The sequence below is a fragment of the Nocardia acidivorans NBRC 108247 genome, from assembly GCF_001625085.1.
Classification (GTDB): domain Bacteria; phylum Actinomycetota; class Actinomycetes; order Mycobacteriales; family Mycobacteriaceae; genus Nocardia; species Nocardia acidivorans.
The window spans coordinates 1-57,068 of the sequence record NZ_BDAW01000014.1; the positions used below are offsets into that span (position 1 = coordinate 1).

Sequence of the window (57,068 nt, forward strand, 5' to 3'; positions counted from 1 at the left end):
GCAGCGCCGCCGCCGCCCTCCCCGGCACCGGTCTGCCCGGCCCGCACCACACCACCCCGGCCGCGGTCACCGTCACCACCCTGGATCTACAGCCCCACCCCTGAGGAGTCGCGACAACCATGCCCACCATCACCGTCCCCGTCGGTTCGGCCGTCGGCCTGCACGCCCGCCCCGCCAATATCATCGCCGAAACCGTCCAGGCCGCAGGCATTCCCGTCACCCTCGCGATAGTCGACGGCACCCCCGTCGACGCGGGTTCGGCCCTGATGATCATGACGCTCGGCGCGTCCAAGGGCACCGAAGTCACCATCACCACCGACGACCAACCCACCCTCGACCGAATCGCCGAACTGGTAGCCGCCGACCTCGACGCCTGATCGGTAGTGGCCGATGCGCCGCCGCCGGTTGGGCCGCCGAGAAACGGGCATCCCCAGGAAGAGACGTCCGCAACGAGACGTACAACGTCAGATCTCGTTGGTGTCGAATCCAAAGGAGAGCGATGTGAATCCGGCCGATCAGGGCAGACCACCCCTTCCCCCCGAGCGCGGTGAAGCGCCCCCCGCATCGCACCCGCCCGAGCAACCACCGCAGGGCTCATTACCACCGCAGAGCTCACTACCACCGCAGACCTACCCGCCCCCCGAACCACCGCCGACCACCCCGCCCCCGCCGGCCCCGGGGCACACCGGCATCCGCCGAACCCGCGCGGGCAGCCTCTGGGTGAGCCTGACCGTCGGCGGCCTCTTCCTGGTAGCCCTACTGATCTTCGTAGTACAGAACACGACCAGCGTCCGCCTGGGCTTCCTCGGCTGGCACTTCATGCTGCCCGTCGGCGTGGCGATCCTGGTCGCCGCCGTAGCGGGCCTACTGGTGATGGCGATAGCGGGCAGCATCCGCATAATCCAACTCCGCCAAGCCTTCTCGAAATTGAACCGCAAGAACGCGGCTCGACCACCACGCCGGCCCGACGCCCAGTGATGAACGGGTGATCCCGCTCGGCGTCAACCGCGGATCACCCCGGCTCGCTGGTTGTGGCGGCGTTGTTGACCGGGCAGTCGCCCTCGCTCCGGCCGCAGGCGGCGAAGTCGCAGAGGCGGCACAGCCAGGGCTGGGGGCGGTTGTTGCCGGGAGCTGAGCGTTGCTCGGCTCTGGCCCGGGTCACCGTGGTCAGCATGGTGTCCAGTGCCGCCGCGAGATTGTCGATCTGATTCGGGGACAACGCGGACAGTGCGCTCGTCAGGGACTGCTCGCGTGTTCGGAGTATCTCGTCGGCCGTGTGCCTGCCCTGCTCGGTCAGGGCGATCGAGACGGCGCGTCCGTCCTGTGCCCCGCCGCGCTCGACCAGACCCTCGGCGGCAAGGCGGTCGACGAGGCGGACGGTGCCCGAGTGTGTCAGGCCGAGAACGGAACTCAGCTGCGTCACCGATCCGCCGTCGAGGAACTGATGCATCGCGGCCAGGGCGGCGGGGGCAGACGGGCCGAGCGCGGTGACCGCGTCGACTGCCGTGTTCATCCGGTCGGCGACCATGAGGCTCAGCGCGCCCAGGACGTTGGCCGCATGCTGAAGGCTTGACTGGGTTTGCGTCACGGTCCTAGGTTATATGCATGACTCACACATATTCCAAGGGCCCCGGCCCGGAGCCGACGGCGGCGCTGGCGATGCTCAATATCGACAGCGCCGATCCGGCCGGGCAGGCCCGCTTCTACGCGGCCGCGCTCGGCTGGGAAGTCACCTACAGCGACGACAACTACGGAATGGTCGAAGGCGGCGGGGTCAAGATCGGCTTCGGCAGGATCGAGGGCTTCCGTCCCGCGCAGTGGCCCGACGAGACCGGCGCTAAACGCTTCCATCTCGACCTACAGGTCGGCGACCTCGACAAGGCCGCCGAAAGCCTCTGTGCGCTCGGTGCCACCCAACCCGACTTCCAACCCGGCGCCGACCGCTGGCGCGTCCTACTCGACCCCGACGGCCAGCCGTTCTGCCTGAGCCCCCGCCCCACGTCGTAGCGTCGTGGGGGAACTCGCGGAACTGCTGGTCCAGGATGCCAAGGCATGGCGCGAGTGGTTGGACAGCCATCATGCCAACCACCCCGGCGTCTGGCTGGTATCGCATAAGAAGGGCGGTCGGAGGACGGCCCTGACCTACGCGCAAGCGCTCGACGAAGCGCTGTGCTTCGGCTGGATCGTCGGGCAGATCGCCCGACGTGACGACGACAGCTATCGCCAGCGCTTCACCCCGCGCCGCTCGAACAGCCCCTGGTCCGCGCGGAATATCGAGCACATCGCCCGCCTCATCCGCGCCGGACGAATGCGCCCGGCCGGCGCTGCCGCGACGCATATTTCGGCACCTTTCCTGGCGTGTGGCGCCACGGTGACTGGATCACCGTCACCGACCGTGGTTCGGTGATCATCCTTGGCCGGTCGGACGCGACCCTGAACCGCCACGGAGTTCGTATTGGCCGCGGCGATACCTGCGGACCTGTCGAGGAGCTCGACGAGATCGAGGAGGCCCTCGTAGTCGGCGTCGAACAGGCATGCGGCTCCCCGCTACCACCAAAGATTGCCTCTCACCGGTGCTTTCGGTGCGGGCACATGTCACCGATCAGCACGCGACCTCCGGCACGAAAATCATCGTTGCCACCAAACGCGAAGCCCGCTACCCCGACGAGGTCCGGACCAAAGCTCGATGTCCGGTAGGCCGACTGTGAGGAAAGCTGAACTCCCCGAGCGGGATTGCGCACTAAACATCCTTCTATGGTGCGAGGTGACATCATCACGGACCGAGGATGGAGGCGATCGCCTCGGTGGCCGCCGTGATCGCGGGTGTGCTGGCACCGGGGAGGCGGGCCACGAGAACGCGGCGGATTTCGGGTGCCGCTCCCTGGACTCGCAAACCGATCACAGCGGGTGGGAAGACCGGCGACATACTTTCCGGAACCGTGGTCACACCGAAACCACCGGCGACCAAGTGTAGTTTCGTCAGCCAGTCGCGGGCACTGTGGACGATGCGCGCTCGCCCCGGCAAACCCGGCCAGACACCGAGCAACGGCTCCTTGCTCGACGACGGAGTCGCGATCCAGGACGCGTTGACCAGTTCATCGACATGCACCGACGTGCGGCCGGCGAAAGGGCCTGTGGCCGAGGCCGCTACCAGAAGTTCGGTGTCCCGCACCGTGGTGACGTGCAGTCGTGGCGACTCGGCATCCGGTGGCCGGTGCGGTGGACGCGAGGACAATACGGCGAGATCGATCGAGCCGGTGCGCAACGCGCGAGCCAAGCTGGGGGTGGTTCCTTCACGGGTGGTGACCCTGACCTGTGGCGCTGCCGTGGCGAGCCGAGCAAGCGCGCCGGGCAGGAGCACCGGCCCGGCGCTCTGGAACAACCCCAGCCGCACCACCTCGGTACGGGGAACCTCGTCGTTCAGGTCACGTGCTGCCGCGTCGACCGACTCCAGAATCGTTCGGGCGTAGCGCAACAGCGTCAGCCCGGGCTGGGTGAGCTGCACTCCGTCGGGCCGCCGTTCGAACAGGGTGGCGCCCGCACTGCGTTCGAGGGCGACCGCCTGGCGGGAGACCGCCGACTGCGTGTAGCCCAGTCGTTCGGCGGCCGCGGTGAAGCTGCCCGATTCGGCGATCTGACAGAGCACCCGAAGATTCGCGCTCGACATGTCCATGCTGACTACGCATACCAGAGATGCCAGATCCTCGCTTCCCGCATGTCATTTTCCCGCCTTAGCTTGCTGGAAACGCAAGAGAAAGGCTTTCCCATGCGCGCAGCGACACTGACCGAATTCGGTTCACCACTCACGGTGCACGAGGTGCCCGACCCGGAAACCGGCAGCGGTGAGGTACTGGTCGAGGTTCTGGCGACCTGTGTGCCCCCGTATGCGGCCGAGGTGTTCAGCGGTGAACGGCGCTATCCGCTGGAACCACCTGTTGTGCCGGGGGTCGGCGGTATCTGCCGAGTAAGACACGTAGGACCGGACGCGACCAAGCTGAGGGCGGGTGACCTGGTGTGGTGCGATTCGACGGTACGGGCCCGCGACGACGCCCTGACACCGGATATCACGCTGCAGGGCTGGAGCTCGCGCGGCGAGGGCGGCGCACGACTGGCTCGATACCTGCACGACGGACCGTTCGCCGAACTCATGCGGGTTCCCACTGAGAACGTGTACCCCCTTCCCGCCGGGGCGGCAGCCGACCCCGCACGCTGGTCCGCGCTGGGTGTGCACACCATTCCCTACGGTGGGCTGCTGGCCGGCCAACTTGCTGCCGGAGAGACGCTGCTGATCAGTGGGGCGACCGGCAACCTCGGCAGCAGCGCGATAGCCGTCGCGCTCGCCATGGGTGCCGGTCACGTGGTAGCCCCGGGCCGCAACCGGGCCGTCCTCGATCTGCTCGCCGACCGGTTCGGCACCCGGGTGAGCCCGGTCGAACTCAGCGGAGACGAAGACACCGACCGAACAGTGATGGCCGCGGCGGCCGCCGGCCCGATCGACATCGTGCTCGACCTCCTACCGCCCCAGGCGCCCAGCTCAGCGGCGCGTGCAGCAGCTATGACCGTGCGCGAGTACGGGCGGGTCGTGCTGATGGGCGGCGTCGGCATGCTCGGCGGCGCGGATCTCGCCCTGCCCTACCCCTGGATCATGCGCAACTCGGTGACCGTACGTGGCCAATGGATGTACCCACGCGTGGCGAACGTGGGCATGATCCGCCTCATCGCTTCGGGCGCCCTCGACCTCAGTCGCGAACACCTCACCCAATTCGACCTCGACCAGGTCAACGACGCTGTCACGCACGCCGCAGCTCACGGCGGCCCCTTCGACCGCACCGTTCTCACACCAAATGCCTGAGGCCGAAGTACCGCGGCAAACGGCCTCAGCGGGTTCTCAGCAGTGCCTTGCCACAGTGGCGTGGCGATATTGAATCATCAACGTTAGGGACATCATCATGGATGCCAGCACACCAGGGACCGGCGTGTACGTCGGTGAACGGCAGGGCCGGGCGCGCGAGTACGCGGCGAGCAAGGTTCCCCAGATCACGGTTCTTTTCTGGGTGATCAAGATCTTGACCACCGGTATGGGGGAGGCGACCTCGGACTGGGCGCTGAACCAGGGCGCCGGTCTGCCTGGGCTCGGCCTCATCGGCACGATGGTTCTCGACATTGCCATCTTCGTGGGAGCCTTGGTTCTCCAGTTTCGGGTGCCCCGCTATCTCCCGGCTGTCTACTGGCTCGCGGTCACCGCGGTGGCGATATTCGGTACTGCCGCAGCGGATATCGTTATGTACGTCATCGGGTTGCCTATGTGGCTGACCTGTGCCATTTATGCGCTATTGGCGGCGGCGACTTTCACGTTCTGGTATCGCAGTGAGAAGACCCTCTCGATTCATAGCATCACCACGCGCCGGCGCGAGACCTTCTATTGGCTCACTGTCTTTTGGACCTTCGCACTTGGTACCGCGTTGGGTGATCTCACCGCGGCCGCGTGGGATTGGGGTTACCTGCTGTCCGGTGTTGCGTTCGCGGCCCTGATCGCTGTCCCTTGGCTCGCCCACAGGTTCGCGGGCATGAACGGGATTCTCGCGTTCTGGTTCGGTTATGTGGTGACCCGTCCGCTCGGTGCCTCGTTCGCGGACTGGTTCGCGCGGCCGGCGGACAGCGGTGGTCTCGATCTTGGTGCAGGCTGGGTCGCACTCATCGCGGCGGTGGCCATCGCTGGACTTGTCACGCAGCAGACTATCGCCGACGCGCGCGTCGGCTCCGAGGGTTCATCGAGAACTGACGATTAACCACGGCGGCCGCCAGGCTGGCTACGTTCGATATAGCCAGCACTGGACTGGGAGATGCTAGCTAACAGCACCTCCTATGATTCGAACCTCCGACACCCGACCTGGGGTTTCTCTGATCTGGAGGGTGGGGGATCAACATTAGGGAACAGGCCCGACCTGGGGAGATGATCGAGTCTCGTGGCGCCCTCGGCGGGGCACGACAAGAATGGGAACAGGACCGACCAGCACCTTCAGCCATCGAACGGGACCGTCTGGACGGCCTCCGCGCTCAGCTTCGAGAATGGCTGGCGGGGAGAGAGATTCCGGGGACACGCGCGTATACCTATGGCCCGCAACGAGACCGGCTCGTTACATCGTGTCACCCGAGCAAGCTCCGGACTCATCGGCGGTGCTAGAGCAGGGTTTCGGCGTAGCCCGCTGACGATCGCTGCGGCGCTGAATTTTTGGTGTTGTCTTGGAATTCGTCGGGTCCACCGAATGCAATGAAGAAACCCCCTGACCATGTTGCCTGGTCAGGGGGTTTCTGTTGTGCGCCATCAGGGACTTGAACCCCGAACCCGCTGATTAAGAGTCAGCTGCTCTGCCAATTGAGCTAATGGCGCATGCTTGGCTTCGTGGCCTCTGCCTGTCGGTGTTGGCCTCTCTGCGGTGCGGAAAGAACATTAACAGGCTCTGCGATGAAATGTGAAATCGTGGCCTTGAGCTGCGTTTTTGGTGACTTCGACGAACTCGCTCGGTGATGTTAACGAATCGGGAGCCGGTACGGATGAACCGGTCGAGCCCTGCGGGGGCGGATGGTATGGGCGTGTGGTGGGGCCATGCTTCCTGGCAGAATGGTCGAGGCGTGGTCTCGGCCGAACCCCGCGGGCGTGGTGGTCGGGCAGGCGTGGTCGGGGTCGAAGCCTTCGGGGCGACTACGCACTAGACATGGAGTGGGGTTGTTTATGAAGCAGTGGCGGGGATCCGTTGCCGTTCTTGCCGTGCTGGCGCTGGCGCTGGTGGGGTGCTCCTCGGGGAATTCGTCGAAGGATTCCTCTTCTGTCGCAATCGATTCCAACCCGGTGAGCGAATTGGTGAAGCCGAAGCTGGTGTCGCCGATCAAGGACGGTCAGAAGGGTGTCTCGCCCGGTGACCCGATGGTGCTGCAGGTGCAGGACGGCAAGCTCACCAAGGTGACGCTCACCAATCCGGAGGGCAAGCCGGTCGGCGGCGAGCTCGCCAAGGACGGTCTGTCCTGGAAGTTGACCGAGCAGTTGGGTTTTGCGCGCAGCTACAAGCTGTCGGTGGATGCCATCGGCCTCGGCGGCGCGAGCAACTCGACCATGACGTTCACCACAATCTCGCCGAACAATCGGACGCACCCGTATCTGCTGCCCGCCGAGAACGAGGTCGTCGGGATCGGCCAGCCGGTGGCGGTGCAGTTCGACGAGAACATTCCGGACCGCAAGGCCGCCCAGAATGCGATCAAGATCACCACGACCCCGGCGGTCGAGGGCGCCTTCTACTGGGTGAACAATCGCGAGGTGCGCTGGCGGCCCGAGCATTTCTGGGCTCCGGGCACCAAGGTCGATATCGCGGTGAACGTGTACGGCAAGGATTTGGGCAACGGCCTGGTCGGCGATACGGACATCACCTCCAGCTTCACCATCGGTGAGGCCACCGTCTTCACCGCCGACGACAACACCAAGATGGTGACCGTCGAGAAGAACGGTCAGGTGGTCAAGACCATGCCGACCTCGATGGGTAAGGATTCCAGCCCCACCAACAACGGCATCTATATCGTCGGCGACCGCTTCGAGAAGATCATCATGGATTCCTCGACCTACGGCGTGGCGGTGAACTCTCCCAACGGCTACAAGACGCCGGTGGACTGGGCGACGCGAATCTCCTACTCCGGCATCTTCTTCCACTCCGCGCCGTGGTCGGTCGGCCAGCAGGGCTACAGCAATACCAGTCACGGCTGCCTGAACCTGAGTCCGTCGGACGCGCGCTGGGTGTACGAGAACTCCAAGCGCGGTGACATCACGATCGTGAAGAACACGGTGGGCGACATCCTGCCCGGCACCGACGGTCTGGGTGACTGGAATATCCCGTGGGCGCAGTGGAAGGCCGGCAACGCCGACGACAACCGCTGACCCGTAGACATGCGGAAAGGGGCGCCGGCCGCGAAGCCGACGCCCCTTTCTCATGCTCGATCCATCCCCTGGAAGTGGGGCCTACAGCTTGGGCAAGCCCAGATCGCCCTTGCCGTTGAGACTGTCGCAGCCGAATCCGGCCTTGCCCAGCACGGTGGAGGCGCTCCCGGTAACCGCACACAGCGACTTGTAATCGCCGAGCAGCATTTTGTCCAGATTGGGCAGGCCGAAGGAGCCGGTGCCGGTGGAGCCGGTGGTCGCCAGCCCGCCCGAGCTGCCGGTCCGGGCTGATCCGGAGGCGGAGCCGGTGACCTCGGCGGTCATCGGATCGTCATTGGTCTTGGTGGAGGTGTCCGTGAGAGTGATCTCCGCGGAGGCGACTGCGGGCGCGGCACTCAGAATGGCCGCCGTGGCTAGCAGAGTTGTTACGGTACAACGCTTCACGTAAAGGTCTTCCTTGATCGAGCTCGGTTCGGGGCCCCGACTCCCCCCGGGTGGTGACCTGCAGTCTACGAAGATCAAGTGGCCCGCGCCACATAACCCGACACGGTGCTGTACTCGTCACAACCCGATGCGAGCGATGGCTCGCACGGGCGCTCCATCCGCCCCTGGCAGGTTCAAAGGGAGTAGGGAGGCCTCCACGCGCCGGCCCGACTGCTGTTCGGCTAGCACCTGGTCCAGCGCGGTGAGGTTTTCGGCGATCACGGCGTGCGCGCCGCACAGTATCCTATGCGACGGAATGTCTTGTGCTGGAGTCGGATCCACGCTGAGCGTATCGATCCCGACGGTCTTGATCCCGGCCTCGATCAGATAGGCCGCGGCCTCGGGATCCAGGTACGGATGCGCCAGGTATTCGGGCGTGCCCCAGTATCGCGACCAGCCGGTGGCGATCAGCACGATCTGCCCCGGCTGGACCTTCCCCTCGAAATACTCCCGCCCGATCGCCGTGCGCGGCCCGAGCCCGCTCGCGTCGATCACCACCGCGGGACCCACGAACCGCTCCAGCGGGAGGGCGTCGAGCGCGGGCAATGCGTCATCGATATGAAAAGGCGCGTCCACATGCGTCCCCGTCTGCGATCCCATATCCACGTGCAGCACATTCACCCCGTCGACGGCGACGGTCAGCGCCGGACGGATCTTCACTTCGGGATCGCCGGGATAGACGGGCATTGCGGTCCGCAACGGGACCGACAGGTCGATGATGCGCACGCGCCCAGCCTAGAGCCCGGGGCTCAGGCGGTCGCGCCGAACCAGGTGGTGAGGGCCTCGGCGAGGCCGTCGGCGCCGGGTTCGCCGGTGGCCCAGGCGACGTAGCCGTCCGGGCGGACCAGCACCGCGGCCGGGGTGGGGATCCTGCCCGCGCCGGGGATGGCCCAGGCGGTGGCCGGGGTGACGGCGCTGACGACATCGATGTGCTCGAAGCCGGTCGGCAGCACGGGTGCGGGGGTGCCGTCGAGCAGCAACAGGATCGGATGGGCGCGGCGGCACAGCTGGAAGAACCGGGTGACGCAGGTGGTGGTGATCAGCGCGGCGTCGGGCATGCGACGCCCCGCGAGCGGGTGATCGCATTTGGTGTCGTAGTCGATATCCAGGGCGGTGATCATCAGGCCGAGGCGGTGCCGGACCTCGGGGAGTTCGATGAGATCGCTCATGACATCGCGCAGGGCGTCGGCGTGCGTGCCCGGGCGCATGAGCGCGGTCTGCGCGCGGGTGTTCCGCAGCACCCGCGCGGCGATCGGATGGCGCTCGGATTCGTATGTGTCCAAAAGGGTTTCGGGCGCGGTGCGGTTGACGGCGGCGGCCAGCTTCCAGCCCAGGTTCACCGCGTCCTGGATGCCCAGGTTCTGGCCCTGGCCACCTGCGGGGAAGTGGATATGCGCGGCATCGCCCGCGAGGAAGACCCGTCCGGCGCGGTAATGCACGGCCTGGCGCGCGGCGTCGCCGTAGTGGGTGACCCAGCGCGGGCTGTGCATGCCGTAGTCGGTCCCCGCCAATTCGAGGAAATTGGCGCGGAAGTCCTCGAAGCTCAGTTCGGCGCCGCGCGGCAGCACCAGATCGTGGCGCTGCACCACCAGCCGATACCAGTCGGGCTCGAATCCGATGACGGAATAGTCGCCCGCCGCCCCGCGCCGCGCGAAGAACGGCTGCGCGGGCGGATCGGCGAGTTCGACATCGGCGATCATGCCGGTCGCGGTGGTATCGGTGCCGACGAAATCGATTCCGGCGAGCTTGCGCACCGCGCTGCGGCCGCCGTCGCAGCCGACCAGGTACGCGGCCCGGATGGTGCGCGGCCGCACGCCGCCGATCTCGACCTCGATACCCGCCTCGTCCTGGCGGAAGCCGGTGACGGGGGAGCTCCACTGGGTGTTGACGCCCAATTCGTCTGCGCGGCCTTCGAGTTCGCGCTCCATGATCGATTGCAGTACGGCCAGCAGGTACGGATGATCGGTGTCGAAGTCGGCGAAGTTGAGGGCGAGTCCGCCGAAGTGCCCCGCCTGCATCTGCCTGCCCTGCGGTAGCAATCGATTCAGGATGCCGCGCTGATCGAGGATCTCCATCGTGCGGGCGTGGATTCCGCCGGCGCGCGATTCGCCGGTGCGGGCGGGGAGCCCGTCGACCAGGGAGACCCGCACGCCGGCCAGCCGCAATTCGGCGGCGAGCATGAGCCCGGTGGGGCCGCTGCCTGCGATGACTACATCCGTGGTCGCCATGACCCTCTCCTTAACGGCGTTAAGTCTTTAACGCTGTTAAGGAAACCAGAACGCTGTTAAGGTGTCAACGGTGAGCGAGAAACCGGGCGTGAAGCTCGACGGCAAGGCCATTGCCGTGGCCGCCCTGGACCTGCTGGACGAGACCGGGCTGGACGGTCTGACCATGCGCAAGGTCGCCGCCGCCCTGAATGTGCAGGCGCCCGCGCTGTACTGGCATGTGAAGAACAAGCGCGAACTGCTCGACGCCATGGCGCAGCACATCTTCGTCACCGCCGTTGCCGGTCTGGAGGGGCCCCGCCGGGACGAGATCTGGCAGGACTGGCTGATTCAGCTCGCCGCGCGCCTGCGGCGATCCATGCTGCGCTATCGCGATGGCGCGCGGGTCGCGGCCGGGACCTTCATCAGTGATGAATCCATGTGGCGCACGGTGGAATTGACACTGCGCACGCTGGAGGACGCGGGCCTGGATCGGACCGCGGCCGAACGCGTCTTCCCGATCCTGCTGCACTACACCACCGGCTTCGTCATCGAGGAGCAGGCGCGCACCGGGGCGGAATACGGTGAAAATCCTTATACCGCCGATCATCTCGGCACGGCGGTGGACCCGGCCCGGTATCCGCGCACCGCGCGCATGGTCACCGGTTTCGCGGCCGCCGACAACGACCGGGAGTACGAGCACGGCCTGCGCGTCATCCTGGCCGGGATCACGGCGGCCGTCACACCCACCCTCGCCCCGGGGTCCGCTACCGGATGAACGACCGCGAGGGCGCGAATCATCCCCCTCATCAAGATGATTCGCGCCCTCCTCGGTGAGGTGGACAGCTAGCCGACGGGCGTCGCGTCGGGCTGCTGTGCCGCGGTCTGCTTGCGCAGGATCGAATGCTTGCGGCTGTAGGCGAAGTAGACGACCACGCCCACCGCCATCCAGATGACAAAGCGCAACCAGGTCTCGATCGAGAGATTGAGCATGAGCCACAGGCAGGACAGCGCGGCCAGGATCGGCACCAGCGGCACGAGCGGAACTCGGAAGCCGCGCTCGAGATCCGGGCGGGTGCGGCGCAGGATCGGCACGCCGATCGACACCAGCACGAAGGCGACCAGGGTACCGATATTGACCATCTCCTCGAGGGTGCCGAAGTCGACGAAACCGGCGAGCGCGGCGCAGACGATGCCGACGATGACGGTCAGGCGGACCGGGGTGCCGTGCTTGCCGGTATGCGCCAGACCTCGCGGCAGCAGACCGTCGCGGGCCATGGCGAACAGCACCCGGGTCTGCCCCAGGAACATGACCATGACCACGGTGGACAGGCCCGCCAGCGCGCCGACGGAGATGATGTTCTTCACCCACATATCGCCGTGGATGGCGAAAGCCGTTGCCAGGGTGGCATTTCCGCTGGACAGCGCGGTGTAGGGGACCATGCCGGTCAGGACCAGCGATACCGCCACGTACAGCACCGTGACGATGGCGAGCGAGCCGAAGATGCCGCGCGGCACATTGCGCTGCGGATCGCGCACCTCCTCGGCGGTGGTGGCCACCACATCGAAGCCGATGAAGGCGAAGAACACCAGGCTGGCCGCGGCCAGCAGGCCGTACCAGCCGAAACTGGTGCCGCCGGAACCGGTCAGGAAGCTGAACAGCGACTGGTGCACCCCGCCCGCCTTCTCCGAGGGCTGGGACGGCGGAATATACGGGCTCAGGTTGGAGGCCTTGAAGTAGGTGGCGCCGACCACCAGCACCAGTGCGATGACGGCCAGTTTGATGGCGACCGCGATGGCCGAGACGCGCGAGGAGAGCTTGGTTCCGGTGGCAAGCAATACCCCGACCACGGCGATGATAAGGACTGCGCCCCAATCGAAGTGGATCGAACCCAGCTCCAGGATGGGCGGCCGGGAGCCGAGCACCTCACCGAGGTACTGCGACCAACCCTTGGCCACCACCGAGACCGCGAGCGCGAATTCCAGAATCAGATCCCAGCCGATGATCCACGCGATGATCTCGCCGAAGGTCGCGTACGCGAAGGTGTACGCGCTGCCCGCCACCGGCACCGTCGAGGCGAATTCGGCGTAGCAGAGCGCGGTCAGCCCGCACGCGATCGCCGCGAAGACGAAGGCGAGCGAGACCGAGGGCCCCGCGACCGTACCCGCGGTGCGCGCGGTGAGGGTGAAGATGCCCGCGCCGATGACCACGGCCACACCGAAGACGGTGAGGTCCTTGGCCGTCAGATCCTTGCGTAGCTTGGCATCCGGGTCGTCGGTGTCCCGGATTGACTGTTCAACTGATTTGGTGCGGAATAATCCGCTGGTGATCGCCACTTTCGGTCTCCTCCTTGAAACTCCGGCGCCGCGGTCAGATCGACCGCGGGATGGCGTCGAGTCGCCGCTCGGCGAATCGATTCGCCGCCGCGCCCGTACCGATGCCGGAAGCCTTTGCCGCCGTGATGATGTCGCGGCAGCGGTCGTAGATGGCCGTCACATCGGCTTCGATGGCGGCGGGGTCGGCGGTGCGTAATTCGCCCGCCACCTGCATGAGGCCGCCCGCGTTGGCGACGAAATCGGGGACCCAGGTGATACCGCGCTCATTGAGGGCGTGCTCGATATCCGGGGTGGCGAGCTGGTTGTTGGCCGCGCCGCACACGAGTTTCGCCTCGATGGCCTCGGCGCTGGCGGCGGTGAGGGTGCCGCCGAGGGCGCAGGGGGCGTACACGTCGACGGGTGCGGCGGCTACTGTGCTGAGCAGTCGGACCGTCGGGTGCACCTGGGAAATGCGTTGCAGGGCGGCGTCGTTCACATCGGTGACGCAGACCTCCGCACCGTCGGCGAGCAGCATGCCGATGAGTTCGCTGCCGACCTTGCCCGCGCCCTCGACGCCCACCGTGCGGTTCGCGAGTGAGGCGGTGCCCCAGACGGATTCGGCGCCCGCGCGCATGGCGTGGAAGACGCCGAGCGCGGTCAGCCGGGCGCTGTCGCCGGAGCCGCCCGCGGCGATACTGCGACCGGTCACGAAGGGTGTGTGCTTGCCGATGACATCGAGATCGGCGGTGTTGGTGCCGACATCGCCCGCCGTGATGTACCGCCCGCCAAGGGTATTCACGAAACGCGCGTACGCCGCGAGCAATTCCTCGCTCTTGGCCACGGCCGGATCGCCGATGATGACGGCCTTGCCGCCGCCCAGATCGACCCCGGCGGCGGCGGCCTTGTAGGTCATACCCCAGGACAGCCGCAGCACATCCTGGAGCGCGGCGGACTCGTCCGCGTACGGGTAGAACCGGGTGCCACCGAGCGCGGGGCCCAGGGCCGTCGAATGAATCGCGATGATCGCCTTCAACCCGGTCCTGTCGTCCTCGCAGAACACGACCTGTTCGTGAGCGCGCGAGCTCACCTCGTGCGAGCGCCCGAAAACGCCTGTCTCGGTGTGCATTGCAGTCACAATCCATTCCTCTCTCGATGCCGTTCGTGGCGGCGCTTCACTGCGGAAACCAGCTTGGTCTGCCGGTGTGGATCCCGGCCAGGAGCGCGCCGGGATGACGGGGGTTGCCCGCCTGAATAGGGGTGGTGGATGGACTACACGCTCGCGGCCGTCATCCCGGCATGTTGCTGGCCGGGATCCACACCCCTCGGCGCGAACCTGCACTCCTCGGACATCAGTTGCGCTGGAAGCCCATATCGCGCACGGCGTTCCAATACAGCTCGACATTGGCCAGTTTGACGTCCTCGTAGCCGCGGACCAGGTCCGGGAGGGCTGCGGCGGCGACGGCGGTGTCGTAGGTGTCCGGGGTGAGGGCGTCGGCCAGCCGCCGGATCAGTCCGGTGTAGTGGGAGAGCAGTTCGCGCTCCACTTTTCGGACGTGAGCGTAGCCGAAGGGGTCCAGGCGGGTGCCGCGCAGAACCTTCCCCTTGGCGAGAAGTCGCAGGGCCACATGGGATTTGGGGGTGAGGCCGATTTTCTTTTTGCGGCCCAGGGCGCGCAGTACGGGCGGGTGGAGTTTGTAGGTGAGGTTCTCCCCGCCGGGGACCTGCTCGCGCACCTGCGCCAGGAAGGCCGGATCGACCAGGAGACGGGCCACCTCGTACTCGTCCTTGTACGCGGTGAACTTGTACAGTCCGCGCGCGGCCGCCTCGGTGAATTCGGTGCGGTCGGTGACCGAACGCTCTGCCGTCCACAGGGATTGGATGGTGTCGACGTAACGACCCGCGATCTTGGTGCTCTGGAATCGCACCAGTTCGGCGGCGCGGCGCTCGACCAGGCGGCGCACCTCACCGTCGAAGGTGGTGCCGTTCAGCAGTTCCACGGGCACGGCGGGCAGGGTGTGCTGCGGCGCGACGGATTCCACGGCCGCGTCGAAGGCCGCGGGATCGGCGATGGCGACCCGTCCCCAGCGGAAGGCGGCGATATTGGCCGCAACCGCGACACCGTTGATGCCGATGGCCTCCTCGATGGCGGCGGCGGGCAGGCGGAGCCCGCCCGTCTGGAAGGCCGCGCCGACCATCAGGAAGTTCGCCGCGGCGGTATTGCCGAACAGCTTCTCGGCGGCGGCCAACGCGTCGAAATGACTGATCGAATTCGACACCGCCGCAAGGCGATCCAGCAGCGGCTGGGTCTCGGGGTACGCGACCGACTTGTCGTAGACCATATCGCCGGTGGGTGTGCGGCTGGTGGAGGCGATGGCGATCGTTCCGGCCGGGCTCGCGTACTGGAGATTCTTGGGATCGGCGGCGGTCAGCAGATCAATGGCGATGATGCAGTCCGCGCTACCGGGAGTCAGCCGATTGGACGGTTCCAGCGCGGTGCTGGAGAACCGCAGATGCGAGACCACCGGACCGGCCTTCTGGCTCAGGCCGATCTGATCCAGGCTCTCCACTTCGTATCCGGCGCGCAGCGCGGCGGTGGCCAGCACCTGGTTGACCGTCACGATGCCGGTGCCGCCGATCCCCGCGAGCAGTACATTCTGCGTGCCCTGGGGCGCGGCCGACCCGGGATCCGCCACCGCAGGTGGCTCGGTCTGCTTGCGGGACTTCTTGCGCCCCTTGGTATCCGGCGTCACCTCGACCGTCACGAACGACGGGCAGTCACCGTCGAGGCAGCTGTAATCGGTATTACACGAGGTCTGATCGATCCGGGTCTTGCGCCCGAATTCGGTCTCGACCGGTTGCACCGACAGGCAATTCGACTTCACCCCGCAATCACCGCAGCCCTCGCACACCGCCTCGTTGATCACCACGCGGGTATTGCGGACCGGCAGGGTGCCGCGCTTGCGCTGCCGCCGCGCGTCGGCCGCGCAGTGCTGGTCGTAGATCAGCACCGTGACGCCCTTGATCTCGCGCAGGATTCGCTGCGCCTCGTCCAGCCGATCGCGATGCCACAGCAGCGTGCCCTTGGCCAGCGCCCGCCTATCGTGCCGCTTGGGCTCATCGGCGCAGATGATGATCTGCTTGACGCCCTCGGTGGTGAGTTTGTGCGTCAACTGCGCGACCGAGAGGATGCCGATGGCGTCCTGCGCGCCCGTCATGGCGACGACCTCGTTGTAGAGCAGCTTGTAGGTGATATTCACCCCGGCCGCCACACACGCCTGCACCGCCAGCTGTCCGGAGTGGAAGAACGTTCCGTCGCCGATGTTCTGGAACAGATGCGGCACATCGGTGAACGGCGCCTGGCCGATCCACTGACTGCCCTCACCGCCCATCTGGGTGAGCCCGGTGACCGCGCTGTCACTGCGGCCGGACAGCGTGACCAGGGTGTGGCAGCCGATGCCGCCGCCGCCGAGGGAACCCTCGGGCAGGGCGGTGGAGCGATTGTGCGGGCAGCCGCTGCAGAAGTACGGGGTCCGCTTGGCGGAGAGCACCTCCAGCGAAAGCGGCGGCGGCGCGGCCTTTTTCAGCTCGACATGATCGCGCAGCACCCGGCGCAGCGGGCCGAGTAGTCGCCCGGGGGTGAGCTCGCCGTCGGCGGGCATGAGCAACGCACCGCGTGCGTCCTTCTTGCCGACGATGCGTGGCGCATCCACGGTGCCGTACAGGATCTCCCGGATCTGCGTCTCGATGAAGGCGGTCTTGTCCTCCACCACGATGACCTGTTCGAGCCCGCGCGCGAATGCGGTGACCTGCTGCGCGCCAATGGGATACGGCATTCCGATGCGCAATAGTCGAATCCCGGCGCGATGCATGACGGCGTCGTCCACGCCGAGATCGAGCAGCGCCTGCCGGACCGCGTCGAAAGTGGTTCCGGTGGCGGCGATTCCGATCTTCGCATCGGCCGGATTCACCTCGATGACATCGAGATCGTTGAGTGCGCCGAATTCGCGCACCATGGCCCAGCGCGGTCCGTAAAGGTCGGCCTCGGCGAGCACGCTGTCCGTCGGCGCGGCCATCGGCCGCTGCCGGTAGACGAAAGGCTTTCCCTCCCAGAGCACTTCGGGAGTGACCAGCGGCAGATCGGCGACTGAGGCGTCCACCGTCCAGGCCCCGTCCGCCACATCGGCGACGATCTTCATGGCCACCACGCAGCCCGAGGCGCGCGAGAGCGCCACCCCGGCCATCCCCATGGTGATGATCTCCTCGGCATTGCGCGGGAACAGCACCGGTACGCCCATGGCGGCCAGCGAGCGTTCGCTCACCGCGGGCACGGTGGAGGATTTCGAGGCCGGATCATCGCCGACCAGCAGCAGGACGCCGCCCCGGGCATTGACCCCGTACATATTGGCGTGCCGAATGGCATCGGTGGCGCGGTCGACGCCCGGTCCCTTGCCGTACCAGACCCCGACCACCCCGTCATGGGTCGCGCGCCCGGCGGGCAGATCGGCCTGACTGCCCCAGACCGAGGTGGCGGCGAGTTCCTCATTGAGTCCGGGAACGAAGGTGATGTCGTGTTCGGTGAGCACATTCGGCATGCCGAGCAGCATTTTGTCGACCCCGCCCAGCGGGCTGCCCTGGTATCCGGAGACGAACGTCGCCACGCGGCGACCGGCGCGAATATCGCGCACATGCTGTTCCACCAGTAACCGGGCAATGGCCTGCACGCCGGTCAGGAGCACCGGTCCGGCGCCGGAGCGATACCGGTCGGCGAGGTCGTACGGGGCGGCCGGTTCGGCCTGCTGCGAGGACGGGCAGGCAACGCTGGTCATGAACAGTCACCACACTCTCCACAGCCCAGATCGTGAGCTGCAAACGAAAGGCACTAGCAATCGGTGCAGCGAAATCTGCCGTTAGGGGGTGATCTGTGTCAACAGATGGGTGAAAAGTTGATCAGTCTGCTCAAAAGTGATCTGTAGCACTCCGGGCGGTGCGGCATTCTGCTCGAGGAATACGAGACCCGGGTCACATCAGGCAGGGTCGGTCAGATGTTCGACCAGCGGGAGTGAGCGGTATTCGATCGGGGTGGCCAGGGCCAGCATGGTTTCGGTGTGCCGGACCCCGTGGATGGCGTGCACCCGCTGGATGATGCCGAGCAGATCCTGCTGGGACTGCGCCGCGATCCGCACCAGCAGATCCGAGCGCCCGGTGGTGGCGTGCACCTCGAGCACGTTCGGGAATTCGCGCAGCGCCTCGACAATCCCGTCGATCTTGTTCTGATCCAGTTCGACGCCCAGGAACGCGTGCACCGCGAACCCGATGGCCTGCAGATCCACCGCGGGCGGGTAGCCCCGCACCGCGCCCGAGGATTCCAGCCGTTTCATTCGCGCCTGCACGGTGTTCCGCGCGATCCGCAGGCGCTGCGCCAACTCCAGAATCGGGGCACGCGGATCGGCCGCCAATTCCTTCAGCAGCGCGGCGTCGAGCGCATCGATCTTGATGGTCATGCCGCATTTTCGCACAGCGTCCTGCCGACACCGACCCGAAAAACGGGGCCGCGCGGTGGGGTGGGCCGCGCGGCACCGATTCCGTTGCGGGCCGGGTGATTACGAGGCCGCGCCGATGAAACCTCCGATCGCAGCGCCGATGGCGCAGCCGACTATCGCGCCGACCAGGAAGAACCAGATGCCGATCACGATGCCGACCAGGCAACCGATCGCGGCGCCGGCGAGTATCGCGCCGCCGTCCCCGTCTACCTGATGGACGAAGGGCAGGTCCCCGCTGGTGGTCGCGGCGGCGGTGGGTCCGCCGACTGGGGTGAGGGTCAGTTCGGTGGCGCTGGCCAAAGTTGGGGTGACGGACAGGGATTGGCCCGTATCCACCCGCAGGGTTGTCGGAATGGATCCGACGACCATGCCGTCGTCCGCGACCACCTGAACCGCGTCCGGGGTCAGGACGAACCTGCCGGAGGCGAGGGTGACGAGGGCGTTGGAGTGATCGGCGGCGAGGGTTGTGGTGTAGCCGACCTGGCCGTCCACGCCGCTGACAGTGACATCGGCGAGACCGGCTTCCCCGTGTGCCGTCGCCATTGCGGTTACGGTGGCAGCGATCGAGAGAACCGCTGTAGCCACCATTTTCTTGATGAACATTGTTTTTCCATCCGTCCGGGTTTTCCTTTGCTGTTCCCCCGACGAACGGCACCGGATGTCTGTCGATTATGCGCTTGCGGAGGATTAACTGTCGATGGTTTTCCATACTTCGACCGCGTCAAGAATTGCGATCAGCTCGAGCCCGGGCGAAATACGATGCGCCCGGATGGAATTGAATGGTGGTGTGCAGATCACCAACGGGACATTCCTCGATGTCGATACCGCCGCGCATCCGCTCGACGACCCGGTACGGGCGTCACTGCGCGGGGTGCACGCCCGATTCGCCTCATGGGTGGGGCGAATCGGGCGCTATGACCCGGAGGTAGCCCGCTTCGTGGGACATCCGGCGGTGCTGGACGAGCAGGACTGGGCCGATCTGGCCACCACCCTCGGACCCGGCGGCGGTACCGCGCTGCGAGGTTTCGGCCATGAGCTGCCGCCCGGGTGGACCGAGCATCAGGTACTCGATTCGGTGCAGATGGACGGCTCCGGCCTGCGCGTGGAGCCCGATCCCGGACTCGAGGTGCTCACCCCGGCGGATGTACCCGAGATGCTGGCGCTCATCGCCCGCACCGAACCCGGGCCGTTCGCGCCCCGGACCATCGAAATGGGGACCTATCTGGGTCTGCGCGTGGACGGTCGCCTGGTGGCCATGGCGGGGGAGCGTATGCACCCGCCGGGCTGGACCGAGATCAGCGCCGTCTGCACCGATGCCGAATTCCGCGGGCGCGGCCTGGCTTCGCGCCTGGTGCGCGCGGTCGGCGCGGGTATCCGGGCGCGCGGTGAGATCCCGTTCCTGCACGCGGTCGCGCACAATACGACCGCCATCAGCCTCTACGAGACCTTGGGCTTCACACTTCGGCAGCGCGGCAGGCTGACCCTGGTGCAGGCACCGGGGTAGCTCCCCCGTCATCCGGCGCGTTTTCGGCCGGGACCCACCTAAGTCGTTGTAGCGCCGAATGTCTGGATCCCGAAAGCATGCCGGGATGACGGGTGTGCGCCCGGACATGAGATCCCGGACGTGAGATCCCGGTCATAAGGTCCCGGCTATAGGATGCGGCGGTCCAGTCCGGAGTGGGGGAGTTGCCGGTCGATGTGTTCGCCGAAAATCGTTCAGGTCGCTCATGAGTCGGCCGTAGCGTCGCCGGTGAGTCGGCGTGCTTGGCTGGGCGCGGCGGCGGGGGTGCTGGCCGCCGCGTCGGGAGCGATGGTGTCCGCCGGTTCGGGAATAGCTGTGGCGCAAGAGGTTCCGGGTGGGTCCGTGGTGGATCTCACACATACCTTGTCGGCGGGTTTGCCGGTGTGGCCGGGTAACCCGCCGTTTGCGATGGTGCCGGTGGCCTGGCATGACGCCGGCGGGTTCGGTCAGCACGCGCTGGCGTTCTGGGAGCATTCGGGGACCCATATCGACGCACCGCTGCATCGAGACCGCACGGGCGCATCCGTCGATCGGATTGCCGCGGCTGATCTGGTCGCACCCCTGGCGGTCATCGACATCTCTGCGCGCGCCGACGCCGATTCCGATGCGACGCTGACGGTTTCGGATATCGAGGGGTGGGAGGCCGCGCACGGGAGGATTCCGGCGCGCGCCTTCGTCGCCATGTATTCGGGCTGGGAACGGCGACTGGCCACGCCGGGCGCATTTCTGAACCTCGACGCCGAGGGGCGAACGCACGCACCGGGTTTCGCTCCGGCCGCCGCCGAATTCCTGGTGGCACAGCGCGATATCGTCGGCGCGGGCGTGGACACGCTCAGCCTGGATCGGTCCGCGAGCCGGGATTACGGTGCGCACACCGCGTTTCTCGGCGCGGGCCGCTACGGTGTCGAGATGCTGGCGAACCTGGACCGGCTGCCGCCGTCCGGCGCGCGCCTGATCGTCGGCGCACCCAAACACGCGGGCGGCACCGGCGGTCCCTGCCGGGTATTGGCGCTGACCTGAGTCAGCGTCCGATCGAAAGATCGTGCTGGAATACGGTGTTCGGATCCCACCGTGCCTTGATCGCGCACAGCCGGTCGTAGTTCGCCCCGTAGTAGAGCTCATGCCACGGCACGCCCGAGGTGTTCCACCGCGGATCGGCCGAATCCGGATCCGGATAGTTGATGTAGCTCCCGCCATTGGCGGCATCGGGCACCGGCACCCCGCCGGTCTCGGCGTACAGCTCGCGGAACCCCTCGCGCGCCCAGCCCACGAACCGTTCGTCATCGCCGGGCAGCCGCCAGGCGGCGTGAATCAGCATCTTCATGAACGAGTCCCGGGCGGGCACCGCCGTGGCATCCGCCGCGACCGCGTTCACCGCCCCGCCGAAAGGCAGGAATTCCAGCTGGGATTCGCCGAGGAAGCGGATATCGGCGAAGTAGCGGTAGAGGATTCGCAATTGCTCGGTCGAGTACGCCTTACGCAGGTAGGCGGACTTGGCTTTCACCCGGAAGCCGGGCATGCCCGCCGCGTAGTACGCGGTGGCGACGGTTTCGGCGTAACCGGCCCGCTGCAACGGCAATTGGAGTAGTGGCGCACCGACACCGGCGGTGATCGCCGCCACGAATTCGTCGAACAGCGCCTGCGCGTCCGGTCCGTCCGCATTGAGCAGTACCAGTATTTCGGAGTCCACAATGCCCGGTTTGACCATGAGCGGCGCGTACAGGGCGGTGAACGGATCGTCCGGTGCGCTGTGCTGTTCGAAGAAGGCGAGGTAGTTCCCGAGGAAGCGGACGAACGATTCCTCGTCCAGCAGCGGCAGGATGAGTCGCGTATTCAGCATGCTGCCCGGTGATTTCGGCAGCGCCCGTGCCGGATCGCCGCCGTCGGAGTCGGGCGAGCGCAGCAGATAGCGGCTCACCACACCGAAATTGCCGCCGCCACCGCCGGAATGCGCCCACAGCAGATCGGCATTCGGGCCGTCCTTGGTGGCGAGCACGGTCTCGGCCGCGCCGTCCTTGTCCACGGTGATGACCTCGACGCCGTACAGATGGTCGACCATCAACCCGAGTTGCCGTGAGAGCGGGCCGTATCCGCCGCCCACGATATGTCCGCCCGCGCCGACGCCCTTGCAGATTCCGGCCGGAACGGTGACGCCGAAGGCGCCGAGTCGCTCGTACAGCGTGCCCAGCGGAGTGCCGGCGTCGACGGAGAACGCGCGCCGGGTCTCATCCCAGTACACCGCGCTCATGCGATTCAGATCGATGATGGCCTGGGTGCGGTCGTTGTCGACGAAGTTCTCGAACCCGTGCCCGCCCGCCCGCACCGCGATGCGCAGGCCGTCGCGGACGGCGGCTTCGGCGGCGAGGCGAATTTCCTCGGTGCCGGTCGGCAGGTGGATCCGCTGCGGGCGCGCGGTGAAGCGGCGGTTGTAGCCGCGCTGGGTGAGCGTGGCGTAGGCGGGATCGGTGGCGGTCACGACCGTCGGCGCCTGGGCGCGTGCGGGCGCGATGCCCGGTGTGAACGGTATGGGCAGTGTGCTCGCGGCAGCCCCCGCCGCGGACGCGATCAGAAATCGGCGACGTGAAAACAGCACGATGAGTCCCCCGGGTCGTACGCAGATACAGGTCAGGCCCGAGGTAATGAAACCTCGGGCCTGACCTGCTGAGGGTGACCGACGGGACTCGAACCCGCGACAGCCAGGATCACAACCTGGTGCTCTACCAACTGAACTACGGTCACCATTGCCGGTGTGTTTCCGGCGCGGTAGATCGTATCGCGATCCGCCGCTGAGTACCTAATCGGCTGGTTACGCGGTATTTCCGGTCGGTTTTTCGCTCAGTTCGGCGGCGACGGCGGCAATCTCCGCGGTGGACGGGCCGGGCGGGGCGACGAAGGCGGTGCGCCGGTAGTACTGGAGTTCGCGGATGGACTCCTTGATATCGGCGAGCGCGCGATGGGCCAGACCCTTCTCCGGCTGGCCGAAGTAGATGCGCGGATACCAGCGCCGAGCCAGTTCCTTGATGGAGCTGACATCGATCATCCGGTAGTGCAGGTGCGCGTCCAGGGTGGGCATATCGCGGGCGATGAAACCGCGATCGGTGGCAATGGAGTTACCGGCCAGCGGCACCGTGCGCGGGGTCGGCACGTACTGCTTGATGTACTCCAGAATCTGCTGTTCGGCCTCGGCCATGGTGACGGTGGAGCGGCGCACCTCTTCGGTGAGCCCGGAGCGGGCGTGCATATCGGTGACCACCTTGGGCATGGCGGCCAACGCCTCGTCGTCGGCGTGAATGACGATATCCACACCGTCGCCGAGGATATTGAGATCACTGTCCGTCACGAGAGCGGCCACCTCGATCAGCTTGTCGCTGTCCAGGCGCAGGCCGGTCATCTCACAATCCATCCACACCACGTACTTATCGGTCACCGTGGTCAGAGTAGACGTTTGGTCGTTATCGGCTTTTACGCCCGGCCGCGTCGGGCCTGCTTTGCGTTTCGACCGGGCAGTATCGTGGCAACAGATCCGCATGCGTACAGAGCGGTCTTCTTGTTGGCAGCACATTTCCCGGAGCAGTCGGAGTTGGCAGAGCAGACGGAGGAAGCGCGATGACCACCCCGCAGGAGAAGGCAGCGGCGGCACGCAAGGCCGCGGAGGAGGCCGCGCGGATCGCGGCGGAGGCGGTAGCGGCGGCCGACGCCGCCGAGAAGGAAGCCGCGGAGCAGGAGGCGGCGGACAAGGCCACCGCGGATAAGGCCGCCGCGGCCAAGGTTGATGCGGCCGAGGCCGATGCGCCGTCTGCGGCGAAAACCGATGATGCCGCGAAACCCGCTGCGAGCGAAGCGGATTCGACCGGCAAGACCGGAGCCGCCGCCGATGAGGTAGCGGCGCAGCAGATCGCCGCCGGATACGCCTTCGAGGGACTGGCGCTGGAACTGGGCACCTGCATGGTCGACGGCATCGTGCATCCCGATGCGCGCGTGCGGATTCCGATGAAGACCATGAATCGGCACGGGCTCATCGCCGGCGCGACCGGTACCGGTAAGACCAAGACCGTGCAGGGCATCGCCGAGCAGCTGTCGGCGGCGGGTGTACCGGTCGTGGTGGCCGATATCAAGGGCGACCTCTCGGGTCTGGCGCAGCCCGGACAATCCAATGACAAATTGCTGGCGCGGGCGCGCGAGACCGGTTGCCCGGATTGGGAACCGCGCGGCTTCCCGGTCGAATTCGTCTCCCTCGGCACCGAGGGCATCGGGGTGCCGATTCGCGCCACCATCACCTTGTTCGGGCCGATTCTGCTGTCGAAGGTGCTGGGGCTCAACGAGACCCAGGAATCCACGCTCGGGCTGATCTTCCACTGGTCGGATCAGAACGGCTTCGCGCTGCTGGATCTGAAGGATTTGCGGGCGGTCATCCAATTCCTCACCAGCCCGGAGGGCAAGCAGGAGTTGAAGGGCATCGGCGGTGTCTCGGCGACAACCGCGGGCGTGATCCTGCGCGCGCTCATCAATCTCGAGGCCGAGGGCGGCGACACCTTCTTCGGTGAGCCGGAAATGGATCCGGCCGATCTCATGCGCACGGCCGGTGGCCTGGGTGTGATCACCCTGTTCGAGCTGGGCGCGCAGGCGTCGCGCCCGCAGATGTTCTCCACCTTCCTGATGTGGGTGCTGGCGGATCTGTTCCAGACGCTGCCCGAGATCGGCGATATGGACAAGCCCAAACTGGTCTTCATCTTCGATGAGGCGCATCTGCTCTTCACGGGAGCATCGAAGGCGTTCCTGCAACAGGTGGAGCAGACGGTGAAGCTCATCCGCTCCAAGGGCGTCGGCGTGTTCTTCTGCACCCAGCTGCCCACCGATATCCCCAATGCCGTGCTCTCGCAATTGGGTGCGCGAGTGCAGCATGCTTTGCGCGCGTTCACGCCGGAAGATCAAGCCGCGCTGACGAAGACCGTACGCACGTACCCCAAGACCACCACCTACGATCTCGAAAAGGCTTTGACCTCACTGGGTATCGGTGAGGCGGTGGTCACCGTGCTCTCGGAGAAGGGTGCGCCCACCCCGGTCGCCTGGGCGCGCATGCAGCCACCGCGCTCCCTCATGGACACCATCGGTGATGACGGAATCCGTTCGCGCGCACAGCAGTCCACGCTGTACAGCAAGTACGGCCAGACCATCGACCGCGAATCCGCCTATGAGATCCTGACCGAGAAGCTGGCCAAGGCGGCCGAGGAGGCTCCGGAACCTGCTCCGTCGCGCGGCGGCGCCAAGGCTCAGCCGGTGGACGAATCCATGGCCGAGAAGATCGTCAACAACACCGCGTTCAAGAGTTTCCTGCGCTCGGCCGCGACCGTGGCCGGTCGTGAGATCGGCCGCAGCATCTTCGGCACGCGCAAGCGCTAGCGGGTTCAGCGGCCGATATCGCGGCTCATCAGATCCTGAATCGTCTCGCGGCGCACCAGTTCCCGGGTGCCGCCCTCGCGCACGGCGATGATGGGCGGGCGGCCGACGCCGTTGTACGACGAGGACAGGCTGTGGTGGTAGGCCCCGGTACAGGGCACGGCGAGCACCTCGCCGGGGCGCAGGTCGGCGGGCAGGCGGACGTCGGTGGCGAGGATGTCACCGGCTTCGCAGTAGCGGCCCGCGATGGTGGCGGTCATATGTTCGCCGGTGGGGTGGCGATTGGCGACCACGACGTCGTAGCGGGCGCCGTAGAGGGTCACGCGCGGGTTGTCGCTCATTCCGCCGTCGACGGTCACGTAGGTGTGGCCGCCCTCGACATGTTTGATGGAGAGCACGCGGTAGAGGGTGATTCCGGCGCGCGCGACGACGGCCCGGCCCGGTTCGAGCGCGATCTCGGGGCGTGGGAAGGCATATCGCGCACACGCGGCGTCGAGTGCGTCCTCGATGATGTCGGCGAGTTCGGGCAGATTCATCTCCGCGTCGCCGGGCCGATAGGCGACCGCGTGCCCGCCGCCGAGGTCCAGAGTGGTCAGGGTGATGCCGTAACCGTCACGGATCCTTGCCATTTCGCCGATCATGCGGCGCACGGCCTCACCGTAGGGGAAGGTGTCGCAGATCTGCGAGCCGATATGGCAGTGCAGTCCGACGAATTCCAGATTGGGTTGGCGCACAATGCGTTCCACGGCCTCGTCGACCGCGTGACCGCCGATGGTGAACCCGAATTTCTGATCCGCGACCCCGGTGCGCACCGCCGGATGCCCGTGCACGTCCACATCGGGGCATACCCGCAGCAGCACCCGCTGCGGGGTGCTCGCCAGCGCGGACAGCAGGGTGATCTCGGTCAGCGAGTCGATGACCACCCGCCCGATACCGCAGTTGATCGCGGTCTCCAATTCGGCGAAGGGTTTTCCATTGCCGTGCAGCATTATTCGCCGCGGATCCACCCAGGAGGACAGGGCCACGGCGAGTTCCCCGGCCGAGCACACATCCAGGGACAGCCCCTCCTCGGTCACCCATTCGGCGACCGCGCGGGTGAGCAGTGCCTTGCTCGCGTAGAGCACCTCGGCGTCGGGGAAGTGACGCCGGTACTCCCGGCAGCGCGAGCGCACCTCACTCTCGTCCAGGACATAGGTGGGGGTGCCGTAGTGGTCGGCGATATCGGCCAGCGCGACTCCGCCGACGGTAATGCGACCGTCGGCGTCGTAGTGGGTTTCCCTGGGCCAGACCGAAGGGTCCAGGCGCGGGATCATGCCCCCGGACCGCAGCGACGGGAAGATGTCGAGCAGCGTCACGATGTCTCCGTTGTCCGTCCCCGCTATTCCGTATGCGGGGCCGAGTTCAGGACTACGCCGGATCGCGTAGCCGGGCCATCCCGGCTACGCGGCCTTTACGACCGGACGCTTGATCTTGACGGATTGCGGTCAGCTACCGAGCTTCTTGTACGCCGCACCCGCGACCAGCGAGGTGATCGAGCGCGGCCCGAACTGTCCGGCCAGGCTCATACCCTTGCTGATCAGGCCCGGAACCACGCGCATCTTATTGCGGGCCAGGGCGTCGATGGTGATCTTGGCGGTATGCGCGGCGGTGACCCAGATGAACTCCGGGATCTTGTTGCCGACCTCTTCCTGATCTGGATTGTCGGTGCGCACCGGACCGGGGGCCAGCAGCGTGACGTGTACGCCGTGCTCCTTCATCTCCCCGCGCAGCGATTCGGCCCAGGTGTTCGTGAACGCCTTGGAGGCGGCGTAGGTGGCATTGTTCGGGATCGGCATATTGCCCGCGGCGGAACCGGTCACCAGGATGCCGCCGCTGCCGCGCTTGATCATGTTCGGCAGCACCGCGAGGGTCAGATCGTGGACGGCGACGGCATTGAGCTCCATGATGTCCCGCTCATAGGCCAGGTCCAGCTTGGCCAGCGAGCCGAAGGTGGCGACACCGGCGTTATTGCACAGGATGGCGATATCGCGCCGGGCCAGCTCATCGGCCAGCGGTGCGCGCTGTTCGCGATTGGACAGATCGACCGCGCGCACCTCGGCGGTGACCCCGTATTTCTTGCTCAGCTTCTCCGCGAGTTCGCGCAGCAGGTCCTCCCGCCGCGCGACCAGGATCAGCGAGTATCCGCGAGAAGCAAGCTCCTCGGCGAGCGCGACCCCGATCCCCGACGAGGATCCGGTCACAACGGCACGATTATCAGCGGTAGGCGCAGGCAAGCTCACGAACGCAAACCCTACCCACTCCGCTGTCGGTGACGAGCATGTACTGACACCGGCGTCTTCTCGACGTTTACCCGTCCCAGTACATGCACCCTGACTTCAGGGGCGGGGTTTGGGTTCCATGAGGGCTATGCCCCAGTGGAGGTGGCCCTGCCGGACGGGGGCTATGCGGCCGCCTTGGACTGCGGGTCGGGGGTCGCCGATGGGGCCGCCCGCGGCGCGGACGGCGGCGACGGACGCGTCCAGGTCGGGGGTGAGGAAGGCTACGCCCGCCAGCGTCGGGGGCAGGCCCGAGCCGACCGCTTCGATGAACGCCTCGCCCACCCGGTAGAAGGCCATCTCCGGGCCCTCGGGACCGCGCGGGAAGAAGCGGCGACGCGGTGGAATGCCCAGTACCGCGGTCAGATTGGCCACGCCGTCATCCAGATTCGGCATCCAGTACACGACGTGATCGACAATCGTCACGCCGTTCGGATGTTCGACGCCCGCCGCCGAGCCCTCGGCGGCGTCCAGGTGCGGTACGCCGAGAATGGCCGGGGCGGCGTGGGTTTCGTCGAAGCCCCAGGCGGCCTCGCCGAGGGTGCAGGTGACCCGGCCGATCTGGATGGTGCCGTTGTCGACCGTGAAACCCAATGCCGCCCAGGCCTGCTCGTCTCCGGGTAGGCCCAGGCGGGTCAGCATCGGCATCAGAGGGCTGCCGCCAGGCGGGTGCCCTGGTTGATAGCACGCTTGGCATCGAGTTCGGCGGCCAGGTCGGCGCCACCGATGAGATGGGTCCGCACACCCGCGGACTTCAATGGCTCCTCCAAGTCGCGCACGGATTCCTGTCCGGCGCAGAGGATTACGTTATCGCATTCGATGACGGTGGGACGCTGACGCTTCTCGCCGAAGCTGATGTGCAGGCCCTTGTCGTCGATGCGTTCGTAGTTGACGCCGCCGATCTGTTCGACTCCCTTGGCCTTGACGGCGGCGCGGTGCACCCAGCCGGAGGTTTTGCCGAGGTCCTTGCCGAACGAAGAGGCCTTGCGCTGCAACAGGACCACCTCGCGGGCGGCGGGGGAGGGCTTGGGCGCGGTGAGGAAGCCGCGGGTGTTGGGATCGTCCGAGACGCCCCATTCTTCCTTCCACTCGTCGAGCTTGAGGCTGGGATGGCCTTCGACGGTGAGGAATTCGCTCACATCGAAGCCGATGCCGCCCGCGCCGATGACGGCGACCTTCTTGCCGACCGGCTTGCCCTCGCGGACGAGTTCGGCGTAGGTGAGCACCTTCGGGTGGTCGATTCCGGGGATATTCGGAATGCGCGGCTTCACACCGGTGGCGAGGATGACCTCGTCGTACCCGCCCGCGATCAGCTGGTCGGCCGCGGCGCGGGTATTGAGATGCACTCGGACGCCGGTGATTTCGAGCTGGCGGGTGAAATAGCGAACGGTCTCGCTGAACTCCTCCTTGCCGGGGATGCGGCGGGCGATGTCGAACTGCCCGCCGATCTTGTCGTCGGCTTCGAAGAGATCCACGTGGTGGCCACGCTGGGCCAGGCTCACCGCGGCGGAGAGTCCGGCGGGACCCGCGCCGACGACGGCGAACTTGCGGGTGCGCCGCGTGGGCAGCAGCTTCAGTTCGGTTTCGTGTCCGGCGCGCGGATTCAGCAGGCAGGACACGGTTTTCATCTGGAAGGCGTGATCCAGGCAGGCCTGATTGCAGGCGATGCAGGTATTGATCTCGTCGACCCGGGCCTCCTGCGCCTTGCGCGTCCACTCGGGATCGGCGAGCAGCGGTCGGGCCAGCGATACCAGGTGCGAATCGCCGCGGGTGAGAATCTCCTCGGCGGTCTCGGGCATATTGATGCGGTTCGACGCGCACACCGGAATGCTCACGATGTCCTTGACCTTGGCGGTCCACTCCACGAATGCCGCGCGCGGCACCGAGGTCACGATGGTGGGGACGCGGGCCTCGTGCCAGCCGATATCGGTATTGATGATGGTGGCCCCGGCGGCTTCCACATCCTGTGCGACGGCGGCGATCTCGTCCCAGGTCTGGCCGTTCTCCACGAAATCGGCCATGGACAAACGGAATACGATGATGAAGTCCGGACCCACCGCCTTGCGGACCCGGCGTACGATCTCACCGGCGATGCGGCGGCGGTTCTCCGAGGTGCCGCCCCACTTGTCCTTGCGCTTATTGGTGCGTGGCGCGAGGAACTGGTTGATGAAATACCCTTCACCACCCATGATTTCGACGCCATCGTATCCGGCGAACTTGGCCAGGGCGGCGCAGCGGGCGTAATCGTCGATGGTCTGCTCGACGCCCTTGCCCGAGAGCGCGCGCGGTCGCAGCGGATTGATCGGGGCCTTGATCGAGGAGGCCGAAACACTGCCGGGCATATAGGAATAGCGGCCCGCGTGCAGGATCTGCAGTGCGATCTTGCCGCCCTCGGCGTGCACCGCCTTGGTGATGACGCGGTGCCGGTACGCCTCGGTCTTATTGGTGAGCTTCGCGCCGAACGGCATCAGCCAGCCGGTGCGGTTGGGGGCGTAGCCGCCGGTGATGATAAGGCCCACACCGCCTTTGGCGCGCTCGGCGAAGTACGCCGCGAGCCGGTTGGTATGCCAGGCCCGATCCTCGAGACCGGTGTGCATGGAACCCATCACCACGCGATTGCGCAGGGTGGTGAATCCCAGGTCCAGGGGTTCGAACAGATGCGGATATGCGCTCATCGCCGAGTGCCTTTCGGGTCGGACGCCTGCGACCGGGCTGAGTCGGCAGGGCTGGCGGGCTGATCTTGATGCAGGGCGGCAAGTACTTCGTCGCACCAGTCGAGGAAGCCCTCCTCCACGCGGATGCCGCCGCGCAGCACGAGGTACTGGTGCAGGGTGCGGCCGGAGAGCTGGTCCGGCGCGGGGTAGTCCTTCTTCTCGAAGGCGCGGTACAGGTCCAGGCGGTGTGCGTGCTGATCGCGATGCCGCTGGAATTCGGCGGCCACGGCCGGGATGTCACCGAGCGAGGCGGCGCGCAGTTTCACGCCGAGTTCATTGCGCAGCGGACCCATATCGCCGGGTTCGGCGATCCATCGGGTGAGTTCCGCGCGGCCGGCATCGCTGACGGTGTAGACCTTCTTATCGGGGCGGCCCTCCTGCGCGACGGCCTCGGCGGTGACCCAGCCCTGTTCCTCCATGCGCTTGAGCACGCGGTAGATCTGCTGGTGGGTGGCATTCCAGAAGAATCCGATGGATTTGTCGAAGCGCCGCGCCAGGTCGTACCCCGAACTCGCGCGTTCGGTCAGCGATACCAGTAGCGCGTGTTCGAGGGCCATGCGGCCAGGGTAACTGAGACTCGACGTACTATGCAATTCAGTGCATAGGGGAGTCGTGAAGAGGGGCACCCGCGCGGGTACCCCTCTATGCACGTATCAGCCTGGTAATCCCTGTCGCCGAGCTCCCCGCGCGGCGGCCGGGCTCACCGCGCGGCGCGTGCCGCCAGGGCCGCGGCCCCCAGCACCGTCACCCCCTCCACTATCGCGGTGATGCCGACCGCGTGCGAGGCGGACAGGGTGCTGCTCCCGGCCAGGCTCAGGAAGACCGACCCGAAGCTGGCGATGCCGACCACGGTGCCCAACTGCACATTGGTGACCAGGATGCCGCTGGCGTCGGCGGCCAGCGCGACCGGGATCTTGCCGGTGGTGCGGGCCATGAGCGGGCTGAACGAGAGTCCGAAGCCGATGCCCATGATGCCGAATACGGTCAGCTCCAGCGGTCCGAAGTCCGCGCCGTCGCGCAGCAGCAGGCCCATGATCACCATGGTCACCGCGGCCAGCACCAGACCCGCGGGAATCATGATGGCGTGCAGGCGTTCCGGGACGCGCTGCCAGTTCAGGCTGGCCAGGGCGAAGGTGATGCCCATGGGCAGGAACAGTAGTCCGGCGTGCAGAGCGGTGTAGCCGAGCGTGCTCTGCAGATGGATGGCCATGACGAACAGCCAGCCGCCGAAGGTGGACATGACGGTGAAAAGCGTTGCGGCGGTGAGTAGCAGCCCGGGTGCCCGCAAGACCTGGTCGGCGAACAGTGGTGCCCCGCCCCGTCGATGCACCCAGCGCTCGACCCGCAGAAATCCCACGAATCCCACTGCGGCGGCGGTCAATGCGATCCACGTCCACACCGGCCAGTCCTGCTCGTGACCCAGGACCAGCGGCGCCACGAGCAGCAGTACCGCGGGGGTGAGCACCGCGAGCCCGGCCAGATCCAGCTTGCGTTCGGTGCGCACGGTGACCGGCAGGATCGACGGCGCGATGGCCAGCAGGGCCAATCCGATCGGCACATTCACCAGAAACACTCCACGCCAGGATGTTTCGGCCAGATCCGCGCTGACGATGAGTCCGCCGAGAATCTGCCCGACCACCATGCCGCCGGAGATGACGGCGGCGTAGGCCGAAAGTGCCCGCGCCCGTGTGGTTCCGGTGAAGGTACGCTGGATCAGTGTCATGACCTGCGGGATCATGGCCGCCGACCCGATGCCCTGCAGGAATCGGAAGATGATGAGCGTCGGGGTGTTCCACGCCAGCCCGCAGGCCAGTGAGGCGAGGGTGAACAGGGCGAGTCCGGTCAGGAACATGGTCCGCTGCCCGAACCGGTCGCCCAGGCGGGCGCCGGTCACCAGCAGTACGGCGTAGGAGATGACGTATCCGGAAACGATAAGCTGTAGCCCGGAACCCGTCGCGTGCAATGAGGTTCGCATGGCGGGAATGGCGACATTGACAATGGAAGCGTCGATGACGGCCATGAACTGCCCGAGCAGAATCACGGCGAGAATGGCGAAGGAACGGCGACCGGACCAGGCGACCGCCGGAGCCACCACCGTCGGTGGGGATTGGGTCAGGCTCTGTGTCATGGGATCGAGCCTGCGCCGCGGCCGAAATCTCTAACAGGAGTCTGCTTATACGGGTACTGCCACCACCTGGATACGGGTTCCGAATGCGGTCACTATGGAGGGGTGAACCCCGCAGCCAGGAATAACGCGACCACCACCGGTCATCCGGTGGGCGGTGATCCGGTCGAAGGGAGCGCGACCCCGCACGCGGATCCGTCGCACCGCGAGCCGCCCGGCTCGATCGCCTTCGGACCGGATGTCGGCGCGCGCTGGAGTGGGTTGTCCCGCCCCGCCGAATTGCTCTCCGGTGCATCGACTTCGGTCGCGCGTGCGGAGGGCGCGATCCCGGTGCGGCTGATGCGCGAGCCGTGCGCAAGACGCGGCGCGAGGAGTTGTCGGCGTTCCTGAAATCGCGACGCGCTCGGATCACGCCGCAGGAGGTGGGGCTGCCGGTGGGCGCGCGGCGGCGCACACCCGGGTTGCGGCGCGAGGAGGTCGCCCAGCTGTCGGGGGTGGGCGTCACCTGGTACACGTGGCTGGAGCAGGGGCGCGATATCAAGGTGAGCGTGCAGGTGCTGGACGCGATTTCGCGCACGCTGGGCCTGGACGGGGTGGAGCGCGCGCACCTGTACGCGCTGGCCGATGTGCCCGCGATTCCCGCATTGCACGTGGCCGAGCCGGTGGTGGAGGAGATACAGGTGATTCTGGATCATCTGTATCCGCTGCCCGCGGTGCTCTGCTCCGCGCGCTATGACGTGCTCGCCCACAATGACGCCTATGCCGCGCTGTTTCCCGGCTTCCTCGTCGGGAACAAGAATATTCTGCGGAAGGTGTTCCTCACGCCCGCGTGCTGTAATCCGTATACCGCGAACAAGGAGTACCTTGGGCGGATGGTCGGCTATCTGCGCGCCGCGTACGTCAAGAACCTGCACGACCCGCTCTGGGTGGCGTTCATCGAGCAAATGTGTTCCGACAGTGCCTTGTTCGCGGAATTGTGGGCGCGCAACGATGTGGGCTTCCCGGTGGGGCGCACCAGGGCGATTCGCAATCTGGTGACCAAGGATGTGGACATGATCATGACCAGTATGTCGCTGCCCTCCATCGTGGGCGCGTGGGTGCAGATCATGACACCGGCCGACGAGGACGGCTGGACCGCGCTGCGCGCACTGCTGGCCATGAGTGTGGAGGAGCGCGAGCGGCCCTGGCTGGAGCATTTCGCCGAATCGCATTCCGGTCCTCCGGCCTGAACGCGCCTTCGGCCGGAATCCACCGGCGCACGGGTGTTCCGCCTAAGCTGCGCGCATGGCTGAGGTTTCCGGGCGGGAGACGGTCGGGTCGGCTGCCGGGCGCGGGCCGGTGGTGGCCTGGGGACTGTGGGATTGGGGCGGGGCCGCGTTCAACGCGGTGATTCTGACCTTCGTCTTCTCGGTGTATCTGACCGACAAGGTGGGCGAGGATTTGCCCGGGGGAGTGTCGGCGAGCGCCTGGCTGGGGTGGGCGCTGGGTCTGGCCGGATTGGTGGTGGCCTTGACGGCCCCGGTGAGCGGGCAGTTCTTCGATGCCACCGCCAGGCGCAAGCTGTCCCTGGGCGTGCTCACCTCGATCACCGTAATACTCATGGCCGCAATGTTTTTCGTGCACAGGGACTACCACTACCTGTGGCTGGGCCTGGCGCTGCTCGGTATCGGCTCGGCGACTTTCGAGCTGTCGCATGTGCCGTACAACTCGATGCTGCGTCAGGTCTCCACACCCGCCACGCTCGGCCGGATCTCCGGATTCGGCTGGGCCATGGGCTATTTCGGCGGCATCATACTGCTGCTCATCGTGTATTTCGGCTTCATCTCCGGTAAGGGCGACTATCGCGGCCTGCTCGGCGTCCCCACCGACGACGGCCTCAATATCCGCCTGGTTGCCCTGGTGGCGGCGGTCTGGTTCGCCGCCTTCGCCATCCCGCTGTTTCTGTTCGTTCCCGAATTACCGCGCACCGATGCCGATCCCGGCGCGACCGCCCGCAAACTCACCGACGCCTATCGCATCCTGTGGCGCGATGTCCGCGAACTCTGGCGCGATGACCGCCGTGCCGTCGGCTTCCTCTTCGCCAGCGCCCTCTTTCGCGACGGTCTGGCCGGCGTCTTCACCTTCGGCGCGGTTTTGGCGGTCCGGGTCTACGGCATAGCCGACTCCGACGTCCTGCTCTTCGGCATAGCCGCGAATGTGGTTGCCGCCCTTGGTGCAATCACCGCGGGCCGCTTCGACGACCGCATCGGCCCCAAGCCCGTCATCGTGGTGTCACTGGCCTCGATGATCGTCTGCGGCGTGGCCCTGCTGGTGGTTTCCGGCCCCGTCATGTTCTGGATATTCGGCCTGCTGCTCACCGTATTCGTGGGCCCCGCACAGTCTTCCGCCCGCACCTTCCTGGTGCGGCTCACGAAACCCGGCCGCGAAGGCCAGATGTTCGGCCTCTACGCCACCACGGGCCGGGCGGTATCCTTCCTGGCCCCAATGCTTTTCGGCTTCTTCGTCTGGGCGTTCGGCTCCGAGCGCGCGGGCATCATCGGGATCGTGCTGGTCTTGGCGCTGGGTCTGGCCGCGCTTGTTCCGGTACGAGCGGACGATCTCCGGGGCCGCTGAGCTACTGCGGTTTGACGGCGTCCGGATCCCAGGCGCCCATGCCGAGTGTGATGAGGCGTACGTGCAGGACGGTTCGGTCGACGATGCGCGGGCGTTCGCGGGGGAGGGCGACCACGTAGTCGGCGATTCGGTCGGCGACGGTGGCGACTATCAGGTCCGCGGCCAGTTCGAGGTCTTCGGGGGACCAGTGGTCCAGGGGGCGGACGCGGGACAGGTCCACCACCAGTTCGCGGACGATGAGTTGCATTTCCACGGCGATGGCGCCGCGCAGGGCTGCCGAGCCGCCGTGGCGTTCGCGGATCAGGAATCCCCACAGATCGGTTTTGCTGTCGACCTGTTCGAAGACGAAGCGGACGGTGTCGGCGAGGCGGGCGTCGGGGGTGCGGCGCATTTCGCGCAGGGCCAGCCGGAGCTGCCGGACGCCCGCCTCGACCAGGCTGGTGCCGAGTTCGTCGAGTGAGGTGAAATGCCGGTAGAAAGCGGTCGGGACGATCCCCGCCGAGCGGGCGATCTCACGCAGGCTCAGGGCTGCGAAGCCGCGATCGGCGGCCAGGGCGAGGGTGCCGTCCAATAGTGCGGCGCGGGTGCGTTCTTTGCGCTCGACTCTGGTTGCTGCCTGCTCGCTCACGTCGATGAGCATACATTCGTTCACATTCGTTCCATTCGCGAGATGTCGTGTGGGTCACACGAACTGCCGGTTGAACTCGATGGCCTCCACCCGGCACACTAGTTCAGTGTACAGATGTGCACCGAAATTGAGTGCCCATCATTGAAGCGAAGGGCGTCACCCCGGCCCGGGTGACGCGACAGGAGGCCCGCATGGTTGGACTCATCGACCTCGTGGAGAAGCTGACCACCCCGCATCCGCTGGATCGCTACCTGGAGCTGGTCCGGCCCACTTTCGCGCTGCGCCAGATGCGCGCGGAGATCACCCACGTGCGCCGCAGCGCGGTGGGGTCGGTGACGCTCACGCTGCGCCCGACTCGGCAGTGGCAGGGACATCTGGCGGGGCAGTACATCCAGATCGGCGTGGTCATCGACGGTGTGCGCCACACCCGTTGCTATTCACCGGTGAACAGTGACCGTCGCCGCGACAAGCACATCGAACTCACCATCAAGGCACATCCGCACGGCCTGGTCTCGAACTATCTGCACGAGAACGCGATTCCCGGCATGGTGGTCGATCTCGCGCCCGCCGCGGGCGTTTTCCACCTTCCGGAGCAGCGGCCGGACCGGATCGTGCTCATCACCGGCGGCAGCGGCATCACACCCGCGCTGTCCATGCTGCGTACCCTCGCCACCGAGGGGTACACGGGCAAGGTGTTGTTCCTGCATTACAACCGTTCACCGGAGTATGTGCCGCATCGCACCGAGCTCGAGGCGCTGGCATTGCAGCACAACAACTTCCGAGTGGAGCTGCGCTACCCCGAACTCGGGACCGACCCGAACTTCGGCTACGACGAACTCGAGCGCCTCGCGCCGTGGTTCGCCACCGCGCAGACCTACCTGTGCGGACCGCCCGGACTCATGAAGGCCGTGCGCACCGTCTACGAGGCCGAACAATTGGCCGACCGGCTGCACAGCGAGGAGTTCGTCCTCACCGTCGCACCCGGTGATCCGGCCACCGCCGAGGGCGAGATCACCTTCTCCGGCAGTGGGCGAACCATCGAGAACACCGGCGCGAGCCTGCTCGAGCAGGCCGAAACCGCCGGTCTCACCCCCGAATACGGCTGCCGCATGGGGATTTGCTTCACCTGCACGGCCGTCAAGCGCACCGGTTGCACGCGCAATCTGCGCACCGGCGAGGTCGACGCGGACCCCGACCAGCCCATCCAACTCTGTATCAACGCCCCCGTCGGGGACGTCGACATCGCTATCTGAGGGGAGCCACATCATGGCGATGCTTACCGAAACACCCGCAGGTCCCGTCGTACTGAGCCGCGAGCAGATCGAGGAGATCGGCGCGGCGCTGGACGAGATCCGCGCCCGCGTCACCGACGATCTGGGCGAGCGGGATCGCGAATACATCTACTCGATCATCAAGGCGCAGCGCGGTTTCGAGGTCGCCGGCCGCGGTCTGATGTACCTGGGCTTCCTGCCGCCGTTCTGGCTGGCGGGCGTGGCCGCGCTGTCGGTCTCGAAGATTCTCGACAATATGGAGATCGGCCACAATGTCATGCACGGTCAGTACGACTGGATGCGTGAACCCGGCCTGAATTCGCGGGTCTTCGAATGGGATACGGTCTGCCCGGCCGATCAGTGGCGGCACTCGCACAACTACATGCACCACACGTTCACCAATATCCACGGTATGGACCGCGATATCGGCTACGGCATCCTGCGCGTGGACGAGGCGCAGCCGTGGAATCCGCTGCGGCTGGGCAATCCGCTCTACGCCTTCTTCCTCATGCTCGCCTTCGAATGGGGCGTGATGGGGCATGACCTGGAGGTGGAGAACATCGTCCAGGGCAAGCGCAAGTGGCCGGATGTGAAGGCGCTGCTCAAGGGGCAGATCCGCAAGGCCGGCCGGCAGGTGCTCAAGGATTACGTGGTGTTCCCGGCACTGACCGGACCGCTGTTCCTGTCCACTCTGGCCGGCAACTTCACCGCCAATATCGTGCGCAATCTGTGGACGTTCTCGATCATCTTCTGCGGGCACTTCCCGTCGGGTGTACAGACGTTCTCCGAGCAGGAGTGCGCCGAGGAGACCCAGGGTGAGTGGTACGTGCGCCAGATGCTGGGCTCGGCCAATATCGACGGCAGCCGCCTGTTCCACATTATGAGCGGCAACCTCTCGCACCAGATCGAACACCACCTGTTCCCGGATCTGCCCGCGAATCGCTACCCGGAGATCGCGCCCGAGGTGAAGGCGCTGTGCGAGAAGCACGGCTTGCCGTACAACACCGGCAGCTTCAGCAAGCAGATCGGTTCGGTCTGGGCCAAGCTGTTCAAACTCGCCCTGCCTCCCGTGCTCGCAGGGAAGCCGCAACCTGCCGGTGTTATCGTGGTGCGCCGGGGGCAGGACAGCGAAGTGGGCGTGTAAATGATCTCCAAATTCGAGAGCAATAAGGATCTGATCCAGGAGTTGACGTCGTCCGGAGCACGGCACGTCGGCGCGATCGCCTCGATCATCACCGGGACCGTCGCGGAGGTGACCAAGGAGATCGGCGACTGGATCACCGACGCCATCGAAATGCGTGAGGCCGCCGCGGCGGCCGCGCAGGACGCACGGGCGAACCGGGCCGATTCCCCGGTCGACGACGATTTCGACGATGAGCCGGAATCCCCTGTCGCGCAGGCGGATACGGTCAAGCCGACCCCGTCGGCGGCCGGTGATCCGGTAATCGAGGCCGAGATCGTCGACCGCTACTGATCCTTATTCGACGCCCCCGGGACTCCGCCAGCGCCAGACCATCGCACAGCGCAGCGGGGACTCGGGGGTGACCGCCCGCGGCAGGGTATTGAGGCCGTCTGGCGGACCGGATTGCGGTTCGACACAGACGCTGTCGGCGGGCATGTCGTAGACGACGACCCACTCCAGCGGGCTGGTCACCGTCAGTTCGAGAGCTCCGGGCCAGGTCAGCGTGGCCTTTACGCCGTCGGGCATGCCGAAGCAATCGTCTCGGGGGCCGGGCAGCGGCGGAACGCGGGTGCCGTCCGGCAGGTAGTCCGGGCCGCGATGTTCCTGCCAGGCGGGCTCGAAATCCACTTCCAGGTCGCCACCGGTGTTCAACCGCCGGGCGAACCACGGATGCCAACCGGCCTGTGCCGGAAAGGGTTCCGACTCCGCCGTCACCGTCATACCGAAGGTCGCGGATTCCGGCGTGAGTTCGATCGACTGTGTCACCGCACCCGCGAACGGCCAGGGCGGTGCGAGTTGCTGGGTGAGCACGATGCTCGCGTCCGAGCGGCCGCGTATCTCCCACGGATGCTGACGCACCAGGCCGTGAATGGCGTGGGGTGGGTCATTGCGCGGGAAGTCGTAGGTGGCGCCCTGCCAGGTGAGCACCCCGTTCCGCATTCGCCCGCACCACGGGGCCATCGGGAATTCGCCGAAATGCGCACCGGGGGTGAGTACTTCGTGCTCGCCGATGCGGAAGGCGGTAAGCCGCCCGGACCCGGTGTCAACGCTCATGCGCGCGGTGCCCGCGGTCAGCTCGATAGTCGCGTCGCTCATCGACTCACTCCTGTTGTCTGCTGCGGCCGGTTGATCGGTGGCCGGTGTGGATCCCGGCCAAAAGCATGCCGGGATGACGGGGGATGGGCACGCCGGGGATGACGGGGGCTGGGCATGCCCGGGCATGACGGGGGATGGGGATGGCCGGGGATGGCGGGGAATGGGCACGCCCGGCATGACGGGGGACGGGGATGACGGGGGATGGGGATGACGGGGTGGCGGGGGATGGGGATACCTGGATTGCGGGAATGGCTCAGCCGATTCGTCGTGCGCCCGCCGACGCGATGGCGACGAAAGAGCGCGGTGGGGCGAAGTTTCGGGCACGGAAGCCGTCTCCGATGGTGGCCGCGATAGTGTCCACGGCTGCGGCGTCGACGAGGGCGATAATGCTGCCGCCGAAGCCGCCGCCGACCATGCGCGCTCCGTATGCGCCGGTAGCGCAGGCTATTTCGACGGCGGTGTCGAGTTCGTCGGTGGAGACCTCGAAGTCGTCGCGCAGTGAGGCGTGCGCGGCGGACAGGGCGGGGCCGATCAGCCGGGGATCATCGCCCGCCTCGAGCAGATCGACGACATCGAGCACCCGCGCGTTCTCGGTGACGACATGGCGGGCGCGCCTGCGCAATACCGGATCGCCCAATCGGTCGATGGCGGCCGGATCGGTGATCTCGCGCAGCAGTTCGACTCCGAGTTCGGCTGCGGCCCTTTCGCATTGGGCACGGCGTTCGGCGTACTCACCGCCCACCAGCTGATGCGGCGCATTGGTGTCGACCACCAGCAGGGCCAGTTCGGAGGCGGCCAGATCGAATGGAACCTGTTCGCGCGCACCGGTCTTCGCGTCGAGGAAAAGTGCGTGCCCGGCCGTGCAGTAGATGGCGGCGGACTGGTCCAGAATCCCGCTGGGCACCCCGACGTAGTCGTTCTCCGCGGCATGGGTGATATCGACCAGCTCCGCATCGCTGATCTCGGGTGCGAACATATCCCGAAGTGCTACCCCCACAGCACATTCCACCGCCGCGGACGAGGACAGCCCCGCCCCCGCGGGCACATTGCCGTCCAGCGTCAGATCCACTCCCGAGACGGGGTATCCCCGGCGCTGGAACTCGTGGACGACGCCCAGTGGATACCGTGCCCACCCGGTGATCGAGAGATCGTCCAGCCGTGCCAGCGGCGCGGAGACCGCACCGCTGCGCTGCTGTAGCGAGCACACCCGCACGGTGTCGTCCGCACGCCCGGTCGCGGTGCAGGATACGGTGTGCGGCAGCGCGATCGGCAGCATGTACCCGCCGTTGTAATCGGTGTGCTCGCCGATGATGTTCACCCGTCCCGGCGCGGCCCATACGCCGTCCCGTGTCATCCCAGCTCCCGTAGTTCGGCGGCGACGGTCTCGGGCAGGGTGTCACTGATGAATACCCCCATGCCCGACTCCGATCCGGCGAGGTATTTGAGTTTGTGCGCGGTGCGCCGGAAGGAGAAGAGTTGCAGGTGCAGCCACCAATCGTCGCGGGGGAGTTCGGCTCGGGGCGTGGGCGGTTGGTTCCAGGCCGCGATGTAGGGCATGGGTGTGTCGAAGCGCCGGGCGAAGCGGCCGAGGATGTCGAGGTACAGCTCGGCGAAGCCGTCGCGCTGCGCATCGTCGAGGTCGGGGATATCGGTCGTGCGGCGGCGCGGTTGCAGGGTGATCTCGTACGGCCAGCGGGCGAAAGGCGGTACGAAGGCGGTCCATTCGGTGTTCTCCGCGACCACGCGGATCCGGGCGGTGCGCTCGGTCTCGAGCAGATCACCGAACAGATTGCCGCCGTGCGCTTTCCGATACGCGGCCAGGCTCCGGGTGATGGCGCGCACGCGCGGCGCGACGAAGGGATAGGCGTAGATCTGACCGTGCGGGTGCGCCAGCGTCACCCCGATCTCCTCGCCGTGGTTCTCGAAGCAGTACACCTGCGCCACACCGTCTTTCGCGCCGAGTTCGGCGGTGCGGTCGGCCCATGCGTCCAGGACCAGTCGCGCTCGCGCGGGGTCCAGCCGGTCGAACGAGGAGTTGTGCTCACTGGTGAAGCACACCACCTCGCAATATCCGAAACCATTGCGCAGCAGGGTGATCGGTGATCCCTCCACGGTGTCCGGAAGTTCTGCGGGATGGCCGGAGAGCGAAGGGAATCGATTGTCGAAGACCGCGACCTGGTAATCGCGCTCCGGAATCTCGGTGGGCCGTTCCGGTGTGGAGGGGCACAGCGGGCACAGATCCGCGGGCGGCAGGAAGGTGCGGGTCTGCCGGTGCGAGGCCACCACCACCCACTCCCCGAGCAGTGGATCGAACCGGGTCTGGGAATGGGTGGTGGCGGGCGGCAGTTCCCGGGTGTCGACGGCGGTGCGCGCCACCGGACCGGCGTCGTAGTACAGGATCTGCCGACCGTCGGCGAGGGCGCGCCGGGTGCGATGGAACCGGCCGATACCGGCGGTCGAGCCGCTGACCGGGGCTTGCGCGCTCAAATCCGTACCTCCTCCATGCTGGAAGCCGAGACGGCCGTGCCGTAGTGGAGCCGGCCTTCAGCATAGGGAGGTTGACGGTGGGCGCCCTCTCACCACACCGGCAGACGTCTGCGGTGCTGGGCCACCTCGGTGATGAGGTCCTTGTATCCGTCGGCGAGTTCGGCCAGGCGGTACCACTGTAGGTGCGCCTCGCTGTCGGTGTGCCGGGGCGGCTCACCCAGGTGCGGACTGCTGCGCCGCCGCACGCGCCCCTCGGTGAGTTTGAGCCGGGGCGCTGTCTCCGGTGGCGGAAACCCCAAAGCCTGTTGTGCCGCAACCCATTTCGCCGCCATCCGGTCGATCACCGCACCGAGGGTCTCGGTGTGCAGTGAGGCGCCGGCGCGATGCGGGATATTGATCGCCACCCATTCGTCGATGCGGGCCACCAGGTCGGTGCGGCGCGCGTCGATCTGCTCGACCGTCCGGATGCAGTCGGCCACGCGTCGTGGCGTGGCGCCCGCGGCGTGCGCGGCCTCCTGCGTATGGTGCCGTCGCTCATGGCATTGCACCAGGTCGTGGGCCGCCTCCAGGACCTCGCGGGTGCGCGGGTCGGCGGCGGGATCGGACAGGAGCGCGGGGACGGGTTCCCGGAAGGCGCGCAGTAGCATTGTCGGCGATGGAAGCTCGGCTCCGTACCCCGTACCGGTGTATTCGGTTGCCATATTTCCCACCCTTAGCCAGTGCAGTTGTGGATGCGCCAGAGCCGAGGAGGTTTCGGGGAGGGGCTCCCCTCGGCTCCGGCGCAGGCCCGCAACTCGGGACGCACAGCCCACCACAAACGGCACGGTGAAGAAACCGGGAAATTCGCGACGGTGCGATGGGGAGACTGTCCGAAATACGGGACATATTCAGGAAAGCGCGATAGTCGGACGGGCGCAACCAATCGGCGCTGGATCGGCGAACCTGCCGGAGAATCGTTATACAGCATTACAACTCGGTCACGTGGGTGCTGCGAAAGGTGGCTGATCGACACCGCTTCACCTGCGGATCCCGTTACCCAGGCTTATGAATAGCTATCGGCGCGGCGTGCCGGGAGCGGTGTGCGGCCCACTCCGTTAGCCTGGGTATTCGTGCCAGCCTATGCGTCCTCACCGGAGCTGCGCTTCGGCTTCATGTTCGCGCTGGAAGACCCGGAGCGAATCGCCGAAGTCGTGCGCACCCTGATTGTTCGCCGACGAGTGTCGGTCTTCCGCCTCGCGCACCTCTCCAATGACGATGGGCCGCCCGAGCGCTATGTCGTGAACTGGGCTGCGGTACCGCAGATCTCGGTCACCACCGCGGCGCCGACGCCCGAGGAACTGCACTCCTCGGGAACGATGCTGGTCAACGCTTTTCTGGGGGAGGACGGGGAAGTGAGCCTGTACGCCGCGGACGGACACGCGCCTCGCTAGTGTGGCCGGGGACACACCGCAATTCAGCTATCTCTCAGCTACCGGCCAGGGTTGTGTAAGGGAGCCCCGCAATGGTGGGTCACGTCGCCGGATGGAAATCCCGAACGGCGGCGAGACCAACAGAGAGGTTGAAAAACTTATGATTCCCGTCATCATCGACACCGGTTCCGCTGCCCTCAACGGCCTTGTCAACACCGGTAGCGCTGCGTTCAGCGGTATCCTCAACACCCTCTTCACCGGCTCCTTCGGCGGCCGCTAAACCTCAATCCCGGAAGGGTTTTCGGGACACTGCCCCGCGTGCTCCGCACGCGGGGCAGATTTTCGTCAGCGGGCGAGGGCGGGGGCGCGGCGTGACTGGAGAATCTGCTCCAGCAGGGCGACCAAGACGGTCTTCACCGATTCCCGGTCGCGCGCATCGCATTCCAGCAGTTGAATGGCGGGATTGATATCGAGGGCTTCGCGGACCTCGTCGAGTTCGAAGGCCGGAGCGGCCTCGAATCGGTTGACCGCCACCACGAATGGGGTGCGGCGCTGTTCGAAGTAGTCCAGCACCGGATAGCAGTCTTCGACGCGATCGGTATCGACCAGGATCACGCCGCCGAGTGCCCCGTCCAACAGGTCGTCCCAGAGGAATTCGAAGCGCGACTGCCCCGGCGTGCCGAAGAGGTAAAGCACCAGCGACTTGTCCAGGGTGATGCGGCCGAAGTCCAGCGCCACCGTGGTGGTGGTCTTGCCGGTATCGCGGCCCGGGGTGTCGATGCCGACCGAGACCTCGGTCATGGCGGCCTCGGTGGCGAGCGGTTCGATTTCGGAGATGGTCCCGATGAGGGTGGTCTTACCGACCCCGAATCCGCCGCTGACCACGATCTTCACCGAGGAGGCGAGCGGGGCGGGGGAAGGGGTCTCAGAGTGCCCGAACAAGATCCCGGATCCTTTCGATCGCGGAGATGGACAATTCATTGCCTTGGCTCACCGTCACATGCCCGGCGGCGACCAGATCGCTGACCAGCACCCGCGCCACCCCGACCGGCACCCGCAGCGCGGCCCCGATCTCGGCGATGGAGTACGGGCGCTGGCACAATCGCACCACCCGCTCCAATTCGAAGCGCAGTGGGGCCGAGAGCGCGGCGGGGGTGGCCCGCACCAGGGTTTCGATGCGCAACCCGTCGACCAGGGGTGTGGTGCGCCCGGCGGTCATCATGAACGGCCGCACCACCTGCGCGTCGGCCTCGTCGGCCCCGGTCGAATCATTCATCGGCCCAGCGATTCCCGCAGCTCGGTGATGAGCGCGGGGGTGAGCAGCGCCCCGGCGCGTTCGGCCATAACGGCCATCTGATAGCCGACCAGACCCACATCGGCATTGTTGTCGGCGATGACGCCCACGCAGCTGCCATTGGTCATGGACGACACCAGCAGGAAGCCGCGGCCCATCTCGATCATGATGAGCCGTAGTCCGTCGAAATCGTAACTGCGCGAGGCGCTTCGGCCCAGGCTGGTGAGTCCGGAGACGATCGCCGAGAGCCGGTCCGCGCCAGCGCGATCCAGCCCGTCGGACATGGCCATGAGCAGTCCGTCGGAGGAGACGGCGACGGCATCGCGCACACCATCGGTGCCGCGCACGAAATCGGCGAGCAGCCAATTGAACGCGTGCGGGTCGGTCTCGGGGTGGTGGGTCGTCACCTGCGGTCCTCCTGGGTATTCGAGCCGGGCCGGGGCGGGATGCCCGTGTCGCCTTGCGGTACACCGCGTTCACCGTGCGGCACCCCGCGTTCCCCGCGCTGATGCCCGGCGCGGAAACCGGCCAGCATGCTGCGCACCTCATCGGGGGTGCGATCGGCGTGCGGGGCGATGGGCGGGGACGGCGGCGCGGGTTGGGCGCCACCCGGCGTGGCGCCCGAATTCTCACGAGTCTTCCTGCTGCGCTTGACGAGACCGTTTCGTGTGCGTTGCACCTGCGGGGCGGAACCCGTAACACCCGGAGCGTCATCGGGTGAGTTCGGCCCGGACGATACGGTCGGCACCCGAGCGGCGGCCGCTGGAATCGCTTGTGCTCCGCCGGCATCGGCCGTCTCGCCGAACGGTATGAGCTTCACCGCGCTGCCCGCGGCCGGCACCGTGCGCGCGCCATTGGCGTATCGGCCGCGTGGGTCGGCCGGTTCGATGACCGCGGCGGTGGTCAAAGTTCCGGTGGTGAAGGCGATCTCGGCATTGCGTTCGGTCTCGCTGCCGGTTCGCACCACCGATGCGTCGGGCATCGGCTCGGGTGCGGGCAGGGCGGGCCGATGGCGGCCGTGGCCGGGTTCGGCCATGGCGACCGGAAGCTCCGCCGTGGCAGCATGTTTGGCGTCCAGCACGCCGGATTCGGGCGACGCGGGCCGAGCTTGCTCGCCCAGAAGCGCCTCGGGCAGGAACAGCCGCGCCACCACACCGCTCACCGGTGAGACGGTCAGCTCCACCTCGATACCCAGCCGTTGCGCGAGCCGGCCGACGACGAAGTGGCCGAGGTAGCGGGTCGGCGCCACCAGGAAGTCGGCCTCACCGCGTAGGCGGGCATTGGCGACGGCGAGTTGATCCGGCGGCATGCCGACGCCGTGGTCGACGATGGCGATGAGGTACCGCCCACCCTGGCGACGCCCGTGCACCTCGACCTCGAGATCCGGTGGGCTGAAGGACAATCCGTTCTCGATGAGCTCGGCGAGCATATGCGCGAGCTCGCTCACCGCCGAACCGGCGATGGCGGCGTCATCCATTCGGCGCATGACCACGCGCCGGTAGTCGTCCACCTCGGACAGGCCCGCGCGGATCACATCGGCGAGCGGAATCGACTGCGACCAGCGGCGCGGACTGGACTCGCCGACCAGCACCAGCAGGCTCTCGGCATTGCGGCGCATACGCGTCGCCAGATGATCCAGTTCGAACAGATTGGACAGGGCCTTGGGATCGAGCTCCTCGCGTTCGAAATCGCTGATCAACCCGAGCTGGCGGCGTACCAGATTCTGATTGCGCCGGGCCAGATTCGACAGCGATTCGGTGGTGTTGCGCCGCAATCGCGCCTGGGCGGAGGCGAGTTCGAAGGCGGTGGCCTGCACGCGATCCAAAGCCTTTGCCACCGAGAGGATCTCGGCACCGGCCGCCGCATCGGCCCGGACCGGTTCGGGCAGCGCCGGGTCGGCGACCGAACTGTCCTGCCATTCGGCGATCAGCCGCGGCAGCCGCTGTTCGGCCACCGCGTCCGCCTCGGCGGCCAGATCGGCGAGCGGCCGGATGATGGCGCGCCCGGTGGTGACCACCACGGCCACCATGGCGCAGATGGCGGCCAGCGCGGCCAGCACGTACAGCGCCAGCACCAGCGCCGCGTGCCGCCGCAGTTCGGCCGCGCGGGCGTGGATCTCATCGCCGACGAAGCGCTGCACCCCGCGCTCGGAATCGATGACCGAGGTCATCTCGCGCCACCAGTCGGCCGGATTGACCGGCTCGATCAGCGGCCCGCGCATCGATCCGATGGCGACCGCCTCGGCCTCGGCGGCGCGCACCGATTCGTCGGTGCGCATGGCGGCGTAGAGCTGCGAGCGCTCCTCGGAGGTGGCATTGCGCTCGAATGCCGTGATGGCGGACTGTTTTCCGGCGCGGATATCCAGGAACTGGACGTATTCACCGGTGCCGAAACCGCCCGCGGCGAAGACGCCATTGAGGAAGCCGCGCTGCTGTGCGGTGTACTCCTTGACATCTCCCAGGGCGAACAGCGTCTGCATTCCGCGCCACAGCGTGCTGTCCTGTGCGGTCTCCAGCCCGGGCCGGGCCTGGTTCAAGGCCAGGATCGCACCGGTGTAGAAGGTGAACGAGGCCGATCGGTCGACGCGGCGCGCGTCCACATCGCCGCGTTTGGCGCTGATCCCGGAGAGCTGATCTAGCGCGGCGCGCACCTGATCGGCGCCGGGCGCGTTCGCACCGAGTTCGGAATTCAGTTGCCGCAGCGCGCTGTCCACCGCGAGGCGTTCGGCCGCCACCGCGGGCCGCGCCGACTCGTCACCGCCGAGCAGGCCATTGGTGAGCCCGCGCTCGCGCTGGAGCTCATGCACCAGATTCTGTACCGAGAGCGCGAGATCCACCGCGTGCGAGGCATTTCCGGTATCGCGATAACGCGCGATCTCACCATCGATGATGACGGCCAGCAGTGCCAGCACCAGGATCACCGCGACCAGGAGAATACGGCGCAGGCGCGCGCGAATGGTGGGTGGCCGCAGGAATTCCGCTGCGGGCGTGAGGATTACGTTACCGCGCGGCAACAGGCGTGCCGGACGCACTTTCACACTCACTCCTGAGAATCGGCCGCCGCGCCGGCTCGGATCGAGCGCACGGAGAATGATCAGCAACGTCGCACAGTCCGGCGAGTGCCGCAATTCGAGACCGCGGCGGTGTGGCGCGCGGAACTCCGCCCTGTGTGCGCTATTGCAAATCTGCTCACAATCGGTGAGAACCAGATGTGTTCGCCGCGTCCAGCGGAAGGCAACGGGGTGAACAACGGCAGCACATCGACGCGCTCAGGAGAGCGGGTGCGCCGCGGCCTCGTAGATGCGGCGCACCACATCCTCGATGTCGGGTTCCTCGATGGACAGGTCCCGCACCTCCGCCCGTGCCGAGACCGCCGCGAGCAGTTGTGCGGCCGTGGTGCTCTCGGTATCGAAGGCGAGCCGCTGGCGGATGCCGCCGCCCTCACTGTCGAGCAGTTTCGCGCCCGGCAGATCGGTGAGATCCGCGGTGGGCTCGGCCAGATCGACGGTGAGCACCCGGTGCGCGCCGACGGTGGCGGCCAGTCCGGTGAGGGATCCGTCGTAGACCAGTTTGCCCTGATCCACCACCAGCACCCGCTCGCAGAGTCGCTCGATATCGCCCATATCGTGCGTGGTGAGCAGCAGGGTGGTGCCCCGGCTGCTGCGCTCATGGCGCAGGAATTCGCGTAATCGCTGTTTGGACAGCACATCCAGGCCGATGGTCGGCTCATCCAGAATGACCAGCTCCGGTGAGTGCAGCAGCGCCGCCGCCACCTCCGCGCGCATGCGCTGTCCGAGCGAGAGCTGGCGCACCGGGGTGTCCAGGGTGCTGCCCATCTCCAACTGCTCCACCAGTTCGGTGGTGCGCCGCCGCGCCGCGCCGGGCTCCAGCCGGTGAATGGCCGACAGGATCGAGAACGATTCGCGCAGCGGCAGATCCCACCACAGCTGCGAGCGCTGCCCGAACACCACCCCGATGCGCCCGGCCAGTTCGCGGCGCCGGCGCACCGGGTCCAGGCCGCAGGTGCGCAGTCGCCCGGCGGAGGGCACCAGAATGCCGGTGATCATTTTGATGGTGGTGGATTTGCCCGCGCCGTTCGCGCCGATGTATCCCACGGCCGCGCCGGGTTCGACGGTGAAGCTCATATCGTCCACCGCGGTCAGCACCTCGCGCCGCCCGCGCCAGCGCCCGTCCCTGCGCCGTAGGACGAAAGTCCTTGTCAGCCCGGCGATATCGATAATGGGATCGGTCACCCGCCGCCTCCTTGATAGTGCCTGGTGCCGAGCCGCCAGGAATACAGAGCGAGTACCCAGACCCACAGCGCCGCCAGCGGGGACGCCCAGGCCAGCCAATTCGGCAGCAGGGCCGGGCCGGGCAGGTCCAGCAGTGCGATGGCGGGCAGATAGGAACTGAACGCGACCGGAATCAGGAAGCCGAAGACCAGTTTCATCGGGGTGGGGAAGACCGAGGCCGGTTGCATGGAGGCGTAGGAGCCGCCGTAGGTGAAGGCATTGGTCAGTTCGGAGCCGTCGATGAGGAAGAACTGCACCCCGGCGGCGGTGACGAAGAGTCCGGCGAAAATGGCCACACCCGAGCAGAGGGTGATCGCGAAGAGCGCGAGATGCGCCGCGCTCCAGTCGATGTCATTGCGGACCAGGCCGAAGCCGAGCACGGTGCCCGCGACCGCGATGCGCGCCACCCGGCGCAGTGCGATATCGCTGGTCATGAGTTGCAGCAGCAGTGGTTGCGGGCGCAGATAGAAGGCGTCGAGTCTGCCCATCCGGATATAGGTGGGCAGCGTATCGGCGTGCCCGACCAGCATGTCCGCCACCGCGAAGCTGGTATTGCTCATACCGAACAGCAGCAGCATGCCGTCGAGATCGAGTCCGCCCAGGCGCGGCACATTGTGGAAGATCACCCACATCTCGGCGAATTCGACGAGCCCGATCAGGAAGGCGCTGAACACATCCGTGGCGAACGACAGGGGATAGGAACGTTGTGCGCGCAGCCGGGAGGCCAGGACGGCGCGGTAGGGCGCGAAGGCCGAGGGGCGGGGTACCGGTCTCTCACCCACCCTGCACCTCCAGTTTGCGGCGGCCCGCGCGCAGTATCAGCTGTCCGAGCGCGACCAGCACGCCGAGCCAGAGGCATTGCGCCACGACGATTCCCACCGCCGCCATCCCGGTGGTGCGCCCGGAGATGACATCGATCGGCCACTGCAACATGGAAGGGAACGGGGTGGCATAGGCGATGGCGCGCAACCAGTCCGGGAACAGATGCAACGGTGCGAACAATCCGGCGAGGAAGGTTCCGCAGATCATGTGCAGCGCGCGCAGGCCGCGGGTGTCCACCATCCAGAATCCGGCCAGGCAGACCGCGAACATGGACAGGAACGACAGTGCGATGGCCGCCGCCAGGCTGATCACCCCGAGCACATAGGGCCCGGCGGTATCGGGCAGAGCCAGTCCGAAGGTGAGCGTGCCGACGAGCAGGCTGGGCAGTCCGCGCGGCAGTAGCGAGTAGGTGGCGCGCCCCAGATATTCGGCCAGGTGCGCGAATTGGATATCGATCGGCCGCAGGAAGTCGATGGCCACATCGCCGGTGCGAATTCGCTCCACGATATCGGGCAGCGTCCAGAACGCGATGGCCCCGAGCAGCCCCTGCGACAGCCAGATGTACGCGCCGATGGTGCCTGTGGTGTAGCCGCCGAACCCGTTGTCGGCGTGCACCGCCGCGGTCAGCACCGCCGCCCGCACGAACCCGAATACCAGATTGGTGATGAGTCCCGCGACCATGGCCAGACGATAGTGCGACTGCCTGCGAAATCCGGCTCGCACCAGTTGCCAGTAAACACCCACGTCGGCACGCACAAGAGTTTCACATTACCCGATGCCGCGAGACCGGCAATGTGCTTCGTCCACAGCGGTTTTCCAGCGACCCCGGTCATCCCGGCGCGACGGGGTGGTGGGTGTGCGGGTCGCCGGGGTGGTCTGTCGGGCGAGAGGGGTGCGCGCGGGTTCGGCGTGCGCGTTATGCTCGCGGGTATCCGGACGAGACGGCTGTCACTTCGTGGCCGTTTGCCCGGATTAACCGAAAACCCTCCGCCGCGGTATCGGTCAATGGTAGAAACATCCCTGTTTCACTTTGCTCCGACGCTAGGACGATCGATGACCGTGGCCGAGACGACTGTTTTCGAGACCCTCGAATCCAACGTGCGCGGTTACTGCCGATCCTGGCCCACGGTCTTCGAGACCGCGCGCGGCTCCTGGCTCACCGATGAGAACGGCAAGGAGTACCTGGACTTCTTCGCCGGGGCCGGATCGCTGAACTACGGGCATAACAATCCCGTGCTCAAGCGGGCGCTCATCGACTATCTGATGAACGACGGCATCACCCACGGCCTGGATATGTCGACCGTGGCCAAACGCCGCCTGCTGGAGACCATTCGGGACGTGCTGCTCGTCCCGCGCGGGCTGGAGTACAAGGTGCAGTTCCCGGGACCGACCGGCGCCAATGCCGTCGAGGCCGCGCTGAAGCTGGCGCGCAAGATCACCGGGCGCACCTCGATCCTGAACTTCACCAACGCTTTCCACGGTATGACGCTGGGCGCGCTGTCGGTCACCGGCAATGCCGCCAAGCGCGCCGGGGCGGGCGTCCCGCTGGTGCACGCCACCCCGATGCCCTACGACGGGTATCTCGACGGGCTGGACGAACTCGCCTGGATGCGCCGGGTACTCGATGACAGCTCCTCGGGCCTGGACAAGCCCGCCGCCGTCATCGTGGAGACCGTGCAGGGTGAGGGCGGGGTGAATGTCGCCCGCGCCGAATGGCTGCGCGCGCTCGCCGATTTGTGTTCCGCGCGCGGGATCCTGCTCATCGTCGATGATGTGCAGATGGGCTGCGGCCGCACCGGACCGTTCTTCTCCTTCGAGGTCGCGGGCATCAACCCGGATATCGTCACGCTATCGAAATCCATTGGCGGCTACGGACTTCCGATGGCCCTGGTGCTCATGAAGCCGGATCTGGACCAGTGGTCCCCGGGTGAGCACAATGGCACCTTCCGGGGCAATAACGCCGCCTTCATCACCGGTGAGGTCGCACTGACCCACTACTGGTCCGACAACCGCATGGAGCTGGACACCCTGGCCAAAGGGGAGCGGATCCGGCAGCACCTCACCACGCTGACCACCGATTTCCAGGGCATCTCCACCCGCGGTCGCGGCATGGTGCACGGGCTGGTGTTCGACGAGGCGTCCCAGGCCGCGAAAGTCTGCCGGATCGCCTTCGAACTCGGTCTGCTGGTGGAGACCTCGGGCTCCACGGACGAGGTCGTGAAACTGCTGCCCCCGCTCACCGCCACCGAGGACGAGATCGGCCACGGTCTCGGCATCCTCACCCGCGCGGTGGAGATCGTGCGCGACGCCCACTAGCGGCGCACCCCAAGAACGTCGTCACCGCCCACACCGGTGCCGACCCGATGCCGGGCTCCCAGCTGCGGAGGGAGCCCGGCATCACTTATCCCGGCGTGCTCAGCCGAGTTTGCGCAGGAACCACTCCAGCAGCTGCTGTTCGTCTTTCGGGCCCAGGTGCGGATCGTCCGGCGGCAGGGTGCAGAAGATGCCCGCGGTATGGAATTCGTCCGGTAGCGACAGAATGCACTGGCGGCCCGGTTCACTCGGGTCCGCGTAGCAGTAGAAGCGCCCGACCAGCGTGCCCTTCTGCCGCCACACGCTGTCCGGTTGATCGCCCCCGCCGCAGGCATGACCCTTCAACAGTGTCAGATCCTGTTGATACAGCAGCGTCGCCTTGGTCCGATCCGCGAAACCGATGAAGGCCGAGAGCGGATAGCCGTTCGCGTTCACGCACTCCACCGAGGCGTTCGCCGCCGAACCCGAGGGCAATTCGGCATGGCGGCAATTGCCCGCCTGCCATTCCTGGCCGACATTGGCGAAGATGGCGCGGTCGGCGGGGGAGAAGTCATCCGGATCGCGCGCATTGTCGGCGGCCCGGAACTGCCAATCCTCGCGCAGCGCTTCCCAATCGCGGATCGGCTGATCGGCCACATCGTCCCAGAGGTACATGGCCATGGCCGGAATCTCCTCATTGGTGACGATGAAGGCGGGTTTGGGCGCGGGACCGATCGTGGTATTGGTGTAGCAGGCCCGGCGGCCCACCTCCTTGCCATCGCGGGTGGAGGGCGCGTCCTGCCCCGGCGGATCGCCCGGGCAGGCGGTGAGCTGGGTGACATCCAGGACCGAGGTGTAGTACTCGTGTAATTTGTCGGCATCTCGAAAGCGCCACAGCCGGACTCCGGGATTGCCCGCGTCGTAATCGATTCCGCAGGACAGGATGGCGATGCTGTACTCGTCGGGATCCTCGTGCACGCAGTTCGCCCGATTGAAGGCGGGGCGCTGGGTGAAGGCCAGCAGATCGACATCGTCCTTGGTCAGCGCCGAAGCGTCGGGGATCGGATGGCCCGCGCGAAATGGTCGAGCGAGCGCCCATCCCATGAAACCGAGTGCCGCCACCAGGGCGATGACGGCGGCCAGGGCAGCGATCCGCCGGGGTCCGCCCCGATGCCGCGCCGCCTCGGACCCGGTCACGGCGTGCGGTTCGGGACCGCCCGGAGGTGTCGCGGGTCCGGTGTCGTCCGGCACATCGCTCACTGCGGTCGGCTCGTCCGTCGAATCCTGTACCGGCGAATCCTGTACCGGCGCAGCGGTTTGCGTCTGGTCATCGAGGGTGAGCTCGCCCGCTTCGGCGGGTGTGGTGAGCGCCGCCCGTGCGGCCGCCGCCAAAGCACCCGCGCTCGCGGTGCGTTTGGCCGGATTCTTGGCCATGCCCCGCGCGACCACGGTATCGAACGCGGCCGACACCGTGGGCCGGACCTGACTCGGGCGCGGTACCGGATCGAACAGGTGCGCGCGCATGATCTGGGGATCGGTATCGCCGATGAACGGCCTTGTCCCGGTGAGGCATTCGAACAGCACACAGGCCAACGCGTAGACATCCGCGGCGGGCGTCAGCTCCCGGGAGGCGAAGCGTTCGGGGGCCATGTACCCGTAGGAGCCCACCGCCGAACCATCCCCGGTGAGCGTGGAATCGGTGGCGGACTGGGCTATTCCGAAGTCCACCAGATAGGCGAAGCCCGCGTGGGTGATGAGGATGTTGTCCGGCTTGACATCCCGGTGCAGCAGCCCGTCGGCATGCGCGGCGTCCAATGCGGCGGCGACCTGGCCGACAATCTCCACCGTGCGCTCGGCGGTGAGGGAACCGCTGCGCCGCAACAACTCTCGCAGACTCTCACCGTCGACCAGGCGCATATCGATGAACAGATGCCCGTCGATCTCGCCGTAGTCGTGGATCGGAATGACATGCGCCTCGCGCAGCCGTGCCGCCGCATGCGACTCGCGTTGAAACCGCTGCCGATACACCGGGTCCTGCGCCAGGCGCGCGGGCAGCACCTTGATGGCGACGGTCCGGTCCTTGACGGTGTCGTAGCCCTGATACACCTCGCCCATCCCGCCGCGCCCGATCAACCTGTCCAGCCGGTACGGGCCGAACCGGGATCCGACGGTGAGCGGGTGATGCGGACTGGTCATTGCGCCCCTCGGCTCCTGCTCGCGAATCCATTGTGGCAGTCAGTGGATCCGGTGATCAAAGAATCACACGGATTCCAACCGGTGACGAGCCGTGCGCGGGGCGGCAGTCTCGAACGAGGCGATCGGAGGGCTCGGTCGCCCGGTCCCCGTCCCCCCAATGCCCGAGGTGCTTGTCGTGTCTTCAGTTGCCGTGCAGGCCAGGCCCTTTGCCGCCCGGCCACGCCTGGTACGCCTGCCGAGCGTGCCGATTTCCTGGGTCCGGTTGATCAGTCCGGTACTGCTGGTGGTGCTGTGGCAGCTCGCCTCGGCCACCGGTGTGCTGTCCGAACGACTGCTGGCCTCGCCGGTCACCGTGGTGAAAACGGCCGGTGACCTGATCGCCGACGGCACCCTCATCGATGCCCTGACCGTGTCGTTGCAACGCGCGGCGTTCGGCTTCGCCATCGGCGCGGTCGCCGGTATCGCGCTGGCGCTGGCTGCCGGATTGAGCCGGGTGGGCGAGAGCCTGCTCGACCCCATTCTGCAGATGCTGCGCACCCTGCCGTTCTACGGGCTGATCCCGCTGTTCATCCTGTGGTTCGGGATCGGTGAACTGCCCAAGATCGTGCTGGTGGCCTTCGGTGTGGCGATTCCGCTGTACCTCAATACCTTCGCCGGCATTCGCAGCGTGGACGGCAAACTCGCCGAGGTCGCGCAGGTGCAACAGCTCGGACGGGCCGCGCTCATCCGGCATATCGTGCTGCCGGGCGCGCTGCCGCAGGTGCTGGTCGGCCTGCGCCAATCGCTCGGTGTGGCCTGGCTGGCGCTGATCGTCGCCGAGCAGGTGAATGCCGATGCCGGGCTCGGCTATCTGATCAACAACGCGCGCGAATTCCTGCGCACCGACGTGATCGTGGTCGGCCTGCTCGTCTACAGCGTGCTCGGCCTGCTCACCGACGCGTTCGTCCGGCTCATCGAGAGGAGGGCCCTGGTATGGCGACGCGGCTTCCTGGCACGGTGACCCCGCCCGCGGCGACCGCGCCCGAAACGGCACTCCCCGCCGCGCGAGTACGCGGTCTGGTCAAGGACTTCGGCGAGCGGCGCGTGCTGCACGGCATCGATCTGGATATTCGGCGCGGTGAATTCGTGGCCCTGCTCGGCCGCAGCGGCTCCGGGAAATCGACGCTGCTGCGCGCACTGGCCGGACTCGACGGCGAGACGGCGGGCGAGCTCACCGTCCCCGGTGCGGTGGCCGTCGCCTTCCAGGAGCCGCGACTGGTGCCGTGGAAGCGGGTGCTGGCGAATCTGACCCTCGGGCTGCGACAGGCGAATCCGAAGGAGGCGGCCCGCGCCGCCCTGGCCGAGGTCGGGCTCAGCGACCGCGCCGATGCCTGGCCGCTCACCCTGTCCGGCGGTGAGGCCCAGCGCGCGTCGCTGGCCCGCGCCCTGGTCCGGGAACCGGATCTGCTGCTGCTCGACGAACCCTTCAGCGCCCTGGATGCCCTGACCCGCATCACCATTCACAATCTGGTGCTGGAGCTGTGGGCCAGACATCGGCCCGGCGTCCTGCTGGTCACCCACGATGTGGACGAGGCGCTGCTGCTCGCCGATCGCGCCCTGGTGCTGGCCGATGGCCGCATCGCGCGGGAACTGCGCATCGAGCTGCCGCGCCCTCGCCGCCGCGAACACCCCGAATTCCTCGCCCTGCGTGCGAGTCTGCTCGCCGAACTCGGCGTGACCCCGGAAGGAACCACATGATCACCCGACGCCTCTTCGCCGCCCTCGCGGTCACCGCAGCCCTGGCGACCGCGGCCTGCGGGAGCGGCGACGACAACACCAAGGGCGTGAACGCGGATGGCTCCGTGGATCTTTCGCAGGTGACCCTGCACATCGGCGATCAGAAGGGGCAGGCGCTACAGGCCCTGCTCGAGGTATCCGGTGAGGGTAAGAACCTGCCCTACAACCTGGAATGGTCCACCTTCACCGCCGGACCGCCGATTCTCGAGGCCATCAATGCCGGATCGGTGGATCTGGGTGGTGTCGGCAATGCCCCGCCGGTCTTCGCGGCGGCCGCCAAATCGCAGATCAAGATTGTCGCCAGCTACTCCAGCGGGCTCACCGGACAGGCGATCCTGGTGCCCAAGGATTCCACGCTGAAAGATCCGAAGGACTTGCGCGGCAAGAAGATCGCGGTCACCAAGGGCAGTTCGGCGCATCAGCATCTGCTGAGCGTGCTGGCCAAGAACGGCCTCACCTTCGCCGATATCGAACCGCAGTACCTACAGCCCGCCGATGCGCTGGCGGCGCTGTCCACCGGCCGGGTGGATGCCTGGGCGGTGTGGGACCCCTATGTGGCGCAGGCGGAAAAGGACGGCAATCGGCCGCTGGTGACCGGCGAGGGGTACATCCGCGGTGACGCCTTCTACGTGGCGGGCACCAAAACCCTTGCCAACAAGGCAAGTTCGGCGGCGCTGCGCGATCTGCTGACCCGCATCCAGCGCGCGCACGCCTGGATCAAGTCGAATCCGGAGACCTGGGCCAAGCAGTCGGCCGAGATCACCGGCGTGCCCTACGACGTCACCCTGGTCGCGGTGAAACGCGCTTCCTACCAGCATCATCCGCTCGACGACGCGACCATTGCCGAGGAGCAGTCCGTGGCCGATGCCTTCACCGCCGCGAATCTCATCCCCGGCAAGGTGAACATCACCGATTTCGTCGACACCCGTTTCAATGACCGCTTCAACTCCTGAGGACATCGAATGAGCCTGTCTTTCCATTGGTTCCTGCCCACCTCCGGGGATTCGCGCGGCCTGGTCGTCGGCGGGCACGGTACGCCCATGTCCGGTGACCGCCCGGCCTCGCTGCACTATCTGAATCAGATCGCGGCGGCCTCGGAGACGAACGGTTTCGAGGCGGTGCTCACGCCCACCGGCTCCTGGTGCGAGGACGCCTGGCTCACCACCGCCAT

General features: G+C 66.8%; 54 protein-coding genes, 2 tRNA genes and 1 pseudogene (1 of these 57 running past the window's edge). 24 read left to right on the plus strand and 33 right to left on the minus strand.

Going from position 1 to position 57,068, the window contains the following annotated elements; all coding sequences use genetic code 11:
• The first annotated feature begins 119 nt into the window (after positions 1–119).
• Both NA10_RS08210 and NA10_RS35375 read left to right on the plus strand, forming a co-directional pair.
• Positions 120–377, plus strand: coding sequence for an HPr family phosphocarrier protein (locus NA10_RS08210; RefSeq protein ID WP_067565477.1), 258 nt, complete (start codon positions 120–122; stop codon positions 375–377).
• A gap of 100 nt (positions 378–477) precedes the next feature.
• On the plus strand, positions 478–978 hold the full coding sequence (locus NA10_RS35375; protein WP_245677094.1) for a LapA family protein: 501 nt from the start codon (positions 478–480) through the stop codon (positions 976–978).
• 34 nt (positions 979–1,012) lie between these two features.
• Here the strand turns inward: NA10_RS35375 and NA10_RS08220 are convergent, their stop codons facing one another.
• Positions 1,013–1,588, minus strand: a complete 576-nt coding sequence (locus tag NA10_RS08220) for a MarR family winged helix-turn-helix transcriptional regulator (protein WP_067565480.1) — start codon at positions 1,586–1,588, stop codon at positions 1,013–1,015.
• Between the two features lie 17 nt (positions 1,589–1,605).
• Here NA10_RS08220 and NA10_RS08225 point away from each other — a divergent pair, with 17 nt between their 5' ends.
• The 3 genes and pseudogenes from NA10_RS08225 to NA10_RS38545 all read left to right on the plus strand — a co-directional run.
• Positions 1,606–2,007 (plus strand): VOC family protein, encoded by a 402-nt coding sequence (locus NA10_RS08225; RefSeq protein ID WP_067565483.1) that lies wholly within the window; start codon positions 1,606–1,608, stop codon positions 2,005–2,007.
• Between the two features lie 4 nt (positions 2,008–2,011).
• Entirely contained in the window at positions 2,012–2,407 is a 396-nt protein-coding gene (locus tag NA10_RS08230; RefSeq protein WP_174562487.1) for a YdeI/OmpD-associated family protein, read from the plus strand.
• Positions 2,317–2,541 (plus strand): annotated as a pseudogene (locus NA10_RS38545) (acetoacetate--CoA ligase); the annotation flags it as partial. The gene NA10_RS08230 and the pseudogene NA10_RS38545, both read left to right, overlap by 91 nt.
• A 232-nt stretch (positions 2,542–2,773) precedes the next feature.
• Here the strand turns inward: NA10_RS38545 and NA10_RS08235 are convergent.
• On the minus strand, positions 2,774–3,673 hold the full coding sequence (locus NA10_RS08235; RefSeq protein WP_067565486.1) for a LysR family transcriptional regulator: 900 nt from the start codon (positions 3,671–3,673) through the stop codon (positions 2,774–2,776).
• 42 nt (positions 3,674–3,715) lie between these two features.
• Here NA10_RS08235 and NA10_RS08240 point away from each other — a divergent pair, with 42 nt between their 5' ends.
• Positions 3,716–4,852 (plus strand): alcohol dehydrogenase catalytic domain-containing protein, encoded by a 1,137-nt coding sequence (locus NA10_RS08240; protein ID WP_218021482.1) that lies wholly within the window; start codon positions 3,716–3,718, stop codon positions 4,850–4,852.
• A 97-nt stretch (positions 4,853–4,949) separates the two neighbouring features.
• Positions 4,950–5,789 (plus strand): COG4705 family protein, encoded by an 840-nt coding sequence (locus NA10_RS08245; RefSeq protein WP_067565490.1) that lies wholly within the window; start codon positions 4,950–4,952, stop codon positions 5,787–5,789.
• 529 nt (positions 5,790–6,318) lie between these two features.
• On the opposite strand, the gene NA10_RS08250 is transcribed toward NA10_RS08245, so the two are convergent.
• A tRNA-Lys gene (locus NA10_RS08250) sits at positions 6,319–6,391 on the minus strand.
• A 342-nt stretch (positions 6,392–6,733) separates the two neighbouring features.
• Here NA10_RS08250 and NA10_RS08255 point away from each other — a divergent pair.
• The gene (locus NA10_RS08255) at positions 6,734–7,924 is read left to right on the plus strand and encodes a L,D-transpeptidase (RefSeq protein ID WP_067565494.1); all 1,191 of its coding nucleotides are present in this window, start codon (positions 6,734–6,736) and stop codon (positions 7,922–7,924) included.
• An 81-nt stretch (positions 7,925–8,005) separates the two neighbouring features.
• Here the strand turns inward: NA10_RS08255 and NA10_RS08260 are convergent, their stop codons facing one another.
• From NA10_RS08260 to NA10_RS08270, 3 genes are all read right to left on the minus strand, one after another.
• Entirely contained in the window at positions 8,006–8,368 is a 363-nt protein-coding gene (locus NA10_RS08260) for a hypothetical protein (protein WP_067565497.1), read from the minus strand.
• Positions 8,369–8,485: 117 nt separating this feature from the next.
• Positions 8,486–9,133 carry a cyclase family protein gene (locus NA10_RS08265; RefSeq protein WP_084514430.1) on the minus strand — a complete coding sequence of 216 codons (648 nt, stop codon included), beginning with the start codon at positions 9,131–9,133 and terminating at the stop codon, positions 8,486–8,488.
• A gap of 23 nt (positions 9,134–9,156) precedes the next feature.
• Positions 9,157–10,635, minus strand: coding sequence for an FAD-dependent monooxygenase (locus tag NA10_RS08270; protein WP_067565501.1), 1,479 nt, complete (start codon positions 10,633–10,635; stop codon positions 9,157–9,159).
• 70 nt (positions 10,636–10,705) lie between these two features.
• Here NA10_RS08270 and NA10_RS08275 point away from each other — a divergent pair, with 70 nt between their 5' ends.
• Entirely contained in the window at positions 10,706–11,389 is a 684-nt protein-coding gene (locus NA10_RS08275) for a TetR/AcrR family transcriptional regulator C-terminal domain-containing protein (RefSeq protein WP_245677095.1), read from the plus strand.
• Positions 11,390–11,457: 68 nt separating this feature from the next.
• Here NA10_RS08275 and NA10_RS08280 read toward each other — a convergent pair whose 3' ends face one another.
• The 5 genes from NA10_RS08280 to NA10_RS08300 all read right to left on the minus strand — a co-directional run bounded on the left by NA10_RS08280 (position 11,458) and on the right by NA10_RS08300 (position 19,010).
• On the minus strand, positions 11,458–12,948 hold the full coding sequence (locus NA10_RS08280) for an amino acid permease (RefSeq protein ID WP_067565504.1): 1,491 nt from the start codon (positions 12,946–12,948) through the stop codon (positions 11,458–11,460).
• Positions 12,949–12,982: 34 nt separating this feature from the next.
• On the minus strand, positions 12,983–14,053 hold the full coding sequence (locus tag NA10_RS08285) for a Glu/Leu/Phe/Val family dehydrogenase (protein ID WP_067565507.1): 1,071 nt from the start codon (positions 14,051–14,053) through the stop codon (positions 12,983–12,985).
• Between the two features lie 223 nt (positions 14,054–14,276).
• Positions 14,277–17,753, minus strand: coding sequence for an indolepyruvate ferredoxin oxidoreductase family protein (locus tag NA10_RS08290; RefSeq protein ID WP_067565510.1), 3,477 nt, complete (start codon positions 17,751–17,753; stop codon positions 14,277–14,279).
• 198 nt (positions 17,754–17,951) lie between these two features.
• The gene (locus NA10_RS08295) at positions 17,952–18,428 is read right to left on the minus strand and encodes an Lrp/AsnC family transcriptional regulator (protein WP_067565513.1); all 477 of its coding nucleotides are present in this window, start codon (positions 18,426–18,428) and stop codon (positions 17,952–17,954) included.
• Between the two features lie 99 nt (positions 18,429–18,527).
• Positions 18,528–19,010 carry a DUF8020 domain-containing protein gene (locus NA10_RS08300; RefSeq protein ID WP_245677096.1) on the minus strand — a complete coding sequence of 161 codons (483 nt, stop codon included), beginning with the start codon at positions 19,008–19,010 and terminating at the stop codon, positions 18,528–18,530.
• A gap of 226 nt (positions 19,011–19,236) precedes the next feature.
• On the opposite strand from NA10_RS08300, the gene NA10_RS08305 reads away from it, so the two are divergent.
• Both NA10_RS08305 and NA10_RS08310 read left to right on the plus strand, forming a co-directional pair.
• On the plus strand, positions 19,237–19,971 hold the full coding sequence (locus NA10_RS08305) for a GNAT family N-acetyltransferase (protein WP_067565517.1): 735 nt from the start codon (positions 19,237–19,239) through the stop codon (positions 19,969–19,971).
• A 192-nt stretch (positions 19,972–20,163) separates the two neighbouring features.
• Positions 20,164–21,009, plus strand: coding sequence for a cyclase family protein (locus NA10_RS08310; RefSeq protein WP_067565519.1), 846 nt, complete (start codon positions 20,164–20,166; stop codon positions 21,007–21,009).
• Between the two features lies 1 nt (position 21,010).
• Here NA10_RS08310 and NA10_RS08315 read toward each other — a convergent pair whose 3' ends face one another.
• The 3 genes from NA10_RS08315 to orn all read right to left on the minus strand — a co-directional run bounded on the left by NA10_RS08315 (position 21,011) and on the right by orn (position 23,416).
• Positions 21,011–22,582 (minus strand): FAD-binding oxidoreductase, encoded by a 1,572-nt coding sequence (locus NA10_RS08315; RefSeq protein ID WP_084514431.1) that lies wholly within the window; start codon positions 22,580–22,582, stop codon positions 21,011–21,013.
• 73 nt (positions 22,583–22,655) lie between these two features.
• Positions 22,656–22,728: transfer RNA gene (locus NA10_RS08320), tRNA-His, on the minus strand.
• Between the two features lie 67 nt (positions 22,729–22,795).
• On the minus strand, positions 22,796–23,416 hold the full coding sequence (orn, locus tag NA10_RS08325; RefSeq protein WP_067565521.1) for an oligoribonuclease: 621 nt from the start codon (positions 23,414–23,416) through the stop codon (positions 22,796–22,798).
• Between the two features lie 179 nt (positions 23,417–23,595).
• Here orn and NA10_RS08330 point away from each other — a divergent pair, with 179 nt between their 5' ends.
• Complete coding sequence (locus tag NA10_RS08330) at positions 23,596–25,389, plus strand: helicase HerA-like domain-containing protein (protein WP_067565524.1); 1,794 nt, start codon at positions 23,596–23,598, stop codon at positions 25,387–25,389.
• A gap of 5 nt (positions 25,390–25,394) precedes the next feature.
• Here the strand turns inward: NA10_RS08330 and lysA are convergent, their stop codons facing one another.
• The 6 genes from lysA to NA10_RS08360 form a co-directional block, all read right to left on the minus strand.
• Positions 25,395–26,741, minus strand: a complete 1,347-nt coding sequence (gene lysA, locus NA10_RS08335; RefSeq protein WP_067565526.1) for a diaminopimelate decarboxylase — start codon at positions 26,739–26,741, stop codon at positions 25,395–25,397.
• Between the two features lie 129 nt (positions 26,742–26,870).
• Positions 26,871–27,665, minus strand: coding sequence for a mycolate reductase (gene cmrA / locus NA10_RS08340; RefSeq protein ID WP_067565529.1), 795 nt, complete (start codon positions 27,663–27,665; stop codon positions 26,871–26,873).
• Between the two features lie 96 nt (positions 27,666–27,761).
• Positions 27,762–28,349, minus strand: coding sequence for a VOC family protein (locus NA10_RS08345; protein WP_157556219.1), 588 nt, complete (start codon positions 28,347–28,349; stop codon positions 27,762–27,764).
• A complete protein-coding gene (locus tag NA10_RS08350; protein WP_067565536.1) occupies positions 28,349–30,376 on the minus strand; it encodes an NADPH-dependent 2,4-dienoyl-CoA reductase in 2,028 nt (675 codons plus the stop codon). Before NA10_RS08350 ends, NA10_RS08345 begins: the two co-directional genes overlap by 1 nt.
• Entirely contained in the window at positions 30,373–30,972 is a 600-nt protein-coding gene (locus tag NA10_RS08355) for a PadR family transcriptional regulator (RefSeq protein ID WP_067565539.1), read from the minus strand. Before NA10_RS08355 ends, NA10_RS08350 begins: the two co-directional genes overlap by 4 nt.
• Positions 30,973–31,115: 143 nt before the next feature.
• Entirely contained in the window at positions 31,116–32,543 is a 1,428-nt protein-coding gene (locus NA10_RS08360) for an MFS transporter (protein WP_067565542.1), read from the minus strand.
• Positions 32,544–32,890: 347 nt separating this feature from the next.
• Here NA10_RS08360 and NA10_RS08365 point away from each other — a divergent pair, with 347 nt between their 5' ends.
• Positions 32,891–33,769 carry a helix-turn-helix transcriptional regulator gene (locus NA10_RS08365; RefSeq protein WP_245677097.1) on the plus strand — a complete coding sequence of 293 codons (879 nt, stop codon included), beginning with the start codon at positions 32,891–32,893 and terminating at the stop codon, positions 33,767–33,769.
• A 55-nt stretch (positions 33,770–33,824) separates the two neighbouring features.
• Positions 33,825–35,153, plus strand: a complete 1,329-nt coding sequence (locus NA10_RS08370) for an MFS transporter (protein WP_067565548.1) — start codon at positions 33,825–33,827, stop codon at positions 35,151–35,153.
• A 1-nt stretch (position 35,154) separates the two neighbouring features.
• Here NA10_RS08370 and NA10_RS08375 read toward each other — a convergent pair whose 3' ends face one another.
• Positions 35,155–35,793, minus strand: coding sequence for a TetR family transcriptional regulator (locus NA10_RS08375; RefSeq protein WP_067565551.1), 639 nt, complete (start codon positions 35,791–35,793; stop codon positions 35,155–35,157).
• A gap of 179 nt (positions 35,794–35,972) precedes the next feature.
• Between NA10_RS08375 and NA10_RS08380 the strand changes: the two genes are divergently transcribed.
• The 3 genes from NA10_RS08380 to NA10_RS08390 are packed head-to-tail and all read left to right on the plus strand — an operon-like array spanning position 35,973 to position 38,526.
• Complete coding sequence (locus NA10_RS08380; RefSeq protein WP_084514453.1) at positions 35,973–37,034, plus strand: ferredoxin reductase; 1,062 nt, start codon at positions 35,973–35,975, stop codon at positions 37,032–37,034.
• A 13-nt stretch (positions 37,035–37,047) separates the two neighbouring features.
• Positions 37,048–38,196, plus strand: a complete 1,149-nt coding sequence (locus NA10_RS08385; RefSeq protein WP_067565552.1) for a fatty acid desaturase family protein — start codon at positions 37,048–37,050, stop codon at positions 38,194–38,196.
• Entirely contained in the window at positions 38,197–38,526 is a 330-nt protein-coding gene (locus NA10_RS08390) for a hypothetical protein (RefSeq protein WP_067565555.1), read from the plus strand.
• A gap of 3 nt (positions 38,527–38,529) precedes the next feature.
• On the opposite strand, the gene NA10_RS08395 is transcribed toward NA10_RS08390, so the two are convergent.
• The 4 genes from NA10_RS08395 to NA10_RS08410 form a co-directional block, all read right to left on the minus strand.
• Entirely contained in the window at positions 38,530–39,330 is an 801-nt protein-coding gene (locus tag NA10_RS08395; RefSeq protein ID WP_067565558.1) for an aldose epimerase family protein, read from the minus strand.
• Between the two features lie 253 nt (positions 39,331–39,583).
• Positions 39,584–40,684 carry a galactokinase gene (gene galK / locus NA10_RS08400; RefSeq protein ID WP_067565561.1) on the minus strand — a complete coding sequence of 367 codons (1,101 nt, stop codon included), beginning with the start codon at positions 40,682–40,684 and terminating at the stop codon, positions 39,584–39,586.
• Positions 40,681–41,778: a galactose-1-phosphate uridylyltransferase gene (galT, locus tag NA10_RS08405; protein ID WP_067566077.1), complete on the minus strand. Its 1,098-nt coding sequence runs from the start codon at positions 41,776–41,778 to the stop codon at positions 40,681–40,683. Before galT ends, galK begins: the two co-directional genes overlap by 4 nt.
• A 128-nt stretch (positions 41,779–41,906) precedes the next feature.
• On the minus strand, positions 41,907–42,518 hold the full coding sequence (locus tag NA10_RS08410) for a DUF4254 domain-containing protein (protein ID WP_067566080.1): 612 nt from the start codon (positions 42,516–42,518) through the stop codon (positions 41,907–41,909).
• Between the two features lie 408 nt (positions 42,519–42,926).
• On the opposite strand from NA10_RS08410, the gene NA10_RS08415 reads away from it, so the two are divergent.
• Both NA10_RS08415 and NA10_RS36505 read left to right on the plus strand, forming a co-directional pair.
• Entirely contained in the window at positions 42,927–43,247 is a 321-nt protein-coding gene (locus tag NA10_RS08415) for a hypothetical protein (protein ID WP_067565564.1), read from the plus strand.
• A 91-nt stretch (positions 43,248–43,338) separates the two neighbouring features.
• A complete protein-coding gene (locus NA10_RS36505; protein ID WP_157556221.1) occupies positions 43,339–43,506 on the plus strand; it encodes a hypothetical protein in 168 nt (55 codons plus the stop codon).
• Positions 43,507–43,571: 65 nt separating this feature from the next.
• Here the strand turns inward: NA10_RS36505 and NA10_RS08420 are convergent, their stop codons facing one another.
• The 7 genes from NA10_RS08420 to NA10_RS08450 all read right to left on the minus strand — a co-directional run bounded on the left by NA10_RS08420 (position 43,572) and on the right by NA10_RS08450 (position 50,314).
• Positions 43,572–44,171, minus strand: a complete 600-nt coding sequence (locus tag NA10_RS08420; RefSeq protein WP_245677110.1) for a GTP-binding protein — start codon at positions 44,169–44,171, stop codon at positions 43,572–43,574.
• Positions 44,152–44,502, minus strand: a complete 351-nt coding sequence (locus NA10_RS08425) for a DUF742 domain-containing protein (RefSeq protein ID WP_067565568.1) — start codon at positions 44,500–44,502, stop codon at positions 44,152–44,154. Before NA10_RS08425 ends, NA10_RS08420 begins: the two co-directional genes overlap by 20 nt.
• Complete coding sequence (locus NA10_RS08430) at positions 44,499–44,927, minus strand: roadblock/LC7 domain-containing protein (protein ID WP_067565571.1); 429 nt, start codon at positions 44,925–44,927, stop codon at positions 44,499–44,501. Before NA10_RS08430 ends, NA10_RS08425 begins: the two co-directional genes overlap by 4 nt.
• Positions 44,924–47,557 carry a sensor histidine kinase gene (locus tag NA10_RS08435; RefSeq protein WP_245677098.1) on the minus strand — a complete coding sequence of 878 codons (2,634 nt, stop codon included), beginning with the start codon at positions 47,555–47,557 and terminating at the stop codon, positions 44,924–44,926. Before NA10_RS08435 ends, NA10_RS08430 begins: the two co-directional genes overlap by 4 nt.
• 231 nt (positions 47,558–47,788) lie before the next feature.
• Complete coding sequence (locus NA10_RS08440) at positions 47,789–48,664, minus strand: ABC transporter ATP-binding protein (RefSeq protein WP_245677111.1); 876 nt, start codon at positions 48,662–48,664, stop codon at positions 47,789–47,791.
• 104 nt (positions 48,665–48,768) lie between these two features.
• Entirely contained in the window at positions 48,769–49,593 is an 825-nt protein-coding gene (locus tag NA10_RS08445) for an ABC transporter permease (protein ID WP_067565580.1), read from the minus strand.
• Positions 49,586–50,314, minus strand: a complete 729-nt coding sequence (locus tag NA10_RS08450) for an ABC transporter permease (RefSeq protein WP_084514455.1) — start codon at positions 50,312–50,314, stop codon at positions 49,586–49,588. The genes NA10_RS08445 and NA10_RS08450 overlap by 8 nt, the downstream gene beginning before the upstream one ends.
• A 372-nt stretch (positions 50,315–50,686) precedes the next feature.
• Here NA10_RS08450 and ectB point away from each other — a divergent pair, with 372 nt between their 5' ends.
• Entirely contained in the window at positions 50,687–51,949 is a 1,263-nt protein-coding gene (gene ectB, locus NA10_RS08455) for a diaminobutyrate--2-oxoglutarate transaminase (RefSeq protein ID WP_067565586.1), read from the plus strand.
• A gap of 99 nt (positions 51,950–52,048) precedes the next feature.
• On the opposite strand, the gene NA10_RS38120 is transcribed toward ectB, so the two are convergent.
• Entirely contained in the window at positions 52,049–54,121 is a 2,073-nt protein-coding gene (locus tag NA10_RS38120) for a serine/threonine-protein kinase (RefSeq protein WP_067565588.1), read from the minus strand.
• Positions 54,122–54,278: 157 nt separating this feature from the next.
• On the opposite strand from NA10_RS38120, the gene NA10_RS08465 reads away from it, so the two are divergent.
• The 4 genes in view from NA10_RS08465 to NA10_RS08480 are tightly spaced (at most 9 nt apart) and all read left to right on the plus strand, a layout consistent with a single transcriptional unit that may run on beyond the window.
• Positions 54,279–55,121, plus strand: a complete 843-nt coding sequence (locus tag NA10_RS08465) for an ABC transporter permease (RefSeq protein ID WP_084514433.1) — start codon at positions 54,279–54,281, stop codon at positions 55,119–55,121.
• The gene (locus NA10_RS08470; RefSeq protein ID WP_067565594.1) at positions 55,094–55,858 is read left to right on the plus strand and encodes an ABC transporter ATP-binding protein; all 765 of its coding nucleotides are present in this window, start codon (positions 55,094–55,096) and stop codon (positions 55,856–55,858) included. Before NA10_RS08465 ends, NA10_RS08470 begins: the two co-directional genes overlap by 28 nt.
• The gene (locus NA10_RS08475) at positions 55,855–56,850 is read left to right on the plus strand and encodes an ABC transporter substrate-binding protein (RefSeq protein WP_174562488.1); all 996 of its coding nucleotides are present in this window, start codon (positions 55,855–55,857) and stop codon (positions 56,848–56,850) included. The genes NA10_RS08470 and NA10_RS08475 overlap by 4 nt, the downstream gene beginning before the upstream one ends.
• A 9-nt stretch (positions 56,851–56,859) precedes the next feature.
• Positions 56,860–57,068, plus strand: the 5' end (the start) of a protein-coding gene (locus tag NA10_RS08480) for an LLM class flavin-dependent oxidoreductase (protein ID WP_067565597.1). It continues 937 nt past the right edge of the window; 209 of the gene's 1,146 nt are visible here — the first part of the coding sequence; its start codon is at positions 56,860–56,862; the stop codon falls past the right edge of the window.

What these genes read in the sequence shown, in the direction of transcription:
- NA10_RS08210 (WP_067565477.1), top strand. Translation starts at nt 120, where the DNA reads ATGCCCACCATCACCGTCCCCGTCGGTTCGGCCGTCGGCCTGCACGCC.
- NA10_RS08225 (WP_067565483.1), top strand. Translation starts at nt 1,606, where the DNA reads ATGACTCACACATATTCCAAGGGCCCCGGCCCGGAGCCGACGGCGGCG.
- NA10_RS08235 (WP_067565486.1), bottom strand. Translation starts at nt 3,673, where the DNA reads ATGGACATGTCGAGCGCGAATCTTCGGGTGCTCTGTCAGATCGCCGAA.
- NA10_RS08240 (WP_218021482.1), top strand. Translation starts at nt 3,716, where the DNA reads ATGTCATTTTCCCGCCTTAGCTTGCTGGAAACGCAAGAGAAAGGCTTT.
- NA10_RS08245 (WP_067565490.1), top strand. Translation starts at nt 4,950, where the DNA reads ATGGATGCCAGCACACCAGGGACCGGCGTGTACGTCGGTGAACGGCAG.
- NA10_RS08255 (WP_067565494.1), top strand. Translation starts at nt 6,734, where the DNA reads ATGAAGCAGTGGCGGGGATCCGTTGCCGTTCTTGCCGTGCTGGCGCTG.
- NA10_RS08270 (WP_067565501.1), bottom strand. Translation starts at nt 10,635, where the DNA reads ATGGCGACCACGGATGTAGTCATCGCAGGCAGCGGCCCCACCGGGCTC.
- NA10_RS08285 (WP_067565507.1), bottom strand. Translation starts at nt 14,053, where the DNA reads ATGCACACCGAGACAGGCGTTTTCGGGCGCTCGCACGAGGTGAGCTCG.
- NA10_RS08290 (WP_067565510.1), bottom strand. Translation starts at nt 17,753, where the DNA reads ATGACCAGCGTTGCCTGCCCGTCCTCGCAGCAGGCCGAACCGGCCGCC.
- NA10_RS08295 (WP_067565513.1), bottom strand. Translation starts at nt 18,428, where the DNA reads ATGACCATCAAGATCGATGCGCTCGACGCCGCGCTGCTGAAGGAATTG.
- NA10_RS08300 (WP_245677096.1), bottom strand. Translation starts at nt 19,010, where the DNA reads ATGGCGACGGCACACGGGGAAGCCGGTCTCGCCGATGTCACTGTCAGC.
- NA10_RS08305 (WP_067565517.1), top strand. Translation starts at nt 19,237, where the DNA reads ATGGAATTGAATGGTGGTGTGCAGATCACCAACGGGACATTCCTCGAT.
- NA10_RS08310 (WP_067565519.1), top strand. Translation starts at nt 20,164, where the DNA reads ATGTGTTCGCCGAAAATCGTTCAGGTCGCTCATGAGTCGGCCGTAGCG.
- NA10_RS08330 (WP_067565524.1), top strand. Translation starts at nt 23,596, where the DNA reads ATGACCACCCCGCAGGAGAAGGCAGCGGCGGCACGCAAGGCCGCGGAG.
- NA10_RS08345 (WP_157556219.1), bottom strand. Translation starts at nt 28,349, where the DNA reads ATGCCGATGCTGACCCGCCTGGGCCTACCCGGAGACGAGCAGGCCTGG.
- NA10_RS08350 (WP_067565536.1), bottom strand. Translation starts at nt 30,376, where the DNA reads ATGAGCGCATATCCGCATCTGTTCGAACCCCTGGACCTGGGATTCACC.
- NA10_RS08355 (WP_067565539.1), bottom strand. Translation starts at nt 30,972, where the DNA reads ATGGCCCTCGAACACGCGCTACTGGTATCGCTGACCGAACGCGCGAGT.
- NA10_RS08360 (WP_067565542.1), bottom strand. Translation starts at nt 32,543, where the DNA reads ATGACACAGAGCCTGACCCAATCCCCACCGACGGTGGTGGCTCCGGCG.
- NA10_RS08370 (WP_067565548.1), top strand. Translation starts at nt 33,825, where the DNA reads ATGGCTGAGGTTTCCGGGCGGGAGACGGTCGGGTCGGCTGCCGGGCGC.
- NA10_RS08375 (WP_067565551.1), bottom strand. Translation starts at nt 35,793, where the DNA reads ATGCTCATCGACGTGAGCGAGCAGGCAGCAACCAGAGTCGAGCGCAAA.
- NA10_RS08380 (WP_084514453.1), top strand. Translation starts at nt 35,973, where the DNA reads ATGGTTGGACTCATCGACCTCGTGGAGAAGCTGACCACCCCGCATCCG.
- NA10_RS08385 (WP_067565552.1), top strand. Translation starts at nt 37,048, where the DNA reads ATGGCGATGCTTACCGAAACACCCGCAGGTCCCGTCGTACTGAGCCGC.
- NA10_RS08390 (WP_067565555.1), top strand. Translation starts at nt 38,197, where the DNA reads ATGATCTCCAAATTCGAGAGCAATAAGGATCTGATCCAGGAGTTGACG.
- NA10_RS08395 (WP_067565558.1), bottom strand. Translation starts at nt 39,330, where the DNA reads ATGAGCGACGCGACTATCGAGCTGACCGCGGGCACCGCGCGCATGAGC.
- galK (WP_067565561.1), bottom strand. Translation starts at nt 40,684, where the DNA reads ATGACACGGGACGGCGTATGGGCCGCGCCGGGACGGGTGAACATCATC.
- NA10_RS08410 (WP_067566080.1), bottom strand. Translation starts at nt 42,518, where the DNA reads ATGGCAACCGAATACACCGGTACGGGGTACGGAGCCGAGCTTCCATCG.
- NA10_RS36505 (WP_157556221.1), top strand. Translation starts at nt 43,339, where the DNA reads ATGGAAATCCCGAACGGCGGCGAGACCAACAGAGAGGTTGAAAAACTT.
- NA10_RS08425 (WP_067565568.1), bottom strand. Translation starts at nt 44,502, where the DNA reads ATGAATGATTCGACCGGGGCCGACGAGGCCGACGCGCAGGTGGTGCGG.
- NA10_RS08440 (WP_245677111.1), bottom strand. Translation starts at nt 48,664, where the DNA reads ATGAGCTTCACCGTCGAACCCGGCGCGGCCGTGGGATACATCGGCGCG.
- NA10_RS08450 (WP_084514455.1), bottom strand. Translation starts at nt 50,314, where the DNA reads ATGGTCGCGGGACTCATCACCAATCTGGTATTCGGGTTCGTGCGGGCG.
- ectB (WP_067565586.1), top strand. Translation starts at nt 50,687, where the DNA reads ATGACCGTGGCCGAGACGACTGTTTTCGAGACCCTCGAATCCAACGTG.
- NA10_RS38120 (WP_067565588.1), bottom strand. Translation starts at nt 54,121, where the DNA reads ATGACCAGTCCGCATCACCCGCTCACCGTCGGATCCCGGTTCGGCCCG.
- NA10_RS08465 (WP_084514433.1), top strand. Translation starts at nt 54,279, where the DNA reads ATGCCCGAGGTGCTTGTCGTGTCTTCAGTTGCCGTGCAGGCCAGGCCC.
- NA10_RS08470 (WP_067565594.1), top strand. Translation starts at nt 55,094, where the DNA reads ATGGCGACGCGGCTTCCTGGCACGGTGACCCCGCCCGCGGCGACCGCG.
- NA10_RS08475 (WP_174562488.1), top strand. Translation starts at nt 55,855, where the DNA reads ATGATCACCCGACGCCTCTTCGCCGCCCTCGCGGTCACCGCAGCCCTG.